This window comes from Achromobacter sp. NPDC058515 (genome assembly GCF_042721735.1).
Classification (GTDB): domain Bacteria; phylum Pseudomonadota; class Gammaproteobacteria; order Burkholderiales; family Burkholderiaceae_B; genus Achromobacter.
The window spans coordinates 464990-519404 of record NZ_JBHXNI010000001.1 but is presented as its reverse complement, the minus strand read 5'-3'; the positions used below and the strand labels follow the sequence as shown (position 1 = coordinate 519404).

Genomic DNA, 54415 nt, shown 5'->3' with positions numbered 1-54415 from the left:
TCAGCCAGCGGTTAGGCTTGTCAAAGCGCAGGTACTGCGCGGCCCACATCTGGTGCTGGCCCACGTCGGTGGACACGATGGCGTCCCGATCCGCCAGCAGGGCGTTCAGGCGCGCCATCAGGTGCTGCGGAAGAATGGCGTCGGCGGCCGGCGCATAGCCCAGGCAATCCTGGGCGCGCCAGGCGTCGATGCGCTTGAACCAGGGCGCCAGGCGCGCCGGTTCCAGGGGCTCGTCGCCCAATTCGGCGCGCAGCGCGCGCACCAGCGGCAGGCAGTCGCCCACCAGCGCCACATCGACGCGCACCACCTTGTTGATCGAAGCGGGATCGATATCGATGTGGATCTTGCGCGCATGCGGGCAGAACTCGGACAGCTTGCCCGTGATGCGGTCGTCGAAGCGGGCGCCGATGCAGACCACCAGATCGGAATTGTGCATGGCCAGGTTGGCCTCGACGGTGCCGTGCATGCCCAGCATGCCCACGAACTGCGGGTCCGATGCGGGAAAGGCGCCCAGGCCCATCAGGGTCAGGGTGCAGGGCGCGCCGGTGTGGCGCACCAGGTCCGTGAAGGCGGCGCAGGCGTCGGGGCCGGCATTCACCAGCCCGCCGCCCCCGTAGAAGATGGGCCGCCTGGCCTGGGCGATCAGCGCCGCCGCCCGGCGCACGGCCGACTGGGGCAGCTTGGGCGCCAGCTTGCCCGACTGGCGCCGCGCGCGCAGCGCGGCCAGCTTCTGCTGCGTAGGCAGGCCGACGCTGTCGTCGTCCGCGTCGCGCGGCGCGGCCAACTGCACATCCTTGGGAAAATCCACCAGCACGGGGCCGGGACGGCCCTGGCGGGTCAGTTCGAACGCGCGGGCCACCACGCCGGCCACGTCGTCGACGGCGCGGATCTGGGTGTTCCACTTGGTCACGGAACGCGAGATGCCGATGGCGTCGCATTCCTGGAAGGCGTCGGTGCCGATGGCCGCGGTGGCGACCTGGCCGCTGATGCACAGCACCGGGATCGAGTCGCACATGGCGTCCAGCAGGCCCGAGGTGGTGTTGGCCATGCCGGGGCCGGAAGTCACGAAGACCACGCCCGTGCGGCCGGTGCTGCGGGCGTAGCCTTCGGCGGCATGGACGGCGGCCTGCTCGTGCCTCACCAGCACATGGCGCAGACGCGGCTCGGCGTACAGCGCGTCGTACAGCGGCAGCACGGCGCCCCCCGGATACCCGAAAACCGTATCGACACCGTGCGCAATCAGCGTGTCTAGCAGAATTTTCGCCCCGTTTTGAGCGGGGCGATCAGTGGCGGCAAGCGCGGCGGCGGCGGTGGGGTGCAGGCGATCGTTCATGCTATCCATCTTATTCGGAGTGCCGAAGAATTTTTATCTTCTTTTCCACGAATTACCGATAGACGCAGTAAATTTATCTTAGATTTGGAGGAATCGAAGAAAATGAACCTGGACAAGTTTGATCTGGCCATTCTGAAGGTGCTGCAAGAGAACGCGCGCGCCAGCCTGAACGACATCGGCGCGGCCGTCGGCCTGTCGTCCACGCCGTGCTGGAACCGCATCAAGCGCATGGAGAGCGCCGGGGTGATCCGCGGCTACACCGTGGACATCGACCCGGCCAGCCTGGGATTCATGGACACGGTCATCGTGCACGTCACGCTGGAAAGCCACAGCGAGGAGACGCTGTACGAGTTCGGCCGCGCCCTGGCGCAAATTCCCGAGGTGCTGGAAGCCTTCCTGGTGTCGGGCGACTACGACTATTACATCCGCATCGCCGTACGCGACACCCGCGACTACGAACGCCTGCTGCGCGAGCAGCTCTACCGGATCCCCGGCATCCGGCACAGCAAATCCTGCTTCGTCCTGCGCCGGCTGAAGGAAACCAAGCTGCCGCTGACCGGCGCGGACGGATGATCGCGCCTGCTCAGCGCAGCACGTAGTCCACCGGCACGGGGGATTCCGGCAGCGGCCGCACGCCCAGTCCTTCCAGCAGGTCGATCTCGATCACGCGGGCCAGCGCCGACAGCGGCAGGTCGTTCTCTTCGGTCCCGAAAGGGTCTTCAAGCTCGTCGCCCAGCGCATCCAGGCCGAAAAAGGTGTAGGCGATGATGATGACCGCCCCGGGCGTCAGGTACTCCAGCGTGCCGACCAGGCCAAAGGGCAGCAGCAGGCAGAACAGCCACGCCGTGCGATGCAGCAGCAGGGAGTAGGCGAACGGACAGGGCGTGAACTTGATGCGTTCGCAGGCGGCCTGGATGGCGGCGCACTGCGCCACGCGCTGGGTCAGGCCCTGGTACAGGATATCGGTGAGTTCGCCGCGCCGCAGGCAGGACGCCAGATCGCGGTTGATCGCCATGAGCAGGGCGTCCGGCACATTGCGGCAACCGGCAAGCGTATCCAGTTCGTCCTGCTGCACCCAGGGGCGCACGGCTTGCACCATATCCTCGCCGCGCAGGCGCGCGGCCAGGCCATAGCCAAAGCCGATGCAGCGGCGAACCAGTCGTTCCTGCACCGGGTTGGCCGTGCTGGCCGCCAGCAGCACCGCGCTTTCGCGCGCCAGGCTGCGCGCTTGCACGATCAGGTCGCCCCATTGCTTGCGGGCTTCCCACCAGCGGTCATAGCAGACGTTGTTGCGAAAGCCCATGAAGACCGACAACGCCAGGCCGAAGAGCGAGAACGGCACCGCGGTCAAGTGCGCGGGCGAGAACAGCTGGCGGTGGTACATCCACACCACCACGCAGGACAGCAGCGTGATGACGATGAGCCTGCTGAGAATGCGCGGGATGATGGAGCCGCGCAAGACAAAGAACAAAGCCAGCGCAGAGGGACGCGGACGGACGATCATGATAAATATCAAGTGAGGGACGAGGCGGCGCTCACTATACGCCTCTCATCGCGTCAAAAACGCGCCGATATAATTCTGTTTCGTCTCACCGCCACACTCACCGCTCAATGACCAACGAAGACACCCCGATCAAGCCCTGGCATGTCGTCCGCCGCTCCAAGCTGCACGGCAACGGCGTCTTCGCCGCGCGCAAGATTCCCGCGGGCACGCGCATCGTCGAGTACGGCGGCTTGCGCATCAGCGCCAAGGAAGCCGACCGGCGCCATCCGACCAATCCGGACGATCCCTTCCACACCTTCTTCTTCGCGCTCAGCTCCGGCCGCGTGATCGACGGCGGCGACCAGGGCAACGACGCCCGCTGGATCAACCATTCCTGCCAGCCCAACTGCGAAGCCCAGGAGGGCAAGCACGGCAAGCGCGTCTATATCGTAGCGCTGCAGGACATCCCGCGCGGCACGGAGCTGTTCTACGACTACGGCCTTGTCCTGGACGGCCGCATCACCAAGGCGCTGAAGGACGGCTACCGCTGCCTCTGCGGCACGCCGCCGTGCCGCGGCACGATGCTGGCGCTGCCCGCGAAAAAGGCGAAGAAGGCCGACAAGCCGGAAATCGCCGAAGCGGCCTGACGGCCGGGGGTCCGTCCCCCGCCGCCGAAAACCACAACTGCAATAAGCGTATTCAAACCCGCCAACCGGACAGGCGTACAATCTAGCGGTCGTTAACACGACATGCAGTACGTCTTCAGGGCGGGGTGCAATTCCCCACCGGCGGTATGCCATGCAATGTGGCGAGCCCGCGAGCGCCCGGCGTCCGTCACGGAAGGCCGGGGTCAGCAGATCTGGTGAGATGCCAGGGCCGACGGTCATAGTCCGGATGAGAGAAGATGTGCCGGCACATACTCGGCTGCCCGGGCGCTTGCGTCCGGAAAGCCGTATTGCGTTCGGCTGTCGAGTAGCCCTGAAACGTTTTTCGCCCCTTTAACTTGCGAGAGCGTTTCAATGTCCAACGTTACCCTTACCCCGCAGTCCCCCATCCCCAGCCTGGCTTCGCAGCCGTTTGCCGCTCGCCTGCAGCGCGCCCTGCATCATCTGCGCCTGGGCCGGCCCGTCATCCTCATGGACGACTTCGACCGCGAGAACGAAGCGGACCTGATCGTCGCCGCCGACAAGCTGACCGTGCCCGTCATGGCGCAGCTGATCCGCGACGGCAGCGGCATCGTCTGCCTGTGCCTGCCCGGCGAAACCCTGGACCGCCTGGAGCTGCCGCCCATGGTCCAGCGCAACCAGAGCCGTTTCGCCACCGCCTTCACCGTGTCGATCGAAGCCCGCGAAGGCGTCAGCACCGGCGTGTCGGCCGTGGACCGCGTCACCACCATCCGCGCCGCCATCTCGCCGTCGGCGCAAAGCGACGACATCGTCAGCCCGGGCCATGTGTTCCCGCTGCGCGCCCAGCCGGGCGGCGTGCTGACCCGCCGCGGCCACACGGAAGGTTCCGTGGACCTGGCGGTGCTGGCCGGCATGCGCCCGGCCGGCGTGCTCTGCGAACTGATGAATGCCGACGGCACGATGATGCGCGGCGCGGCGCTGGAGCGCTACGCCGCGCAGCACGGCCTGGTGGCGCTGACCATCGCCGAACTGGCCGACCATCTGCAACAGCTGAAGGACGGGCAAGCCGAGTCCGTGGACGACGAAGTCCTGGAAATGGCGGCCACCGTCTGATGCCCGCGTGACGGGTTGTGCGCCTGCGCAACCCGTCGCCCCCCGCTCCCTAGGCCTTGCCCCTGAGCGCCATGCCCACGACCATCGCGGCCAGCGCGCAACTTCCCCCCAGCACGTACACGGCGGCATAGCCCTGCAATCCCGCGAGCCATCCGGCCGCCGGACTGCCCAGTCCCAAGGCGACGTCCAGAAACGCCACGTACGCGCCCATCGCCGCGCCGCGGCTCGCAGCCGGCACGCGGCGCACCGCCTCGACGCCGAAGGCCGGGAACGCCAGCGAGTAGCCCGCCCCGGTCAGCAGGGCGCCCGCAAGCGCCCAGGCCGGCGTGCCGCCCGCCCAGATCAGCCCTTGGCCGGCCGCTTCGATCAGCACGCACGCCAGCGCCACGCGCGCGCCGCCCAGCTTGTCCGGCAGGCCCGCGAAAAACACCCGGGCCAGGATGAAGCCTGCCCCGAACGCGGTGAACATCCACGCCGCGCCATCCCAGCCGCGCTCGGCAAAGAGCAGGCTCACAAACCCGGTGATCATCCCGAATCCGACGCTGGACAAGGCCAGCCCCAGGCCGGGCAGCCACACCATGCCCAGGACGCGGTAGAAGGGCGTGCGCGCCCCGCCTGCCGCGCGTACGCCGCGCTGGGGCAAGACCAGCGCCAGCGCCGCCAGCGGAATCAGCACGCTCGCCCAGCCGATTCCGGCGAAGCCGGACGCGCCGTACAAGCGCATCCCCGCGGGCGCGCCGAGCGCATAGGCGGCATAGATGGCCACGCCCACCCAGGCCATGACCCGGCCCGCGTTCTGCGGCCCCACCCGGCCCACGCCCCAGCTCAGCGCGCCGGTGACGATCAGGCTTTCCGCGCATCCCATCACGGCGCGGCCGGCCAGCAACGCCGCGAGCGCGGCCTGGGGCCGGGCCGACAGGTCATCGGCCAGAAGGTAGAACAGGCCCGCGATGGAGCCGAGCACGAAGCCGGCCACCACCGCGCGCTTGGCGCCCCGGCGGTCGGTCATCGCCCCCGCGTGGGCCCGCGACAGCAGCGCGGCGGCGAATTGCAGGCCGGCGACCACGCCGACCGCCAGCGCGCCCAGCGCCAGCGTTCCATCCACGTACAGGGGCAATACCGGCATGGGCAGGCCGATCATGAAAAAGCCGACGAATACCGCCAGCGTCAAAGGCAGCAACTGCAGAAAAACAGAGCGCACGGGTCCGTGGGCCGCGGGCATGGCCCCGGCCGCCGTAGAGTTCGACATGGTGTTTCCTTGAAAGGGTGAAGTGCAATCCGATGCCGTCGCGCAAAGTCCGGCGATGGCATAATCCGCCCAAGCAGGAGATGAATCAGATTGCCTGCCCCAAATTTTATGAGCCATTGCTCATGTCTGATACTCGCCTTTCACCGCATTCATGACAGCCATCCCACAGCCCCGGAAATCGCCGCGCCAGCTCAGGTCCCAGCACACCGTGGACACCATCCTGCAGGCCACGGCTCGCGTTCTGGCCACGCACGGCTATGCGGGCACCAACACCAACCTGATCGCCGAGACGGCGGGCGTCAGCGTCGGCTCGCTGTATCAGTACTTCCCCAACAAGAACGCGCTGATCGCGGCCCTGCATAACCGGCACGACAACCAGATGCTGGACGTCATCGACGACGTCCTGAACAGCAATCCCGCGGCCACCTTGCAGGAGCGCGTGGCCGCCATCGTCCAGGCCATGCTGCACGCCCACATGCTGGAGCCAGCGCTGCACCGCGTGCTGGAACGGGAGTTTCCGCTGTTCGACCTGCCGCACGAGCACAGCCTCGCGGACCAGGACATCCACCGGCGCATGCGGCATCTGCTGGAACTGCACCGCGCCGAGATCGCGCAGCAGGACCGCGACCTGGCGACCTATGTCGTGCTGCGCATCATGGAATCGCTGGTGCACGCGGCGGCGCTGGAGCCGCCCGCCGGCTTTTCGACGCAGCAGTTGGAGCAGGCGGTGGTGGATGCGGTGATGGGGTATCTGGGCGCGCCGGCCGGCGCGGCCCCGCGCAAGACGGCGCGGGCGGCAACCAAAGCGAAGGCTGTGCGCGGGTAACTAGCCGCCGGGCGCGCGGGCCATGCAGGCCAGGCAGTCGGCGGCGCCGCCCGCCACGATGCGGGCGCTGCACGCCAGCATCAGGTTCAGGCTCAAGCCGAAATCCTCGACGGTGTAGCCCTGGGCGTCCACCATGCGCGATGCGCCGTCGTCCGCCGCCGCGCCCACGGCCACCTGGTCGATCAGCGAACCCGCCTGGCCGGTATAGCCCCAGACGGGCTTGCCGCAGGCCACCGCATAGCCGACCTCGAAGGCCGTGCCCGAATCGGGTTCCGCGCCGCGAAACGGATTCAGGTTCGCCATCACCATGTCCGCGCGGCGGATCAGCGCCACGTTTTCGCGATAGATCCATTGCGCCAGCGCCGGGCCCGACAGGCCGTCGGGCGCCATGTTGTCCAGCGGGAACAGGCCCTCGAATCCGTACGTCGCGCACAGGGTCTTGAGCCGTTCCCCGTGCGCCGCGGCATCGGGCAGAAAAACGTCGAAACCAGCCAGATAGACGCTGCGCATGGCGCTTACTCCGTGTCGGAGACGTTGAAGGCTTCGCCGGTGGCGAAGAAAGACCCGCCGGCCAGGTAATGGACAGAGCGGCGGTCATCGTCGGGGAAGTGCCAGCGGTTTCCGGAGAACACTTCCGGGGCCGCCCACGCGGCCACGACTTCGCCGATGAACAGATCATAGGCCTGCTGGTTGTGCGGCTCGGGCACGACCTTGCATTCCAGCCAGCCCAGGCAATCGCTGATCAACGGCGCGCCGATCTTGCTGGCGGCAAACGTCCGCAGTCCGCTGGCCAGGAACTTGTCTTCTTCGCGCCCGGAATGCGAGCCCACCAGCAGCGTCGCGCGCGCCTGCGCGCGGGACGGAATGCACAGCGCGAATTCGCCGGACGCTTCGATCAGCTGCCGCGTGTAGGTGTTCTTGTCCACCACCACCAGCATCTTGGGCGGGCTGAAGTCCAGCGGCATGGCCCAGGCGGCGGCCATCACGTTCTTCGCGTCGCCATGCGCGCTGGTGACCAGCACGGTAGGGCCGTGGTTCAGGAGCAGATAGGCGCGGGGAAGGTCGACGGGTTCGATCATGAAGGCTCTGTGGGGACCTAGAACATGCCGTTCTTGTTGGCGGGGTTCTCGGGAATCTCCTGGCTCACATCCCAGTGTTCGACGATCTTGCCGTTTTCCACCCGGAAGATATCGACCACGGCCTGGCCCCGGTCTTCCGGCGAATCGCGCCACAGGTTGTGGATCACCACCAGGTCGCCTTCGGCGATCACGCGCTTGATCTCCACGATGGCCTGCGGATGCTGCTCGAAGTAGGGCGGAAAGAAATCCACCATCGGGCCGACGCCGTCGCGCATGTACGGATTGTGCTGCGTGTAGTTCGGGCTGACGTACAGGCGCACCGCCTCGTCGATATCGCGGTCCTGGAACATCATGCGGAAAAACGCCACGACGATTTCCTTGTTCGACTGGGGCGCGGCCGCAAGCGCCGGCGCAGCCGCCAGGCAACTGGAGGCGACCAGCACACAGGCGGCCAACGATTTCCACTTCATACGCATACGGGACTACTCAGATGACGCCGGCTGGCGGTCTGCCAGTTTACAAATAAACGCGGCCGTTTTCGGCCCTGTTGCACAATTGAAAAGGGGCCCTTGACGGGCCCCTGCGTCCTCGACTAGCGGCGTCGCCGCGGGCCCAAGCGCCGATATCAGTAGCCGACCGTATAGCGGCGGCGCGAATGCCTGGGCGTCTCGATCTCGTCGACCAGCGCAATGGCGTAGTCTTCCATCGAGATCCAGCTCTTGCCTTCCTCGTCGGCCAGCAGGTGGTCATCGCCCACGCGGAAGTTGCCCGTGCGCTCGCCCGGCTCGAAGATCGCGGACGGCGACAGGAAGGTCCAGTTCAGCACCTTTTCCTGGCGCAGCGTATCCAGGAACACGACGCCGGCGCGGGCTTCGGGCTTGTAGGCATCCGGGAATTCGGGGGTGTCGATCAGCATCTTGCCGGGCGCGACCAGCAGGCTGCCCGCGCCGCCCACCACCAGCAGGCGCGGCACGCCGGCGTTCTTCACGCCGGCCAGCAAGGGCTTGGCGTCGGTCGACACGAATCGCGTGGCGCTGATCACGGCATCGTGGCCGGTCAGAAGCGGGGTCAGGCCTTCGGGATCGGTAGCGTCGCCCTGCTGCACGGTCAGGCCCGGCTGGGCATTCACGTCGGCGGGGTCGCGGGCAATGCCCGTGACTTCATGGCCGCGCTTGAGCAACTCGTCCGCCACGCGCGAACCCACGCGGCCGGTAATTCCGATCAATGCGATTTTCATGGTCTTGCTCCTTGGAAGGGGTGAACCGGAAGTGCCGCCGCACGCTGCGGCGCTGCACGCGCTGGTTCAGGCAAAGCCATACTATTCGGTCAAATCCGATCAAAAAACCCGTAAAACCGGAAGAGTTTTTTGCATTTCATGCATCAATGAGTCGGACACCGACCGTGGGGAGCGGGCCGGGAGGGCGATTCGATACGCCCGCGGCCCGTCATGCCAGTGTGCTCCCGGCGGCCCCGCCTGAACAGGGCCGCGGGTTGCCGGTCAGGCGGCGGCGCGCTGCGCCTGGTAGACCTGCAGGTGCGTGTAGGCCACGCGCAGGTAGGTCGCGTCCACGTCCAGCGTGCGGGCGCGCCGGACCATGTCGCCCACGATGTGGTCGGCCTCGACCGGCAGACCCTGGCGCAGGTCGCGGAACATGGACGCCGTCATGGGCTGGCTGCGGTCGGTCAGCAGCTTCTGCACGAAGGCATCTGCCTCGGGCCGCACCGCGTGGCCGGACGCGGCCGCCACGGCTTGCGACTCTTGCAGCAGGCTGAGCAGGATGTCGATGCCGTCGTCGGTGGACGCGATCTGGCCGACCGAGCCGCGCATGAGGCAGGTGGCGGCGGCCAGCGTCGTCAGCATGACGTACTTTTCCCAGATGTCCTGGTGGATGTTGTCGCTCAGGCGGCTGACGTATTCGCCGCCGGCCAGCGCCTCTTCCAGCGCCACGCAACGCGGGCTGCGGGCGGGCCCGGCGCGTTCGCCGAACACGATGTTGGCGTGCTTGCCCAGGTGGATCACCTCGCCCTCGGCGCCGAGCGTCGCGTTGATCTGGCACAGGCCGCCCAGCACGCGATGCGGCTCGAACTCCCGGTCCAGCACGTCGTACTGCAGCACGCCGTTCATGATGGGCAGCACCGCGGTATCGGGGCCGACCGCGGGGCGGATGGCTTCGATGGCGCTGTCCAGGTCATAGGCCTTGCAGCTCAGCACCACCACGTCGTAGCCGCCCTGCAAGGTTTGCTGCGTGACGAGCTTCGGGTGCAGCGTGGCGTCGCCCAGCGGGCTCTGGATGCGCAAGCCGTGCCCGCGGATCCGCGCGGCGCGCGCCTCGCGCACCAGGAAGGTCACGTCCGCGCCGGCCTCTGCCGCGCGTCCGCCGAAATATCCGCCGGTGCCGCCGGCGCCCAAGAACAACAACCGCATGCCTGTCTCCTGTTGGCTGCCCGCTGCGAACGCGGGCTGATTCGGGAATTATGCGCTTCGTCCCGGGCGCGGCCCACCGGAAACCCCTCGCGGCGCCCACGCGCCGGACGCCGGATCAGGCTGGATGCTTGTGTTCCGCCCAGGCCTCGTAGCCCCCGCGCAGCGCCCAGGTCTTGGGGTAGCCGGCGGCGCGCAGCCGCGAGGCCAGCAGCGCGGCGGACACCTCGTTGGGGCACGCGCAATACACCACGATGTCGGAATCCAGCGCGTTGGCGTCCAGCGCGGGCAAGGGCGCCTTCAGGTCCACGGCGACGGCGCCAGGAATGCGCGCGGCATCGCGCAGCGCTTCCGGCCGCACATCGAAGACCAGTGCGCTGCGGCCGTCCTGGCGCCACTGCATCAGCTCGTCCACGGACAGCCGGGGGATCACGCGCAGGCTGCGCAGCAACAGCCTGCGCCGCAGGAAACGCGCCAGGATGTAGAGGGCCAGCACCGCCGCCAGCACGCCCAGGCCCATTGCGCCGTAGGTGCCCAGGACGTCCAGCACGTCGTTGACCACGCTGTGGAACAGGCCGCCCAGCAGCAGGCCCGAACCGACCCAGATCAGGGCGCCCGCCAGGTCATAGAGGAAGAAGCGCCGGTAGGGGGTGCCGGTCAGGCCCGCCATGACCGTGGACAAGGCGCCGGCGCCGGGCAGGAATTTACACACCAGCAGCGCGCGCACGCCGATCCGCAGGTACAGGCGCTGCGTCTGCCGGATGCAGGAATCCTGCGACAAGGACAATTTGCAGACCACGCCCAGCAGCCGCGAGCCATAGCGCCGCCCCGCGGCATACCAGAGACTGTCGGCCAGCAGGCACGCCGCCGTGGCGGCCAGCAAGGGCGCGAGCCATCCCCCCGCGCCGCCCAGCGCGCCCGCCGCGATCAGCATGGGGTAGGCGGGCACCGGCAGGCCGGCCTGCTCGATCAGGACATTGGCGAACACCAGCCACCCGCCATATTGTTCGAGCAGCAATTGAATATCTTGCATGGTTTTTCCAGCTTGCCGCGCCGCGCGGCTCATGCCTGCGATTTTAGGCGCGCGGCTCCCGTCCGGGGCCCATTGCCCCTGCCCGCCGCACTGCAACGCGCCGTTCCATGCGCGCACCGTCCATTCCTTGGAACGGCGCGCACCATACTGGTGCCACGATTCCCCGCCGGGGTGCCTATAATCCTGCCCGTCCATCAGGTTTCCCCGACTTGTCGCAGGAATGCCCCATGGCATACAACTTGCTTCGCCAGGACTGGCTGCGAACCCGACCATTCGGATGGGGCGCGCCTCCCGGCGCTCCCCATCCGATGACCGATCCCACGCCCTCGTTTCCGTACGCTCGCCCCGGCATGCCTGCCGGCGGCCGCAACCGTGAACCGGGCTGCGGCATGCCTGGCGATCGCGTCCCACGGCGCCCGCTTGCGCGGCGCCCGCTTGCACGGCGCCCACATCGCCGCCATCCCCATTACCTTTCCCTCCCTGCGTAGGAGTCACCCGCATGAAATCCCTTTCCACCCCGTCCGTCGGCGGCATCGCCCGCCGCGGCCTGCTCAAGCTGGCCGCCGCGGCTGCCGGCGCGCTGCTGTTCTCGGGCGCGGCGCAAGCCCAGGCCCCGGCCAAGACCAAGGTTGCCGCCATCTACACGGTGCCGGTCGAGCAGCAATGGGTGTCGCGCATCCACAAGGCGCTGACCGCGGCCCGCGATCGCGGCGAGATCGACTACACCTTCTCGGAAAACGTCACCAACGCCGACTACGAGCGCGTCATGCGCCAGTACGCCGAGCAGGGCAACAAGCTGGTGGTGGGCGAGGCCTTCGCCGTCGAAGCCGCCGCGCGCAAGGTTGCCAAGGACTATCCGCAGACCGCCTTCCTGATGGGTTCCTCGGGCAAGCCGCAGCAGCCGAACTTCTCGGTGTTCGACAACTACATCCAGGAACCGGCCTACCTGACCGGCATGATCGCCGGCGGCATGAGCAAGACCGGCAAGATCGGCCTGGTCGGCGGCTATCCCATCCCCGAAGTGAACCGCCTGATGCAGGCCTTCATCGAAGGCGCCAAGGAAGTGAACCCGAAGGCCGAGTTCACCGTGACCTTCATCGGCTCCTGGTTCGATCCCCCGAAGGCCAAGGAAGCCGCCTTCGCCATGATCGACAAGGGCGCGGACGTGCTGTACGCCGAGCGCTTCGGCGTGTCGGACGCCGCCAAAGAGCGCGGCAAGCTGGCCATCGGCAACGTGATCGACACGCAGCCTCAGTACCCCGAGACGGTCGTCGCCTCGGCCCTGTGGAGCATGGAGCCCACCATCGACGAAGCGCTCAAGCAGGTCAAGGCCGGCACATTCAAGGCCGACGACTTCGGCCAGTATTCGCTGATGAAGCACAAGGGCTCGTCGCTGGCTCCGCTGGGCACCTTCGAGCAGAAGATCCCGGCCGACCTGATCGCCAAGGTGCAAGCCAGGCAGAAAGCCATCCTGGACGGCAGCTTCACCGTGAAGGTCGTCGACAAAGAACCCAAGTCTTCGGCACGATGAACCAAGCGCCTCTCGCCCTGCAGCTGACGGGGATCACCAAGCGCTTCGGCAGCCTGACGGCCAACGACGATGTCTCGCTTACGCTCCATCAGGGCGAAGTGCTGGCCTTGCTGGGCGAGAACGGCGCCGGCAAATCGACCCTGGTGTCGATCCTGTTCGGCCACTATGTGGCCGACGCCGGCAGTATCGAAGTCTTCGGCAAGCCCCTGCCCGCCGGCCGGCCCGACGCCGCGCTGGCGGCAGGCGTCGGCATGGTGCATCAGCATTTCACGCTTGCCGACAACCTGACCGTGCTGGACAACATCATGGTCGGCACGGAATCGCTGTGGAAACTCGCCTCGGGTCGCGGGCAGGCCCGCCGCCGCCTGGTCGAGCTGGGCCAGCGCTTCGGCCTGGGCGTGGACCCGGACGCGCGCGTGGGCACGCTTTCCGTTGGCGAAAAACAGCGCGTCGAAATCCTGAAGGCGCTGTACCGCGGCGCCCGCGTCCTGATCCTGGACGAGCCCACCGCCGTGCTCACGCCCCAGGAAGTGCAGGACCTGTTCGCCACCCTGCGCGGCTTCGTCGACGAAGGCCTGGCCGTCATCTTCATCTCTCACAAGCTGGACGAAGTGATGGCCGTGGCGCGCCGCGTGGCGGTGCTGCGCCAGGGCAGGCTGGTGGCCGAGCGCGACACCGCCGCGACCAGCCCCGCCGAACTGGCCGAGCTGATGGTGGGCCGCAAGGTCGTCATGCCGCGTGCGCAGGCCGTGGCCGCCGCCGAGCAGGCCGCCCCCGTGGCGACCCTGTCCCAGGTCACCGTGCGAGATGGCCGCGACGGCGCGCCGCGCCTGGACAGCCTGGACCTCGTGGTCCACAAGCATGAAATCGTGGCGATCGCGGGCGTGGCGGGCAACGGCCAGCAGGCGCTGGTGTCGGTGCTGACCGGCCTGCGCCAGCCCTCGGACGGCACGATCCGCCTGGGCCCCGAACACGCCGCCGCGCCCACCACGCCGGCCGGCTGGACGGCGGCCCACGTAGGCCGCATCCCCGAAGACCGCCACGGCGAAGGCGTGATCGGCGACAGCCCCCTGTGGGAAAACGCCATCGTCGAAGACCTGAAGGACAAGCGCTTCGCCCGCTACGGCCTGATCCGGGCGGGCGCGGGCAAGGCGTACGCGGCCGCGCTGGCCAAACAGTTCGATGTACGCGCGGCGTCGCTCGACGTGCGCACGCGCAGCCTGTCCGGCGGCAATATGCAGAAACTGATCCTGGGCCGCACGCTTGCGCGCGAGCCGCGCTTCATCGTGGCCGACCAGCCTACCTGGGGCCTGGACATCGGCGCGGTGGCCTACGTGCGCGAACAGCTGCTGGCGGCGCGCGCGCGCGGCGCGGGCGTGCTGCTGGTGTCCGAGGACCTGGAAGAGATCTTCGCCCTGGCCGACCGCATCGCCGTGCTGTGCGGCGGCAAGCTGGTTGCAGTCAAGCCGGTGGCCGAATGGACGCCCGCCACCGTCGGCCTGGCCATGACGGGAACCCGCGCGTGATGGATCGTCCCATCTTGCGCGGCTTCCCCCCCTACTGAGCATCACTCGCATGAAACTGATCCTGGAACGCCGCCCCGAGCCCAGCCGCCTCGCGCTGGCTCTGGCTCCCATCGCGGCCATCCTCTTCACCCTGGCGGTCTGCACCTTGCTGGTCGCCTGGGCCGGCGCCCCCGTGGGCCGCACCTACGCGCTGCTGTTCGAAGGCGCGTTCGGCTCGCGCTTCGCCCTGTCCGAAACGCTGACTCGCGCCACCCCGCTGATGCTGACCGGCCTGGCTTGCGCCGTCGCATTCCGCGCCCGCTTCTACAACATCGGCGCGGAAGGCCAGCTGTACCTCGGGGCGCTGGCGGCGGTGGCCGTCGGCGGCCTGCACGGCGGCACGGGCTTCGACCTGCCCGTGCCCATGCTGTTCGGCGGCATGATGCTGGCCGCCGCGCTGGCCGGCGCCCTGCTGCTGCTGATCCCCGCCATCCTGAAGACCCGCTTGGGCGTGGACGAGGTGGTGACCACGCTGCTGGGCAACTTCATCGTGCTGCTGTTCGTGTCCATGATGCTGGACGGCCCCATGAAGGATCCGATGGCGATGGGCTGGCCGCAGTCGGTCGCGCTCAACGGCGACCTGGAGCTGGGCAAGCTGATCGAACGCACCCGCGCGCACACCGGACTGCTCTGGGCCGCGGGTCTCGCGCTGGGCCTGTGGCTGCTCAACCGCTACACCGTGTTCGGCTTCCAGATGCGCGCCGTCGGCGCCAACGCGCACGCCTCGCGCTTCCTCGGCCTGCCGGTGAACCGCGTGATGCTGGGCACCGCCATGCTGTCCGGCGCGCTGGCCGGCCTGGCCGGCGCCATCGAAGTGGCGGGCCGCAGCAGCTACGTCACGCTCGACATGTCGCCGGGCTACGGCTACACCGGCGTGGTGGTCGCCATGCTGGCCGGCCTGCATCCGCTGGGCGTGGTCCTGGCCAGCATCTTCGTGGCGGGCATGCTGGTGGGCGCGGACAGCATGAGCCGCGCCATCGCCGTGCCGAACTACATCGCCGACGTCATCGTCGCCACTTCGTTGCTTGCCATGCTGGTCGCGACGCTATTTGCGCAGTACCGCCTGCGCCGCAACCAGGCTTGAGGAGCACGCCATGGAATGGATGGATCTGGTGAGTTCCTCGGCCTTCTGGGTCGCCGTGCTGCGCCTGGCCACGCCGCTGATACTCGGCACCCTGGGCGTGCTGCTGTGCGAGCGCGCGGGCGTATTGAACCTGGGCATCGAGGGCATCATGGCCGCCGGGGCTTTCACCGGCTGGCTGGTCGTGTACCTGGGCGCCCCGCTGTACGTGGGCGTGCTGGCGGCGGCGCTGGCCGGCGCCGTCTTCGGCCTGCTGCACGCGGTGCTGACGGTGCCGCTGGGCCTGTCGCAGCACGTTTCGGGCCTGGGCGTGACCTTGCTGGCCACCAGCCTGAGCTACTTCGCCTACCGCGTGACCTTTCCCAGCGTGAACACGCCCCCCACCATCACCCCGTTCGCCGAGATGAAGTTCCTGGACGGCATTCCGCTCATCGGGCCGGTGCTGGCGGGGCAGACGCCCATGACGCTGATCGCGCTGGCGGCGGTGCCCATTCTTGCGTGGGTGCTGAACCGCACGCCGGTCGGCCTGGCGATCCGCATGGTGGGCGAGAATCCCGCCGCCGCCGAAGGGCAGGGCCTGTCGGTGACGCGCCTGCGCATGGGCGCCATCGTGGCCGGATCGGCGCTGATGGGCGTTGCCGGCAGCTTCCTGACGCTGGCGGCCTTCAACGCCTTCTTCTTCAACATGGTCAACGGCCGTGGCTGGGTCTGCGTGGCGCTGGTGGTGTTCGCGTCGTGGCGGCCAGGCAAGGCGCTGCTGGGCGCGCTGATCTTCGCCTTCTTCGATGCGCTGCAACTGCGCCTGCAGCAGGGCGGCGCGGCTGTGCCCGGCCTGCCTGAGCTACCGTATCAGGTCTACCTGATGCTGCCCTACATCCTGTCCATCCTGGCCCTGGTGGTGATGGCGCGCCGCGCCGCCTACCCGCAGGCCCTGATGAAGCCCTATCGCAAGGGCGAGAGGTAGCCCCCCCGAAGCGCCGCGCGCTCTCCCCCAGGGGCGTCGCGACGGACCGGCGGAGCCGGCTCCGTGCGACCCCGATGGGGTAGCGCCTGTAGCAGGCGATGACGAGCGACGCAGCGCCATGAACAACTGACTTTTCCCGCGAGGACTTCCATGTTCGACCTTATCTTTAGAAACTGTACGCTGCCGGACGGCCGACGGAACGTCGATATCGGCATCGCCCAGGGCCGCATCGCCGCCTTGGAGCCGGCGCTGAAGGCCGAGGCCGGCCAGACCATCGACGCGGCCGGACAGCTCGTGTCGTCGCCCTTCGTCGACGCGCACTTCCACATGGACTCCACCTTGTCCTTCGGACTACCGCGCGTGAACCAGTCCGGCACGCTGCTCGAAGGCATTGCCCTGTGGGGCGAGCTCAAGCCGATGCTGACGCAGGAAGCGCTGGTGGAGCGCGCGCTGGCCTATTGCGACTGGGCGGTGGCGCGCGGCCTGTTGGCCATCCGCTCGCACGTGGACGTGTGCGACCCGCGCCTCCTGGCCACGGAAGCGCTGCTGCACGTGCGCGAGAAGGTCAAACCCTATCTGGACCTGCAGCTGGTGGCGTTCCCGCAGGACGGCGTGCTGCGCGCCCCGGGCGCCCTGGACAACCTGAAGCGCGCGCTGGACATGGGCGTGGACGTGGTGGGCGGCATTCCGCATTTCGAACGCACCATGCAGGACGGCGCGGAATCCGTGCGCATCCTGTGCGAACTGGCCGCCGACCGCGGGCTGCGCGTGGACATGCACTGCGACGAAAGCGACGACCCCTTGTCGCGCCACATCGAGACGCTGGCCTTCCACACGCAGCGCCTGGGCCTGCAAAGCCGTGTGACGGGCTCGCACCTGACGTCCATGCACTCCATGGACAACTACTACGTGTCCAAGCTGATCCCGCTGATCCGCGAAGCCGGCGTGTCAGCGATCGCCAACCCGCTCATCAACATCACCCTGCAGGGCCGCCACGACACCTATCCCAAGCGCCGCGGCATGACGCGCGTGCCCGAACTACTGGCCGCCGGCGTGCCCGTGGCCTTCGGCCATGACTGCGTGATGGACCCGTGGTACAGCCTGGGTTCCGGCGACATGCTGGAGGTGGCGCACATGGGCCTGCACGTGGGCCAGATGACCGGGCAGGACGCCATGCGCGCCTGTTTCGAGGCCGTCACCACCACGCCCGCCCGGATCCTGGGGCTGGACGAGACGGGACTGGCGGTGGGCAAGCGCGCCGACCTGGTGCTGCTGCAGGCGCGCGACCCGGTCGAGGCGCTGCGCCTGCGCGCCACGCGCCTGATGGTGCTGCGCGCCGGCCAGGTGGTGGCCACGACTCCGCCCGCCACCGCCACCCTGAACCTGCCGGGACGTCCCGGCCAGGTCAGCTTTCAGACACCGGCCCGCTGACGTAGCCGGGAATGCGGGCCGCTGTGGCGATGATCTCCACCAGCAGCTCCGGCGCGGCCAGCTTGGCCTCGCAGGTGGCGCGGGTGGGCATCGCGTCGGGCAGCGCCCATTCCGCCCACACCCCGTTCATGCCGGCGAAGTCGCGGTCGATGTCCTTCAGCCAGATCTGCACGGACAGCAGCCGGGACTTGTCCGTGCCCGCCTGGGCCAGATAGCCGTCGATCTTCGCCAGCGCGTCGCGCGTCTGCGCGGCAATGCCGCCCGGCGCCGCCGAGGTCACGCCGGCCACGTAAACCGTGTCTCCGTGGATCACGATGCGGGACAGCCGTTCATTGGAATCCTTGCGCACGATATCGGTCATTCGTCTTGCTCCTTGGTGGATGGGCCGGATGCCGGCGCGGCATCCGAAAAACGTTCAATCCGGAACGGCGCAATCGGCATGTCCGTCGCGCCTGTCGTGATCAGGTCGGCCATGATGCGGCCCACGATGGGCCCGAGCTCAAAGCCGTGCGCCGAAAAGCCGAAGGCATGGAAGGCGGTCTCGTGCCGGCTGCTGCGGCCGATCACGGGTATCTCGTCGGGCATGGCGGCTTCGATGCCCGCCCAGCCCCGGTTCACGACCGCATCGCGCATGTGCGGGAACAGATCGCAGACGGTGCGCGCGCCTTCGGCCAGCGAACGGAAATCCAGCTCGGTCCATTCCGCGTCGCGGTCCACCCAGGCGCGCCGGCCGCCGCCGATCAGCACCGTGCCATTCGCGCGCTGCTTGAACGACAGGGCCCGCCCCGTGCCCAGCACCACGGGATCCAGGAAATGGTCCATGCGCAAGGTCACCAGCATCATGGGGCTGATCGCGGTCAGCGGCACCGGCTCGCCCCATTGCGCGGCAATGCGGTCGGCCCAGGCGCCCGCGCAGTTCAACACCTGCGGCGCGGTGTACACGCCCGCATCGGTCTCCACGCGCCACTGGCCCTCCTGGCGCGTCACGCCGTGCACGCGCACGCCTTCCATGAAGCGCGCGCCCAGGCTGGCGGCCTTCATGCGGAAGGCCAGGGTCGTGCGGTAGGGATCGGCGGCCGCGTCCTCGCGCGCGATCAGCCCGCCCTGGACCGAGGGCGCCAGCGCGGGAATCATGTCCAGCAGGTCTTCAGGACTTATCCACTCTTCGTGCGTGTAGCCGTGGCCGGTCATGGTTTGCAGCCGCAAGCGCAGGGCCTCGGCGTCGGCGGCGTTCTCGGCCACGCGCACCTGGCCGTGCTGCTCGAATCCGCAATCGTCGTCCACCAGGTCGCCGATGCGATACCAGAGCTCGCGCGAGGCCAGCGCCAGCGGCACCTCGGCCAGATGGCGCGACAAGGTGCGAACGCCGCCCGCGTTCACGCCGGAAGCGTGCCGCCCCACGTAGTTCTTTTCGATCACCAGGGCCCGCACGCCCGCGCGCGCCAGATGCAGCGCCGCGGAACTGCCGTGCAGGCCGCCTCCGATGATGATGACTTCGGCGGACCGCGATTGGACGGTCATGGTTCCCTTCCATCAGCCGCCATGCAGCTGTTCAAGAGAGTGGGTGGGCCGCCTACTTTTTCAGGCGGACGACGGCTTGGCGGGATTCGTCCGTCTGCGGCAGCGAAGCCAGCTCTCCCAAGGTCAGCGGCTTGGTCGGGAAACGCAGGCGGTAATAGCCCACTTCCTGCGTCGGCACGCCGCGCTCCTCGGCGATGATCTCCGCTACCGTCAGGCCGCAGAAGCGCCCCTGGCAAGGGCCCATCCCGCAACGCAGGAAGGCCTTCATCTGGTTCGGGCCGCTGCAGCCCAGCTTGACCGTGTCGCGCACCTGCGCCGCGGTCACCTCCTCGCACCGGCAGACGATGGTGTCGCCCGTGGGCCGGCGGAAGGCCTCCGGCGCCTTGTAGAGCGCGTCGAAGAACTCGCGGCCCCTGACGGCGCGCGCCAGCGCATCGCGGGGCGCCACGGCCTCGCTATCGCGTTTGCGGGCATCGATGCGGCCCAGCAGATGCGCGGCCTGCAAAGCCGCCAGCCTGCCCCGATGCTCGGCGGCCAACGCGCCCGCGATGCCCGCGCCGTCGCCGGCCATGCCGATGCCGTCCACCGAGGTCAGGCCCCATTCGTCGACCTGGGGCTCCCAACAGTCCAGCGCGTCGTTCCAGCGATGCTCCGCGCCCACGGCGCGCGACAGGTTCACGTTCGGCACCACGCCCTGATGCAGCATCAGCTGTTCGGCAGGCAAGGTCTTGGCGACGCCGCCGGCGGTGTAGCGCACGCTCTGCAGCCTGCCGTCGCCCAGCGCTTCCAGCGCCGTCACGCCGCGGACGATGGGCACGGCGGCCTTCACCGCGCGCAGAAGCTTGAGGCCCTTGCCCAGGTACGGCGAACGCAGAAACCCCCAGACCTTGGGCAGCGCCTGGCTCATGCGCCCGGGCGGGGTGGTTTCCAGCAGGGCGTCGATCTTCACGCCGGCGTTCAGGTATTGCCAGGCCACCAGGTACAGCAGCGGCCCGCAGCCGGCGAGGATGGTCCGGTCGGACGGCACCATGCCGGAGGACTTCAGCAGGATCTGCGCGGCGCCCGCGGTGATGACGCCGGGCAGGGTCCAGCCCGGAACGGGAAACGGCCGTTCCTGCGCGCCGGTGGCCAGCAGCAGGCGGCGCGCATGCACGATGCGGGCCTCGCCCGCCACGGAGTACGCCACCTCGAAGCCGGCTTCCGGCTGGGGCGCCGTCCGCTGCGCCACCGCCCATACGGTCGCGCCCGGCACGTAGCGCGCGCCGGATTGCTGGAAGGGCGCCACCAGGGTCGCGCCATGCCAGTAGTCTTCGCCCAGGATGCCGCGGTCGGTCACGGGGGTGGTGGTGATGGCGCGGTAGATCTGGCCGCCCGGCGCCGGCTGCTCGTCCAGCAGCACGGTGTCCACGCCCATCTTCGCGGCCAGGGTCGCGGCGGCCAGGCCGGCAGGCCCCGCCCCCACCACCAGCAAATCGCATTGCGTCGTGTCTATCATGCCCGCACCTTGCGCGCGCCCAGCTGGCGCTCGATTTTCATTCCGTCCCGCACGACCGTCATGCAGCCTTGCTGGTTCGCTTGTCCGTCGATGGTGACCAGGCAGTCGTAGCACACGCCCATCATGCAATACGGCCCGCGCGGCACCTCGTTGACGGCCGTATCGCGACAGGCCTGCACACCGCCCGCAAAAAGCGCCGCCGCCACGCTGTCGCCCTGCCGGCATTGCAGTTCGGCCCCGTTGACCGTTACGCGCACCGGCGCGCGCTGCGCCTGGCGCTGCGCCTCGTCAAGCCTCTTGAACATGGAACCTCCGGGTCGAGAAGGGCGCCATGTCGTCGGCAAGCTTGCCGGCAACGATCATGGGCGCCAGATTGAGCGCGTGCGCGGCGGCGAGCGTCACGCCGCTATGGCAGGTGGCGACGAACGCCCCCGGGCACGTTTCGGATTGCTGATAAATGGGAAAGCCGTCCCTGGACATGACACGCAGCGCCGCCCAGCTGCGCACCACCCGAACCTCGCGCAAGGCGGGCAGGGTGCGCACGGCGCGGTCGGCCAGCGTGCCCAGGATGGGCAGGCCCACCTGGTTGTCCACATAGCCCGCCTCTTCCTGCGAATCGCCGATCAGCCAGGTGCCTTCGTCCGTCTGGCGCAGGGTGGACAGCGGCGTCTCCAGCATGCGCCGCGTGCGCTCCAGCACCACGATCTGGCCGCGCTGCGGCCGCACCGGCACATCCAGGCCCACCTGCTGGCCGAGTTCCTTGTTGGACAGGCCGCAGGCCAGCACCACCTTGCGCGCGCGCACCGTGCCCGCGGGCGTGGCGATCTCGAACACGCCGTCGCGCTGGCGGATGCCCTGCGCCGGACGGCGCGGCAGGTAATCCACAACCCGCTGTGCAAAACTCATGTGCAGCGCGCGCAGCAGCTTCAAGGGGTTGGCGATGCCGTCCACCGGCGTCCACGTTGCGCCGCGCACCTCGGGGCCGATGCCCGGCACCAGGTCCGCCACCTCCGCGCGGTCGAGCATCTTCCATTCGTACTGAGCCATGCCGGGCTGCGCCAGCAGGGTGCTCATGAACCTGGCCCGCGCCTCCATCTCTTCGTCGCTCAAAAGCGCATGCAGCCCGCCGCGCTGCTCCAGGTGCACATCCACGCCGGTCTCTTCCAGCAGCTGGGCGGCAAGCCGCGGCCAGCCCGAGGCCGACGCCATGGTCCACACGCCGTAGCGCGGCAGCCCCATGCCCTTGCTCTGCACCCATATCAGCCCGAAGTTTCCGCGCGAGGCGCGATAGGCCACGTCGCCCTCGTCCAGGACGGCCACGTGGTCCAGCTCGCGCCGCAGGCCATAGGCCACCGCCGATCCGACCAGTCCGCCGCCGATCACCGCGGCGTCGTAGATGCCGCGGTGCGCGGGCTCGCGCGGCGCCAGTTCTTTCTCGTCCATCATTAGCGTCCCTTTCCTACAAACAGCTTTTCCAGGCCGACGACGCGGTCCAGGATGAATATGGCAATGATCGTCACGTAGATCAGCACCGCCGACACGGCGGTCACCAGCGGGTCGATGGTGTCCTCGATGTGCAGGAAGATGCGCACCGGGAGGGTCGTCGTGGACGGCGAGGCGATGAAGATCGACATCGTCAGTTCGTCAAAGCTGGTGATGAACGCAATCACCCAGCCGCTGACCACGCCCGGCAGCAGCAGCGGCAGCACCACGCGGCGAAACGCCGTCCAGTTGGATGCGCCCAGCGATTGCGCGGCGCGCTCCAGCGCCGGGTCGATCCCCGCGGCCGAGGCCAGCACCAGGCGCAAGGCGTACGGCATGACCAGGATCACGTGCGCCACCACCAGGCCCACGTAGGTGCCGGCCAGGTCGACGGTCGTGAAGAACTTCAGGAAGGCCAGCCCCAACACCACATGCGGAATCATCAGCGGCGACAGGAAGAACGCCACCAGCGCCTCGCGGCCGCGGAAGCGGTTGCGCGCCAGCGCCAGCGCGCTGGGCACGGCCAGGCCGATCGCCAGCGTGGCCGACAAGGTGCCCAGCCCCAGGCTGAACCAGAACGCCTCGACGAAGCGAGGGTTGTCCAGGATGGCGCGGAACCAGCGCAGCGATAGTCCGCCCGAGGGCAGCGAGATGAAGCCTTCCGAGGTGAACGCCACCGCGCACACCATGACGATGGGCGCCAGGATGAAGAGGATGAACAGCGTGTGGAACAGCAGGCCGATGGGGCCGTTGCGGAATTGCATGTCAGCCTCCGGCCTGGTTGAAAACGACGCCGTACTTGCGCTCGATGATCCGGTTGGCCGACAGCAGCACCACCACGGTCGCCAGCAGCAGCACCACCGCCAGCGCCGCGCCCAGCGGCCAGTTCAGGGTGTTCAGGAATTCGTCGTAGGCGGCCGTGGCCACGTTCTTCAGGCGGCGCCCGCCGATGATGGCCGGCGTGGCGAACGAGCTTGCCGCCATCGCGAACACCATGATCGCGCCCGACAGGATGCCCGGCATCACCTGCGGCACGATGACGCGGCGGATCACCGTGAACTGGCTTGCGCCCAGCGACAGGGCGGCCGCCTCGGTGGACGGGTTGATCCGCTGCAGCGACGCCCATACCGAGATCACCATGAACGGCACCAGCACATGCGTCAGCGCGATGCCCACGCCCAGGTTGCTGTACATCAGGTCCACGGGCGTGGAAATCAGCCCGATGCCCATCAGCGCCTTGTTGATCAGGCCGGTCGACCCGAACAGCAGCGCCCAGCCCAGCGTGCGCACCACCACCGAGATCAACAGCGGCCCCAGCACCACCATCAGGAACAGCCCCTTCCACGGATTGGCCATGCGCGACAGCACATAGGCTTCGGCCGTGCCCAGCACCAGGCACGCCAGCGTCACGGCGGCCGCCACGCCGAAGGTGCGGGCGTAGATTTCGTAGTAGTAGCCGTCGGTCAGGATCTCGATGTAGTTCTTCCAGGTAAAGGTGGCCTGCATGCCGCCATAGAACTGGAAGTCGAAGAAGCTGATCAGGAACACGAGCGCCATCGGCACCACCAGGAAGGTGGCGTACACCACCAGCGCCGGCGCGCTCAGCACCCAGGGGTTGGTGCGCTTGCTCATGACGGGCGGCCCCGCGGCGCGGCGGAGGACACGGCGCACATGTCCTGGGCGCGCCAGCGCAGATGCACCGGCTCGCCTTCCGCCGGCACGGGCACGCCGTCGTTCTGGCGGATCACCATCACCTCTCCGACCGAGGTTTCCACCTGGCACAGCCAGTGGTTGCCCTGGAACACGCGCGTCTTCATGCGCCCGGGCAGGGCACAGGCGGCGGGCTCGGAGAACAGGATCTTCTCCGGCCGCACGATCACCGAGCCTTGCGGCACGGGCGCGCCATCCATGGCGATATGGGCCTCGCCGACACGCGCGCGGGTTTCGTTTTCATACTGCTCGGCCTGTGGCGTGAACACGTTGGCCTTGCCCAGGAAGCCGCCCACGAAATGGCTGGCCGGCCCCTCGTAGGCTTCGAACGGATCGGCCACCTGCTCCACGCGGCCCTGGTTCATCACGACGATACGGTCCGACAGCGCCAGCGCTTCGGACTGGTCGTGCGTCACCAGGATGGTGGTGGTTCCCACCGTGCGCTGGATGCTGCGCAGTTCCAGCTGCATTTCCTCGCGCAGCTTGGCGTCAAGGTTGGACAGCGGTTCGTCCAGCAGCAGCACGCTGGGCCGGATGACCAGCGCGCGCGCCAGCGCCACGCGCTGCTGCTGCCCGCCGGACATGCGCGCGGGGTGGCGGTCGGCCAGATGCGACAGGCCGACGAGCTTGAGCGCGTCGGCCACCCGCGCCTCGCGCTCATCCTTCTTCACGCGCTGCATCTCCAGGCCGAAGGACACATTCTCGGCCGTCGTCATGTGGGGGAACAGGGCATAGTTCTGGAACACCATGCCCAGGCCCCGCTTGTTGGCGGGCACCTTGCTGACGTCCTTGCCGTTGAGCACGATGCTGCCGCCGGTGGGCTCGACGAACCCCGCGATCATCTGCAGGGTCGTGGTCTTGCCGCAGCCCGACGGGCCCAGGAGGGAGATGAACTCGCCCTGCCTGACGGACAGGCTCAGGTCCTCCACGGCGGTCGTTTCGCCGTAGCGCTTGCTCAGGCGGTCCAGCACAAGATAGGTCATGAATGCTCCCGGTGGCGGCGCAGGCGCCGCCTGTTGCCCGCAGACTGTCAGCGCTCGATTTCCCGCGTCCAGCGCTTGTTCCAGTCGTCCCGGTTCTGGTTGACCGTGTCCCAATCGATGACGATCAGATCGGCGGCGCGCTTGCCGAAGGGCAGCGGCACTCGCGGATCGTCCGTCACCTTGGCCTTCTTGTTGACCGGGCCATAGCCGTAGGCGGACGCCAGCTTCTCCTGCACTTCGGGCGTCACCAGGTACTGCACAAAGGCCTGGGCCATGGGATTGGCGTTGGCCTTGGCGATGGGGCATACGGACGACAGCAGCGCGTAGGCGCCTTCCTGCGGATACACGAAACCCACGGGGAAACCCGTGTCGGCAAAGGCCTTGACCCGGCCGCTGCCCCACACCGCGATCGTCGCCTGGCCGCTGGAGAACAGCTCCGTCATCTTGCCGGGAGAGGGCTCGTAGACCAGCACATTGGGGCCGACCTCGTTCTTGAACGTGGTGAAGCCTGCGTCGATTTTCTTCTCGCTGCCGCCGCCCTCGCGGGCGTACTCGACCAGCGTGTGCAGGCCGTAGGTGTTGTTCAGCGGCGGGATGACCAGCTGCTTCTTGTACTTCGGATCCTTCAGGTCCTTCCAGGAGGTGGGCGGGGCCCACTTCTTCTCGTCGAAGGCCTTCTTGTTGTACATGATGCCGGTGGCCACGATGCCGATGGCGACGGCCTTGTCGTCCTTGTAGCGGGCGGTGCCGTAGATGTCGTCGGCCGGCAGGTTCTTGATGGGTTCGCAGAATCCCAGGGCGATGGCCTGGTACATGGGGCCGTCGTCGATGATGGCCACGTCGATCTGCTGGTTGCTTTTTTGCGCCTGCAGGCGCGCCACCGTGTTGGTGGAGTTGCCGGCCACATAGTCCAGCTCGACGCCGTGCTGCTTGGCGAAGGGCGGAAAGATGTCCTTGCGCATGATGTCTTCGAACGAGCCGCCGTAGCCGGCAACCACCAATTTCTGCTGCGCCTGCGCATTGGCGCCCAGCCCGGCGGCCATTGTCGCCGCCGCGAGCACTGCAAGTACCTTGCCCATGAGAACCCCCGAATATTGGAAGAGAACTGCAAGAACTGCCTGATTTGTTGCCCGGCAACTTCATGTCCGCCGTACAATTTGTCCGTACATGAATGTCCGGACAAATAATGAATCCCGCAAGACTGCCTTGTCAATCGGTTATTGTCCGTACAAACCCCGATATAACAACAATCAAGGAGCCCTCCATGACCCGATCCTCCGAGCGCGCGAGCAGCCCCGGCGCAGCTCGGGAAGCGCGCGGCCGGCCCGGCGCGCAAGCCTCGGCCGGCGAGCCCGGCGGACCGCGCTACAAGAGCATTTATCAGACGCTCTCCCAGGGCATCAGCTCCGGGCGCTATCCCGTCATGACGCTGCTTCCCACCGAACACGAGCTGTGCGAACAATTCGGCGCCAGCCGCCACACCATCCGCGAAGCCATCCGCATGCTGACCGTGGCCGGCATGGTGTCGCGGCGCCCCGGCGTCGGCACGCGGGTGGAAACCGCCCGCGCCGGCACGCGCTTCACGCAGCGCATCTCGCAGTTCCCGGACCTGCTGCAATACGCGCGCAACGCGGCCTTGCTGGTGCAGGACGTGCGCACCGTCAAGCTGACCCGGCGCCTGGCCGAAACGCTGGGCTGCGAGCCCGGCCTGTCCTGGCTGCACATCAACTCCATCAAGACCCTCGACGACCAGGACACCCCCGCCGCCTGCACGCTGATCTACGCGGACCCCGCGCATTCCGACGTGCGGGTCGACGTGAAATCCCGGATCTCGCTGTTGCGGCTGATCGAAGACCATTTCGGCGACCGCATTACCGAGGTCAACCAGGAGTTCTCTGCAACGCCCATCAACGCGACGATCGCCCGGCAACTCCAGGTCGCCCCCAAGACGGCGGGCTTTGTCATCACCCGGCGGTACTACGGCGACGGCGGCGTGCTGTTGCTGGCCACCATCACGACGTTCCCGCACGACAAGATGAAGTACTCCATGACGCTCAACGTAGGCTGACGCCCGCGGCCTGCGCGCCATAGTCCGCGCGCGCCGCTTCGGCGCTGATCTTGCCGTCGGCGAGATCCCGCTCGATGCGAGCCCGCGGCCGCTCGCCGGGCGCTCCGTAGCCCCCGCCTCCCGGGGTTTCAATGCGCACGCTCTCGCCGGGCGCCAGCGCGATGTTGGCGGTCTTGGAGAACATCTCCTCCTCCTGCGGGGTTCCGAAATTCCGGATCAGCCGCGCGCGGCGTCCATCGCCGCCGCCGTCCACGCCCGCCGCCACGCCGACCGTATGGCTGTCCGAACGCGCCGAAAACACGATGCCCGGCCCCACCGCGCGGATCTGCTTGGCGATCGCCATGCCGCCGCGCGTGCGGCCCGCGCCGCCCGAATCCTGGATCATCGCGTACTCGTCCATCAGCAGCGGATACTCGTTCTCCAGCGCCTCGACCGGCAGGTTCGAGGTGTTGGTCATGTGCACATGCACCGCGTCCATTCCGTCGGCGTCAAAGCGCGCGCCGGCGCCCCCGCCCAGCGTTTCCAGGTAGACGAAGTGTCCGGCGCGTTCGCGCCAGCGGCCCGAGAACACGATGGCGGGGCAGCAGTCGTTGCTGGACGCCATGGTCTTTTCCGGCGGCAGCAGGCCGCGGAAGGCGCCGAAGATCGCGCCGGCCACCTTCTGCGCGGTGATGGAGCGCGCGCCCACCGCTGCGGGGTGCTCGGGGTTGGTAATGGTGCCCACGGGCGCCGACAAGGTGATGGGATCGAAGAGGCCCGCGTTGGGCGCCAGGTCCGGATCCAGCAGCGCCTTCACGGCGTAGTACACGCAGGCGCGCAAGGCGTTGAACGGCAGGTTCATGGCGCCGCGGGCCTGCTTGCCCGAGCCTTCGAAGTCAAAGTGGAGATTGCCGGCGCTGACGGTCAGCGTCACCTGGATGGGCACCGGGTCGCCGCCCATGCCGTCGTCGTCCAGGTCGCTGCGGAAGGTATAGCTGCCAGCCCGCAGCTCGGCAATGCGGTTCAGCAGGCGGCGGCGCGTGTAGGCGATCACGTCGTCGACCGAGCGCAGCACCGCGTCCAGCCCCATCTGGCGGATCAGCCCTTGCACGGCGGCCGCGCCGCGGCGGTTGGTCGCCATCTGCACGCGCAGGTCCAGCACGCGCTCCTCGGGGTCGCGGGTGTTGGCGCAGATCAGGCGCAGCAAGTCCTCGTCCGTTTCGCCATGGCGCGCGATGCGGCAGGCCGGGATGCGGATGCCTTCCTCGAAAATGGATTTCAGGCCGCCGGCGATGGAGCCGGGCACCGCGCCGCCCACGTCCGAGTGGTGCGCGATGTTGGCCGCGAAAAAGCGCAGCGCGCCGTCCCAGAACACCGGCGTGACGATATTGATGTCGGGCAGGTGGCTGCCGTCGGCAAGATAGGGATCGTTGCAGATGAACACGTCGCCGTCGCGGATGTCGTCTACCGCGAAGGTGCGCAGGATGGCGCCCATCGCGCCGTCCAGCGAACCCAGATGCAGGGGGATCTGCGTGCCCTGGGCCACCAGGCGGCCGGCGGCGTCGAACAGAGCCACGGAGCAGTCCTTGCGCTCCTTGATGTTGGTCGAGAACGAGGCGCGCACCAGCGTGTTGTTCATGTCCTCGGTGATGGACAGGAGGCGGTTGCAGAACACCTCCATGCCGATCGGATCCGCCAGGGCCGGGCTTGCGCCGGCATCGCGGGATTCAACATTGTCAGGCTTCGTCATGCGAGCCTCCTTGCAAACGGATGATCAGGTTGCCGTACTCGTCGACGCTTGCGTGCTGGCCGACGCCCACGACCGTGGTGGAGCTCATCTCCTCAAGCAGCGCGGGGCCGGTGAAGCGCGCGCCCGTCGGCACGCGGTCGCGGTCGTACACGGGGGTCTGCAGCCAGCCGTGGTCCGGGCCGAAGTACGCGTTGCGCTGCCCCAGCTTCGCATCATCCAGCGCGCCGCCGATGTGGCGCGGCGCCAGCGGCGCCTTCACCACCTGGCCGACCGCCTGCATCCGGCAGTTGATGATCTGGACCTTGCGGTCGTCCACCGTATAGCCGTACTCGCGCTCATGGGCCTCTGCAAAACGGCGCGCGAATTCCGCATGGCCGCCCGCGCCGGTGTCGTCCAGGCTGACCTGCACCTCGAAGTTCTGGCCTTCGTAGCGCGCGTCGATCGCGCAGTGGCACACCCGCAGCGCCGGCTCCACGCGCTCTTCATCCAGCCAGCCTTCCGCCTGCGCGCGCAGTCCGTCGAAGATGGCGGAGATCGCGGGCCACGTGTCGTCGCCGGCCAGCGAGATCTCGCTGCGCACGAAGTCGAACGAGATGTCGCTCAAAAGAATGCCGCGCGCGCACATCGTGCCCGGCTCCTGCGGCACGATCACGACGGGGATGCCGCATTCCTCGGCCACCTCCACCGCGTGCAGCGGGCCCGCGCCGCCATAGGCGTACAGCGCGAAGCGCGACAGGTCATAGCCGCGTTCGGTGGACACGGCGCGGATGGCGCGGCTCATGTTCGCCGCGGCGATGCGCAGGATGCCCTCGGCCGCCGCCTCCATCCCCAGCCCCAGGGGTTCGGCCACGCGCTGCTCGATGACCCGGCGCGCGGCGTCCGCGTGCACCGGCATGCGGCCGTTCAGCAGGGCCACGGGATTGAGGCGCTGCAGCGCGATCTCGGCATCGGTGATGGTCGGCTCCTGGCCGCCGCGGCCGTAGCCCACGGGCCCGGGCACCGCGCCCGCGCTATGCGGGCCCACCTTCAGCGCGCCCGCGTCGTCCAGCCAGGCAATGCTGCCGCCGCCCGCGCCGATGACGTGGATGTCGACCATCGGCGTCTTGACCGGATAGCCTGCGACATGGCGGTGCGAGGTAAAGAGCGGACGCCCGTCGCACACCAGCGACACGTCCGTGCTGGTGCCGCCCACATCGAACGTGACCAGGTTCAGGCTGCCGATGGCGCGCCCGACCGCGGCCGCACCGACCACCCCCGCCGCCGGACCAGACAGGCAGGTGCGCACCGGGTATTGCCGCACGGTGGCGATCGACATCAGGCCGCCGTTGGAGTGGATGGTGTGCGGTTCATGGACGATGTCCAGCTCGCGCACGCGCTGCAGGAAGCGTTCCAGGTAACGCGCCATCTTCGGCCCGACCGCGGCGTTGAGCACGGTGGTGGACAGGCGTTCATACTCGCGGAACTCGGGCAGCACCTCTGAGGACTGGCTGATGTAGGCGCCGGGCATCTCCTCGGCCACGATCTCCGCCGCGCGGCGCTCGTGCGCCGGGTTGCGGTAAGAATGCAGGAAGCAGACCGTCACGGCCTCGATGCCGGCCTGCGCAAACTGGCGCGCCGCCGCGCGCACCTGCGCCTCATCCAGCGCGGTCAGCACGTCGCCGGCCGCGCTCACGCGCTCGTCGACCTCCACGCGGAATTCGCGCGGCACGGCGACGGGCGGCTTGCCGACGGCGTAGTCGTACAGATGCGGCCGCGTCTGGCGACCGATCTCCAGCACGTCGCGAAAACCGCGCGTGGTGATCAGGCCGACGCGCGCGCCCTTGCGTTCAATGATGAGGTTGGTCGCCACCGTGGTGCCATGCCCCACGTGCGATACCTGCGATGGCGGCACGCCATGATCCGCGAGCATCTGGCCGATGCCGGTGGCGATGGCCTCCGAGGGATCATGCGGCGTGGAAGGCACTTTGTGGAAGTGCACCACGCCCGCGTCCTCGTCGATCATCGTGAAATCGGTAAACGTGCCTCCGACGTCTATCCCTATGCGATACATATCGTTCTTTCCCAGAATATAAGGGTCTTGCATTGCCGCGAGGACGGGCCTCGCGGCAACAGGATCAGTCCAGGTGGATGCCGGCCTTCTTGACCACCTGGCACCACTTGCTGATTTCGTCCTTGATCATGGCGCCGAAGGCCGGTCCCGCCACGTCCGACACCTGGGCGCCTTGCTGCTCCAGGTAGGTCTTCATGGCGGGCGCGTGCAGCGTCTGCACCAGGCCGTCGGTCAGCTTTTCACGCAGCGGTTCGGGCAGGCCGGCAGGGGCCAGCATGCCGAACCACACCATGGCCTCGTAGCCCGGATAGCCCGCCTCGGCCACCGTGGGAACGTCCGGCAGCATGGCCGAACGCTGCGGCGAGGTCACCGCCAGCGCCTTGATCTTGCCGTCCTTGATGTAGGGATAGGACGTCATCACCACATCCATCATCATGTTGATCTGGCCGCCGACCAGATCGATCAACGCGGGGCCCGAGCCGCGATACGGCACGTGCACCATCGACACGCCGGCCGTGGTCTTGAACAGCTCGGCCGCCAGGTGGTTGGATGTGCCCTGGCCGTTGGAGGCGAAGGAGTACTTCTCGGGCTCCTTCTTCAGCAAGGCCACGAATTCCTGCAGGTTCGCGGCGGGCACCGACTGGTTCACCGACATCACGTTGGGTATCGTCGCCACCACCGTCAGCGGCGTGAAGTCCTTGACGGCGTCGTAGGGCAGCTTGGAATACACGCAGGGCGCGCTGCCGTGGGTGCTCACCGACCCCATCAGGATGGTGTAGCCGTCCGCCGGCTGCCGGGCCACGTACTCCGTGCCCACGGTGCCGCCCGCGCCGGGACGGTTCTCGACGATGACGTTGGCGCCCAGGCGCTGGCCCAGCCCTTCCGCCACCTTGCGCGCCACCAGGTCGGTCGATCCGCCCGCGGCGAACGGCACCACGATGCGGATGACCTTGTCCGGCCAGGCGGCGCTGGCCGTACCGGCGGCCGCGAACAGCGCGGCGCCGGCGGCAATACGACAGCAACTGTGTATAAGCCCTGTTTTCATGGCTTGGTTTCCCCTTGTTGATAGAACTTCCTTATGGCCGGATCATGCGTGTCCGGCCTTGGTTCGCTGCAACAACAAGGTCATCCTAGGCCTGCCGCCGTGATGACAGCAGCCCTACAGGCTTATATTCATATAAATGCCATTTATAGGCGCGCGACCGTGAAGAATCCGGACCTGAATCTGCTTCTGCATTTCGATGCGCTGATGGCCTGCCGCAACGTGTCGCGGGCGGCCGAGCAGCTGAACATCAGCCAGCCGGCGATGAGCGCGGCGATGAACCGGCTGCGCCGGCTGTTCGGGGATCCGCTGCTGGTGCGCGAGGGCGGCGCCTGGCAACCCACGGTGCGGGCGCTGGAGCTGCACCAGAATTTCAAGCCGCTCCTGGAAGGCTGGCATCGGGCCACGCGCACCCGCGAAGCGTTCGATCCGGCGCATTCGTCGCGCCTGCTGTCGTTCTACGCCACCGACTACGTGCAGTTCACCCTGCTGCCCAGGCTGATTCCCAGGCTGGCGGTGGATGCGCCGCATTTCCAGCTGCAGATCGTGCCCGCGCGCCCACAGCATGGCTTGAGCATGCTGGACACCAACCATGTGGAATTGATCGCGGGATATTTCCCCGATCCGGCGCCCGATCTGCGCACGCGCTTTCTCTACCAGGAGCCGGCCGTGTGCATCGTGCGCGAGGGCCATCCCTGCCTGCGCAAGCGCTGGAACCTGGACGCCTACCTCAGCTATGGGCACCTGGACCTGGCCGCGCACACGCGCTACTTCAGCACCGCCATCGACCGCATCCTGATGGGGCAGAACCGCAGCCGCAAGATCGTGGCGACGCTGTCGAGCTATCTGGTGTGCCCGTTCATCGTGGAAGGCTCGGACCTGATCGCGACCATGCCGGTGAGCATCGCGAAGGCGATGTCGGGCAGCGCGCGCATCGTCACGCAGAAGGTGCCGCTGACGCTGCCGCCCATCGCGGTGTCGCTGTACTGGCACGAGCGCTACCAGAACGATCCCGCGCACGCCTGGCTGCGGCAGTACCTGGCCAGCGTGCTCGGGTAGAGCCGGCGGCTTGCCCGCTTACCTCAAGGGCAGGCAGATGCGGGTCTGCAACTGGGCGGGCGGCGTGGTGCGCGGGTCGTTCACGTACTGTTCGAACATGGGGAAGTCGGCCGGCACCATGCCGCTGGCGGGCAGCCATTCCGAGTACATCCAGTTGTAGGGCTTGCTCATCTCGTTGTAGGGGCCGATGTAGGTCAGGATGGCGCAGCGGCCGGCGGGGATTTCGAAGCGTTCCAGCTCGTCGCCGAGGTCGGCGGCGGGGTCGACGGGCATGCCGGCCAGGGAGCGCAGCTGGCCGACGGGCACTTGTTCGGGGTCGTCGAAGTACACGCCAAAGCCGACGGCATCGGGCGCGGCGATGCCGCGGCTGATGGCCAGCATGAAGGCGCGGGTGAACACCGGCCCGATCTCGTCGTAGTTGCCGCGATGCGGCAGGACGGCCAGCGTGGCGCCGGGGAAGGTTTCGATGGCGATGGGGTACATGGCGAACTCCTTGGGGTCGAGGGGGAGGGAGCGAGCTGCCCGATAGCGGCCCGGCGGGATGCCGAAGGCGGCGCCGAATGCCCGGTTGAAGGCGGCGTCGGATTCGTAGCCTGCGCGTTGCGCAACGTCTCTCAACGGAGCCTGCGTGCCGGCCAGCGCGACCGCAGCGCGGTGCATGCGGATGCGCTGGACCGTCGCGTTGACCGTTTCTCCCATCATGGCGCGGTAGACGCGATGGAAGTGGTACGGGGACAGGCAGGCCAGATCGGCCAGCTGGTGCAGGTCGGGGTCGGCGTCGGGGTGGCTGGCGAGCCAGCGCAGGACGGGGTCGAGGCGTTGGGCGTGGAGGGTTCGGGTTTCGGGCTTCATGCTTGCTCCTTGGAGGGCAATGTAGCTTTTGGGGATTTGCAGATTTTGCGGTTTTTTTTGTTTGTGTTGGGGGGCGTGTGGTGGTTCTTTAGGCGCACGGCGTGGCGGGGGCCTGGGGTGCTTAAGGTTCTTGCAAGCGGTGGGGGGGATGGAGGATCTTGCGGGGCCCGCCCCAGGCCGGCCGCGCGGGCGGCCTTTTGGGGCTTACGTGGTGTCTCGCGTCGTGGTGAAGGCGCTGCGCGCTCGCGTTGGAATTTGGGTCTGCTGTTATCAGTAGCCGCGTTGCGGGTCGTAGATGTTGGGCAGTTTTTCGCCGCGTTCGTTGGCGGCGATCAGCAGCGCGGTGTGGCGTGCTCGCTCCTTGCGGTCGGGGATGGCGGCGCTGTGCGGCGAGACGATGATGCCGGGGTGGGACCAGAGCGGGGATTCGGGCGGGAGCGGTTCCTGTTCGAAGACGTCCAGGACGGCCTGGCGCAGCTGGCCGCTGTCGAGGGCGTCGATGACGTCCTGGGTCGCCATGTGCGAGCCGCGGCCTGCGTTGATCAGGGAGGCGCCTCGGGGCAGCTGGGACAGCGTGGCGCGGTTGAGGATGCCGCGGGTGGCGTCGGTGGCGGGCAGCAGGCAGACGAGCAGGTCGGTGTTCGCCAGGAATTCGCCGAATTGTTCCTGGCCCGCATAGGAGGGCATGCCGGGCAGCGTGCTGGCGCCGCGGGACCAGCCGCTGACGGGGAAGCCGACGCGCAACAGCAGTTGAGCGGAGGCCACGCCCAGGTGGCCCAGGCCCATGATCCCGACACGCACGTCGGCGGCGACGCGCAGGGAGTCGAACAGCTCCCAGTGGCGACGCGACTGGTTGTCCACAATGCGCTTGATGTCGCGGGTGAGCATCAGCGCGCTGGTGAGCACGAACTCGGCCATCTCGGTCTGCGTGCGGGCGGTGACCATGCGGGCGATCGGCAGGTGGCGGGGCAGCGCCGGGTCGGACAGGATGTGGTCCACGCCGGCGCCGGCGCTGATGATGAGCTTCAGGTTGGGGAAGGCGGCCAGGCGGCCGGCTTCGGGGGCCCAGACCAGCGCATAGTCCACGCTGGCGGGGTCCGCGTCTTCGTGCCAGCCCACGACGTCCAGTTCCGGCGCAAAGGCGCGGAACTGTGCGCGCCATTCGTCGATTGCCTGGGGGCCGCCGGAATTGATGATGAGCCGCATGCTGGTTCTTCCGTGTCTGCGGGCGCTTGCGCCCTGGCCGTGTCGCGCGGCGCGCGCCTGCGGCTTATCCACAGGCGGCGCGCCGCGATGTCGTCAACGTTCGACCGTGCGGTTCCAGCGGGCGTTGAAAGCCGGGCGGGCCGCATTGATCTGATCCCAGTCCAGGATCTTAGCGTTCGCCATGTAGCCTTGGAAGCGCTTGAGGGCCTCGGCGTTGTCTGCGGGCGCCTGGACGTTCTTGTTGGACGGGAAATGGCCCCCCATCTCCAGCGCCTTCGCCTGGGCCTTGGCCGACAGCAGGTACAGCGCCAGCTTCTGCGACAGCTCCGGCTCGCTGTTCTTGGCGATGACGCATTCGCCCACCATCAGGATGACGGAACCTTCCTTGGGCTGCGCGTATTCCACCGGGATGTCGCGCTTTTTCAGGCGGGCGATGGCGGTGGGGGTCAGCGGAAAGATCGCGGCTTCGTTGGACTGGATCATTTCGGCCAGCTTGGCCGAGTTGGGGATGTACTCCAGCACGTTGGGGCCGATAGTGGACGGCCACTTCTTGAAGCCCGGCTCGTAGTTCTGGTCGTCGCCCCCCTCGATGCGGTTGAACATCAGGAAACCGTGCAGCCCGAAGGTGCTGCCGGAGGCCGACTGGAACACGACCTTGCCCTTGTACTTGGGGTCCGCCAGGTCCGTCCACGAGGTTGGCGGCGCCCAGCCCTTGTCCGCGAACATTCTGGTGTTGTAGCCCAGGCCCGTCATGCCGATATCGATGCCGGCCGCCATGCGGTCCTTCATCAGCGCGGTGGGGTACAGCTCCTTGAGCACCGGATCGTCGTTGAGCTGTTCGCAAAGGCCCATCGAAATGGCGCGCGCCATGATGCCGTCGTCCAGGAACATGACGTGCATCTGCGGCTTGTCCTTGTAAGCCTGCGCCTTGGCGAGCACGTCGGTCGAGGTGCCGGGCACCACGACGATCTTGACGTTGTTGGCCTTTTCAAAGTCCGGGAACACGTGCTGCGTGAACGCGCGCTCCATGTCGCCGCCGTTCATGCCGACGTACAGCGTCTTTTGCTGCGCCATGGCGCCGGCCGACAGCAGCGCCATCATTGCCGCGCCCAACAGCCGCTTCCCCTTGCCCGGGCGCTTCGCGCCCTGTTTCTTGTCCATCATGGTGACTCCAGCGTTTGCTCACGAACACTTTCAGGCCGAGCCACGGCGCCGTGAGCGGCGGCCGCGTATCGTTCAATGCGGAAGGCATCGATAGGAATGGAGGACCGGCCGTGCGCGACCAGTTCCGAAAGCACCTCGCCCACGGCGGGGCCTATCTGAAATCCGGCGCCCGACAGGCCGAAGGCATGGAACAGCCCGGGCACGGCGGCGCTGGGTCCCAGCACCGGATTGTGGTCGGGCATATTCCCTTCCACGCCGGTCCAGAAGCGAATGACCTGCACGCCGCGCAGCACCGGCAGCAGCCGGGCAGCATTGGCCATCAGCGCGCCCAGCCCGGCTCGGCCGGGGCGGGCGAAATCCGGGTCCAGCGACAGGCCTCGTCCGCCGCCGATCACGCAGTTGCCGCGCGCGACCTGGCGCGCGTAGATGCCGCCGCCCTGCACGCCCAGGCTCACGCTCATGAACACCGGCAGGGGTTCGGTCACCATCATCAGGGGATGAATGGAAGTCTCGGGCACGGCTTCGCCGAAGCCTTCCGCGATGCGCCCCGCCCAGGCGCCCGCGCAATTGAGCAGGAAGCGCGAGCGCACTTCCAATGCGTCGCCCGCGCGCACGATGAAGCGCGACCCGTCGTGCCGGGCGGAGGTCACGCGCACGCCTTCGCGCACCTCGGCGCCCAAGGCGCTTGCCGCGCGCGCAAAGGCCGGCGACACCAGCCTCGGATTGGCGTGGCCGTCTTCGGGGCAGAACGAGCCGCCCGCCACGCTCCGGCCCAGCCAGCCGAAGCGCCGGGCCAGGGCGCCGCGGTCCAGCATCTGCAGGTTCATGCCAAAGCCGCGCGTGCGGGCGCGGTAGTCTTCCAATAGAGCCAGATCCGCTTGCGAGCAGGCCAGCTTGAGATGACCCGAGCGCACGTATTCGCCGTCGATGCCGATCAGCTCCGGCAACCGGCCCCACAGTTCGTGCGCGCGCTGGGTCAACGGCATCTGTTCCAGCCCGCGCCCCTGGCGGCGCACGCCGCCATAGTTCACGCCGCTGGCCTTGGCGCCGCACAGCGCGGCTTCCAGCAGGACCACGGGCAGGCCCAGGCGCCGCAGGAACAGCGCGGCGCTGCCGCCGACGATGCCCCCGCCGATGATGGCGACTTCGGTGTCGATCCGCTGCATCATGCCGAGGCCTTTTTTGGCCGCTCCAGGCACACCACGCTCACCGGGATCGGCTTGACGGGCGGCTGGTTGCGCAAGCGCCCGACGTCCGCCGGCGAGCGGCCCAAGGCGTGGGCCAGCACTTCGGCCGCGGCCACGCCGCACATGCGGCCCTGGCAACGCCCCATGCCCACGCGCGTCAGCGCCTTCAGGCGATTCATTTCCTGCGCGCCGGTTTCGCTCACCGCCTGGCGGACGACGCCCGCGGTGACTTCCTCGCAACGGCAGATGACCGTGTCGTCCGCGATGCCCGCGGCCCAATCCTGCGGGAACGGAAACGCGCGCTCGAGCGCGGCGCGCACGCGGCCGTTGGCGGCCAGCCGGGCTTCCAGCGCCCGGGCCCGTTGCGCATCCTGCGCATGACCCGTGTCTTCCAGCAGGGCCAGCGCGGCGCGTTCGCCCGCCAGTTCGGCCGCGTCGGCGCCGCCGATCGCCGCGCCGTCGCCCGCCACATAGACGCCGGAGACGCTGCTGCGTCCGGCCGCGTCGCGCCGCGGCGTCCAGTTGCGGTCACGGACGTTGAACTCGAATTCGCAGCCCACCAGGCTGGCAAGCTGGGTTTCCGAACGCAGGGCCAGTCCATAGGCCAGCGCGTCGCAATCCACCGTGCGCATTCGCCCGCCCTGGCGGTAGGACAAGCCCGTCACGCGTTCCTTGCCTTGCACGGCTAGCGGGCGCACGCCGCTGCGCAAGGGCACGCCATGGGCGCGCAGCCATGCCATGTAGTACAGCCCCTTGGCCAGCAGGCCGGGCGCGCGCAGCATGCCCGGCAGCGCCGCCAGGCGGTCGGCGAAGCGCGAGGTATCCAGCACCGCCGCCACCCTGGCGCCGGCTTTGGCGTATTGGTAGGCCACCAGATAGAGCAGCGGGCCGGTGCCCATGAATACCACCCGCGAGCCGATCGCGCATCCCTGGTGCTTGAGCGCCACCTGCGACCCGCCCAGGGTATAGACGCCGGGCGTCAGCCAGCCGGGAAACGGCAGCACACGGTCGGTGGCGCCAGTGGCGAGGATCAGGTGCGTATACGGCACGGCGGTGCTGACGCCGTCGCGCAGCACGTCCAGCGTCTTGCCCTCGGCATTCCAGACCAGGCAGCCGGGGCGGTACTCCACCCGCGGCATCAGGCCGTCCATGGCGCGATGCACGGCATCCGCCTTGCGGTGCTCGAAGCCGTACAAGACGGATTTGGGGCGCGAGAACCCCGGCGGCGGCTGCCGGTAGATCTGCCCGCCGGGCCGCAGCCCCTCGTCCAGGATCACGGGCCGCAGGCCCCGGACGACCAGCGCCTGCGCGGCGCGCACGCCCGCCGGTCCCGCGCCCACGATCACAGGCATCACCAGGCTCATGATGCGTCGTCCTCGGGCCAGGCGGCGGCCGACAGCGTGCCGGGCGCCGCCGCGGGGGCCAGCGCGGCGCTTTGCAGGCGCATGCCCGGCTCGATGTAGGTGGAGCAGGCGCGCACGCGGCCGCCGTCCTCAAGCTGCACCCAGCAGTCCTGGCATGCGCCCATCATGCAGAAGCCCGCGCGCGGACCACCGCCGAATTCCGAATGCCGCAGGCGGTCGGCCTGCGTCAGCACGGCGGTCAACACGGTGTCTCCGGCCAGGGCCGTGCAGGCCTGTCCGTCGAAGGTGAAGGTCAAGGAAGGCCGGCCGGTTTCGGCCAGGCGTTTCAGTATTGCCATGGCGCCCGCGTCTCCTTTGCGGCTATCGGCGGCAGCTTCATTTCTGTCCCACCAGTACGCGGTCCAGCCCATACACGCGGTCCAGCAGCAGCATGGTCACGGCCGTCAGCCCGATCACCAGCGCGGACACCGCGGCCATCATCGGGTCTATGGATTCCGTGGCGTACATGTACATGCGCACGGGCAGCGTGATCGTCGACGGCGCGGTGATGAACACCGACATGGTGAGTTCGTCGAAACTGTTGATGAAGGCCAGCAGCCAGCCTCCCGACACGCCCGGGATGATGAGCGGCAAGGTCACCTGGAAGAACACCGTGGCGCGGCTTGCGCCCAGCGACTGGGCGGCGTGTTCGATGGACCGGTCAAAGCCCACCAGCGCGCCGATCACCAGCCGCATAACGTACGGCGTGATGACGACCACATGGCTGGCCACCAGCCACGGGAAGCTGCCCGCCATGCCCATCAGCGCGAAGAAGCGCAGAAGCGCCACGCCCAGCACCAGGTGCGGGATCATCAGCGGCGACAGGAACAGGCCGTTCAGCACGTCGCGGCCCGGAAAGCGGTAGCGCGTGATGGCGATGGCCGCGGGCACGGCCAGGCACACGGCGATGCTGGCCGACAGGAAGGCCAGCCACAGGCTGTTCTTGAAGGCCTGCATGAAGTTGGGGTGTTCGAACACCGCGTAAAACCAGCGCAGCGAGAAACTGCTGGTGGGCACGGTGAGCGTCGTTTCGGGCGTGAACGCCACCAGGCACACGATGACCAGCGGCGCCAGCACGAACGCCACCACCAGGAAGTTGAAAGCCAGCGCGAGAGGACCGTTCTTCTGCATGTTCGATTCCTTGCGCGGGTCAGCCCAGGCTGCGGCGGTAAGAGCGTTCGACGACGCGGTTGTACGCCATCATGATGATCACGTTGACCACCAGCAGCACGATGGCGATGGCCGCGCCCAGCGGCCAGTTCAGTTCGGTGAGGAATTCGTCGTACACCACGGTCGCCACCATCTTCAGGCGGCGTCCGCCGAGCAGGGCGGGGATGGCGAAGGAACTGGCCGACAGGCCGAACACGATGAGGCTGCCGGACAGGATGCCCGGCATGGCTTGCGGCAGCACGATGCGCGTGAGCGTCTGGAAGCGCGAGGCATTGAGCGACAGCGCGGCATGCTCGACGGTGGGGTCCAGTTTCTGCAGGGACGTCCATACCGGAATCACCATGAAGGGCAGCATCACATGGACCAGGCCGATGATGACGGCGGTCGGCGTGTACAGCAGCGGCCCCAGCCCCAAGGCGGCGGCCGCCTTGCCGATGGCGCCGCCCGGCCCCAGCAGCATGCTCCAGCCGAAGGCGCGCACCACCAGGGAGATCAACAGCGGCGACAGCACCACCAGCAGGAAGATCGAGCGCCAGGGCTTGCCCATGCGCGACAGGATGTAGGCCTCGGGCGCGCCGATCAGCACGCAGATCAGCGTGGTGACGCCCGCGATCCAGAACGTGCGCCAGAAGATCTCCAGGAAGTAGCTGTCGGTCACCACCGCCAGATAGTGTTCGAAGGTGTGGCCGGGCTGGATCCCCGTGGCGTAGTCGAACGGCCGGAAGGACAGCGCGAAAGTCAGCGCCAGCGGCGTCAGCACCAGCGTGAAGAACACGATGGCCAGCGGGATGGAGCCCAGGATGGCCAGCAGGCCTTCGTTGCGCGGCTTGGCCGCGCTGGCGGGCGCGCCGCGTTGCGTCAGGGTCGCCATGTCAGGCCTCTACCGCCGCGCCGGCGGGCGCGCGCAGCACGCGCAGCACGCCGTCGGCCCAGTCCAGGCCTATGGTCTCGCCGTCGTCGTGCGGGCGGCGGCCGTCGTTCGGGGTCAGGACGGTCAGCGCGCCCACCGGCGAATCCAGGTCGTACATCCACTGGCTGCCCAGGAAGTAGCGCGTGTTGACCACACAGGCGAGCTTGCCTTGCCCGGCCGGCACCGGCACCAGTTTTTCGGGCCGCAGCGACAGCTGCACGCTGTCTCCGTGGCGCAGGCCTTCGCCCTCGACCAGCATGCGCAGCGCGCCGGTCTCGACCTCGGCCTGGGCGCCGCAGCGCGTCACGCGGCCCGGCAAAAGATTGGTCTTGCCCACGAAGCGCGATATGAACTCGCTCTGCGGGTGTTCGTACATGCGATAGGGCGCATCCACCTGCGTGGCGCGCCCGTCCTGCATGACGACCACCCGGTCGCTGATGGACAGGGCTTCGGCCTGGTCATGCGTCACCATGACGGTGGTGGTGCCGATCTTGCGCTGGATGCCGCGCAGCTCGAACTGCATCTCTTCGCGCAGCTTGGCGTCCAGGTTGGACAGCGGCTCGTCCAGCAGCAGCACCGGCGGGCGGATCACCAGCGCGCGGGCCAGCGCCACGCGTTGCCGCTGGCCGCCGGACAATTCGCGCGGGTAGCGATCGGCATGCTTGTCCAGCTTGACCAGCGCCAGCGCATCGCGCACGCGGTCCTGGCGTTCGGCGCGCTCGACGTTGCGCATCTTCAGGCCGAAGGCCACGTTGTCCGTCACGGTCAGGTGGGGGAACAGCGCATAGCTCTGGAACACGATGCCCAGGCCGCGCGTGTTCGGCTTGGCGTGCGTGATGTCGCGCCCGTCCAGCGTGATCGCGCCGCGCGTCACGTCGGCAAAGCCGGCAATCATCTGCAGGGTGGTGGTCTTGCCGCAGCCGGAAGGGCCCAGCAGCGAGACGAACTCGCCCTTTTCGACGGACAGGTTCAGGTCGGAGACGACGCGCAGGTCTCCGTAGTTCTTGGAGACGTTGTCCAGCCGCAGAAATGACATATTCCAAACCCCGTAGCCCCTATGGGCTTTGCGCCGCCAGGCGGACGGATGGTCCGGCGCCTTAGCCACTTATTTGATGGGGCAGTCTAGGATTCGCCAAAACGTCGGGTCAATTAGGGTTTTCCGAAGAATCGAATTTTTAAATCATTAATTCCATTCAGCTGAATTTACTGCTACAAATGAAATCAGTAATTTTGATTATCGGAACTCAAGAATGAAGAAATCAGAAACGCCGGACGATTCCGGCGGTCAGGGCGTGCTACAGCGGGCGTTCGCCGTACTGCGCGTGCTGGCCGACGCCAAAGGGGAAAAGCTGCGCCTGACCGACATCGCCGCCCGCACGGGCCAGGCGCAGGCCACCGTGCACCGCGTGCTGCAGGGGCTGATGCAGGAAGGCGTGGTCGAGCAGCCCGCGCAAAGCAAGGGCTACCAGCTCAGCGTGGCCTTCTTTTCCCTGGCCGCCGCCGCCGGCAACCACCAGTCCAGCCTGCGCGCCCTGTACCGCCCGGCCATGCTGCGCCTGTCGGGCATGCTCAACGACACGATCTTCCTGCTGGTGCGCAGCGGCTTCGACGCCGTCTGCGTGGACCGGGTGGACGGCGCCTTCCCGGTGCGCTCGCATACGGGCGACATCGGCGGCCGCGTGCCGCTGGGCATGGGCCAGGGCGGGCTGGTGCTGCTGGCCGGCCTGCCGGAAGCCGAGCGCGAAGAGGTCATCCGCTTCAACATTCCGCGGCTGCACCACCTGGGGTTCGTGGACGAAATCTCGATGCGGGTGCGCATCAAGGAATGCCTGGAGCTGCGCTACGCGCGCAGCCAGGGGCAGGGCGTGTTTCCCAACATCGCGGGGCTGGCGGTGCCGATCTATGACCCGAACGGCGTCACCGTCGCGGCGCTGAGCGTGGCCGCCCCCATCGAACGCATCAGCGACGAACGCCTGCCGCTGATCGTGGAAATGCTGCGCCGCGAGGCCGACGCCGTCGGCGCGCAGATCAACCCCTTCGATCCGGCGCTGCGGCGCCCCAGCCAGTTCCTGGGAGCCGGCAACGGCGCATAAGCGGGGCTGGTGCGCGCGCCCAAGCAAAAACGGCCTGGACAGCAAGTGTCCAGGCCGTTGTCTCGTGCGGAGCAGGGCTCAGGTCGGATACGTGCCCGGCAGCAGGATGCTGCGGTCGCCGGGCTCGATCGAGCGGCGGCCGCACAGCGCCATCGTCGTGTCCATCTCCTTGTACAGGATCTCCAGCACGCGGGTCACGCCCGCCTGGCCGTAGGCGCCCAGTCCGTACAGGAAGGCGCGGCCGATCATGGCGCCGCGGGCGCCCAGCGCCACGGCCTTCAGGATGTCCTGGCCGGAGCGGATGCCGCCGTCCATCCACACCTCGATCTTCGAGCCGACGGCGTCCGCGATGGACGGCAAGGCCGCGATCGAGGACATGGCGCCGTCCAGCTGGCGCCCGCCGTGGTTGCTGACGATCAGCGCGTCGGCGCCGCTATTGGCGGCCAGCTGCGCGTCTTCCACATCGAGGATGCCCTTGATGATGAGCTTGCCGCCCCAGCGCTGCTTGATCCATTCCACGTCATCCCAGCTTAGGCGGGGATCGAATTGCTCGGCCGTCCACGAGGACAGCGACGACAGGTCGCTCACGCCCTTGGCGTGGCCCACGATGTTGCCGAAGGTGCGGCGCTTGGTGCCCAGCATGCCCATGCACCAGCGCGGCTTGGTCGCCAGGTTGATCAGGTTGCGCAGGGTGGGCTTGGGCGGCGTCGACAGGCCGTTCTTGATGTCCTTGTGGCGCTGGCCCAGGATCTGCAGGTCCAGGGTCAGGACCAGCGCCGAGCAGCCGGCGGCCTTGGCGCGGTCGATCAGGTTGGCCACGAATTCGCGGTCGCGCATCACGTAGAGCTGGAACCAGAAGGGCTTCTTGGTCGCTTGCGCCACGTCCTCCAGCGAGCAGATGCTCATCGTGGACAGGGTGAACGGCACGCCGAAATCCGCCGCCGCGCGGGCAGCCAGGATCTCGCCGTCGGCGTGCTGCATGCCGGTCAGGCCCGTGGGGGAAATCGCCAGCGGCATGACCACGTCCTGACCCACCATGGTGGTGCGCAGCGAGCGGCCTTCCATGTTCACCGCCACGCGCTGGCGCAGCTTGATCTTGTGGAAGTCGCTCTCGTTGGCGCGATAGGTGCCTTCGGTCCAGGCGCCGGAATCGGCGTAGTCATAGAACATGCGCGGCACGCGCTTCTGCGCGACAACGCGCAAATCTTCGATGCAGGTGATCGTAGAAAGGTTAGCGGTCATGGAGTGGTCTGTGGAGTGATTGGGGTGCGCCAGCTGCGACTCGTTATTCTTGGAATCCAGGGCCGCCAGCCTTGGGCAGCCTTGCCGCCGCGCATGGCGTAACGCCGCGCGGCGCCGCCCAGTATACGCGCCGAGGCCGGCAAGCGTCGCTTGCCGGCCCCGTTCGCCCCCCTGGCGCAAGGGCTCTTCGGCCCCTGCGCGCCCGACCTTATCGCGGCCAGACTTTGCTTACCGCCCGGATCGTGGCCCATGCCACCCAGCGCGGGCTGGTCAGCCGCGCGCCCGGCAGGCGCCGCATCACGTCCACGGCCAGCCCGCCGCGCTTGTGCCACTGCTTCTTGCGCGTCTGGCTGTCGGTCCAGCGGCCTTCCAGCCACGGGAATTCCCGGCGGCCCGGCTTGTAGACCGGCGGCGTGTTGTAGATCAGGATATACGCCAGGCGCGGCGACGGCGACGTATTGGGGCCGGTGAAGTGCAGCGTGCGGGCGTCATGGACGGTGATGCCGCCCGGATCCAGCGGCTCGGGCACGGCCTGGTCGCGCGCGAAATCGCCGCAGCATTCCAGCGGATGCAGGGTCTTGTCCCCGCCCGGCGAACGGTGTTCCAGCACATCCCATTGGTTCGAGCCGGGGATGAACTGCATGCAGCCGTTCTCCGTCGTCGCCGGTTGCAGCGCCAGCCAGATGCTGAGCTCGTTGTAGATGAAATCCGGCGACCGGAATGCCTCGTCCTGATGCCATGGCGTCTCCGGCCCGTGCGGTCCGGGCTTGAGCAAGGCATGCTCGCCGTACAGCGCGGCCTGCGGGCCGAGCAATTGCCGGGCCAGCTCCAGCGTGCGCTCGTGGTACACGGTCTTCAGGAGGCCCGGGGCATAATGGCGCGGATCGTGCAAACTGGGAAACTTGGCGGGCTTGGACGGATCGTCGCGGCTGATGAAGTCATACTGCGCGCCTTCGTTGTACCCGGTCTTGTTTGCGAACAGGTCGAGCAGTGTTCTGCGGATGTACCCCACTTCATCCTGCGGGCACATCTCCTTCAGGGCCAGGTAGCCCTGGTCCCTGTAGCGCGCTGTCTCGGCTTCCGACAACAAACTGGTCTCTTCCATAATGGCTTCTCCAAGCTCTAGTAGTGGGTGTTCTCGCTGGCACGTTTTGACATGTGCTCTAACGTATCGCTTCGAAGCCCACCGGGCCTATAGACCATCCGCTGTAGCCGATTCCGCCTACGCATATCGCGGCGGGCGGCGCATCATCCGAAGGACAACTCATGCAAGACCCTAAATCCGACAGCCATATCGAGACCGTCCACGTCACCGTCAGCGGCACGGTGCAAGGCGTGGGCTATCGTCACGCCACGGTCCGGCGCGCGCACCTGCTGGGCGCCAAGGGCTGGGTGCAGAACATGCTCGACGGGACGGTCGAAGCCCTGGTGCAGGGCACGCCCGACCAGGTGGATCACATGCTGGAGTGGTTGCGACGCGGCCCCCCGGGCGCCTGCGTGGAGGAAATCACCACGCGCCGGGAGTACACGGACAAGCGTTACATCCGCTTCGAACAGCTGTAGGGCGCATGGCCCCCTCGCCGCTATGACGTAGTCCGTTCAGCCGAAGGAGGGTCCGGCTCCGGAAAAGCGGGCGCTCAGCGCGTGCGCAGCCAGCGCCCGCCCAGCTGATTGACGACCAGGCCGGCCAGCACGCAGGCCGCGCCCAGCCACTGCAAGGGTTGCAGGCGTTCGCCGAAAGCCATGGATGCCGCCCAGAGACCCACCACCGGGACCAGCAGCGAGAACGGCGCGATCTTCGCGGCCGGATGGCGCGTCAGCAACTGCGTCCACAGGGTATAGGCCACCAGCGTGGCCAGCACCGCCAGGTAGATCACCGCCAGCGCCTCGCCCCAGCCCATGCCGGTCACCATGCCCACCACCGGTTCCCAGCCGTCGATCAGCACGGCCAGCAGCAGGAAAGGCAGCACCGGCGCGGCGCTGCTCCAGGCGATGAAGGCGAAGGGGTCGTAGCCTGGCGCCTTGCGGCTCGCCAGCCTCACGATGATGTTCGACACGGCCCACATGAACGCGCCGCCCAGCGTCAGCACAAAGCCCAGCATCGTCATCTGGCCCGGCCCTTCGCCGCGCCCCCCCGCAATGACCGCCAATCCCAGCGCGGCCACGCCCAGCCCGATCCAGTGATGGCGGCGCGCGCGCTCGTGCAGCACGGGCGCGGCCAGCAACAGCGTAAAGAACGCCTGGGTCTGGATGACCAGCGAAGCCATGCCCGCCGGCATGCCGAACTTCAGCGCAGTGAAGAGCAGGCCGAACTGGCCCAGGCCCTGCACCAGCCCGTACGCCGCGATCCAATGCCACGGCAGCCGCGGCATGCGCACGAAGAGAATGAGGGGAAAGGCCGCCAGCGCGAACCGCAATGCGCCAAGCATCATGGGGGACAAGCCCCGCATGCCGACCTTCATGACGACGAAATTCAGGCCCCAGATGACCACGACCGCCAATGCGCAGAAGTAGTCTTTTCGGGAAAGTTGGGTGCTGGACATGCGGCATTATCGCATCGCGCACCCCAAGAAACCCTGAATCAGCGGCCGCTCAGCACCGCGGAAAACGCCCGCACGGCCGCGTCGATGTCCGCGTCGTCGATATGCCGGTGGGTCACGCAGCGCAGCCGCGTGCGGCCCCACGGGCGCGTCAGGAGGCCCTCGGCCTGCAGCGCGGCGACCCACTGCGCATTGCTCATGCCAGTGTCGGCGGTCTCGACCTGCACGATGTTGGTCTGGGGCACGGTCGCCGACAGCGCCGACCCCAGCCGGTTGATGCCGTCGCTCAAGTTGCGCGCGCGGACGTGGTCCTCGGCCAGCCGGTCGCCCATGGCCTGCACGCCTTCCAGGCCCGCCGCCGCCATGATGCCGGACTGCCGCTGCGTGCCGCCCAGCATGCGGCGCAGGGTGCGCGCCTTGGCCATGACGGCCTGGCTGCCCGCCAGCACCGCGCCGACCGGCGCGCTCAGCCCCTTGGAAAGGCATAGCGACACTGTATCGGCATGGCGGCTGATGTCCCCGGCGGGCACGCCCAGCGCCACGGCGGCGTTGAACAGGCGCGCCCCGTCCAGGTGCACGGCCACGCCGGCCGCGCGGGCCATGCCGTGCACCGCCTGCATGTGGTCCAGCGGCAGCACCGCGCCGCCGGCATTGTTGTGCGAGGTTTCCATCGCGACGAGCGAGGTCTTGAGCTTGTGCCCGCCGGATTGCAGCGCGTCCTCCAGGCGGTTCAGGTCCATCGCGCCATCCGCGCCGGACACGCCCTGGTAGAACAGGCCCGTGAACGTGGCCGCGCCCCGCTCGGACGTATACATGTGGGCGGACGATTCCAGCACCACCTGCTCGCTGCGCTGGGTCTGGGCCAGCACGGCCAGGAGGTTGGCCATGGTGCAGCTGGGCACGAACAGGCCGGCCTCCTTGCCCAGGCGGGCAGCCACATGGGCTTCCAGCGCGCGCACGGTAGGGTCGCCATCCAGTCCGTCATCGCCGATCGGCGCGGTGCGCATGCGCTCGTACATGGCCGCGGTGGGATGGGTGACCGTATCGCTGCGCAGGTCGACGGGCGCGCTCGGGGGGGCGGCGGGGGTCCGCTGGGTCATGGCTATCAGTGCTGCAGAATTTTGGAAAGAAACTGGCGCGTGCGCGGGGCACGCTCCTCCACATTGCCGAAGAACTGCTCCTTGGGGCAGTCCTCCACAATCTTGCCGCCGTCCATGAAGATCACACGGTCGGCGACGCGGCGGGCAAACCCCATTTCATGGGTCACCACCATCATCGTCATGCCTTCGGCGGCCAGGTCGGTCATCACGTCCAGCACCTCGTTGACCATTTCCGGGTCCAGCGCCGAGGTGGGCTCGTCAAACAGCATCACCACCGGGTCCATCGACAGCGCGCGGGCAATCGCCACGCGCTGCTGCTGGCCGCCGGACAGCTCGCCGGGATGCTTGTCCTTGTGCGCCGACAGGCCCACGCGCTCCAGCAGCGCCAGCGCGCGCTGGCGCGCTTCATCCTTGCCGCGCTTGAGCACCTTGACCTGGCCCAGGCACAGGTTCTCGGTCACCGACAAGTGGGGAAACAGCTCGAAATGCTGGAACACCATGCCGGCCACGGCGCGCAGCTTGGGCAGGTTCGTGCGGGGGTCGCCCACCGAAATGCCGTTGACCACGATGTCGCCCTTCTGGAAGGGCTCCAGCGCGTTCACCGTCTTGATCAGCGTGGATTTTCCCGAGCCCGACGGCCCGCACACCACCACGACCTCGCCGCGGCGGACGGTGGCTGAACAGTCGTCCAGCACCTGGAAGTCGCCATACCACTTGCTGACCTGCCTGATCTCGATCATCGGGGGATTCGAAGAGAGTTGCATCGTTGAACCTGTGGATAACTAGGAGGCCGGAACGGGCGGACTAACGCAGCACCCGGGTGCGCTTTTCCAGCCGCTTGACCAGGCGCGATGCCGTGAAGCAAATCACGAAATACACCACCGCCACGAACAGATAAAGTTCCACCAGCCGGCCGTCGCGCTGGCCGATCTTGGCCGCCGCGCCCAGGAAGTCCGTCAGCGACAGCACGTAGACCAGCGACGTATCCTGGAACAGGATGATGACGCGCGTCAGCAGCGCCGGCACCATGTTGCGGAATGCCTGCGGCAGCACCACGTAGCGCATGCCCTGCCAATGATTCAGGCCCAGCGCCATGCTGGCCGACACCTGGCCGCGCGCGATCGACTGGATGCCCGCGCGCATGATTTCGCAGAAGTACGCGGCCTCGAACAGCGTGAACGTGATCACCGCCGAATTGAACGCCCCCACGCGCAAGGGAGTGGGCGAACCGACAATCCAGGCGGCGATGTACGGCACCAGGAAGTAGAACCAGAAGATCACCAGCAGCAGCGGGATCGAGCGCATCACGTTCACATAGATGCCCGCCGGCACCGACAGGATCCGAAAGCGCGACAGCCGCATCATCGCCAGCAGCGTGCCCAGCGCCAGCCCCATCACCGCCGCCAGCGCGGTCAGCGTCAGCGTGAACGTCATGCCTGTCTGGAACAGGTAGGGCACCGCGGTCCAGATAACGTCGAAGTCGAATTTGCCCATGCCGGTTCCCTATCGGCCCTTCACGGCCGGGCCATTCCCGGCCGCACCGTTCCTGGCCGCCGAGCCGATCAGCCCGGGAACCGCGACATGGCGTTCGAGCAGGCGCATGCCCAGCACGACGATGCCGTTGATGATCAGGTAGATCACCGTCGCGGCCGAGAACGCCTCGAAGATGTGGAAGCTGAACTCCTGCATGGAGCGCGCCTGCCCGGTCAGCTCCAGCAGTCCGATGGTCAGCGCCACCGAGGAATACTTGATGGTGCCCATGAACTCGGACGTCAGCGGCGGGAGCACGATGCGGAAGGCTTCCGGCAGGATGATGTAGCGGTAGACCTGCACCTCGGTCAGGCCCAGCGCGGTGCCCGCCTGGAACTGGCCGCGCGGCAGGGACTGGATGCCGGCCCGCAGCTGCTCGGCCACCCGCGCCGATCCGTAGAACCCCAGGCACAGCACGGCGGGCACGAACTGCCCCCAGGGCTGCGGCATCTGCTTCATGGCCAGGCCCCACGCGTGCGGAAGCAGCTCGGGCAGCACGAAATACCACAGGAACATCTGCACCAGCAGCGGCACGTTGCGAAAGACCTCAACATACGCCGCGCCCAGCGCGTTCATCAGGCGGGACTGCGCGGTGCGCATCACGCCCAGCCAGGACCCGAACAGCAGCGAGAAAACCCACGCCGTCAAGGCCAGCGCCAGCGTCCAGCCCACGCCGATCAGGATCGTTTCCAGGAAGGTATGCACGCCGTCCGGCGACATCTCCAGGAAAACGCTCCAACTCCAGTTGTAATTCATGCCTCTGCCCTTGATCGCGACGCCGGCCGCGCCGGGCGGCCAGTGCTCATACCCCGATGTGCGCCGCGGGACGGATCACGTCCCGCGGACAGCCTGCTTACTCGTAGGCCTTGGGGTCGCCCGAATCCGTCGGCTTGGCCAACGCGCGCTTCAGGGCGTCGCTCATCGGGTACTTCAGGTTGATCTGCTTGGGCGGGATCGGCGAATTGAAGTACTTGTCGTACAGCGCCGCGACCTTGCCGGTCTTGATCAGGTCCAGCACGGCCTCGTCCACCACCTTCTTGAAGGCGGGGTCGTCCTTGGGCTCCATGATGCCGTAGGGCGCCACTTCCAGGCCCTTGGTGCCGATCACGAAGGCATCCGGGTTCTTGGACGAGGCCACGGCGCCGTAGGCGATGCCGTCATCGTTGGCCGAACCCGCGGCGCGGCCCGATTCCACCATCAGGATGGTCTCGGCCGTGTCCTTGGTGGGCGCCATGGAGATGCCCAGGTTGCCTTGCGCATTGAGTTGCGAGATCAGCTTGAACGTCTGGCCGCCCGCCTGCGCGGCGATGGACTTGCCGCGGAAGGACGCCAGGTCGTTGGGGTCCACGCCGCCGTCCTTGCGCGCCACCAGCACCACCTGCGCCACGAAGGTCGTGGGCGCGAAGGACACCAGCTTGTGGCGGGCTTCATTGTTGGTGGTGTTGCCGCATTCCAGGTCGATCGTGCCGTTGGCCAGCAGCGGGATGCGCGTGGCGGACGTGGTCGGGTTGTAGCGGACCTCAAGCTTGGGCAGCTTCAGCGCGGCCTTCACATACTGGGCGACTTCCTGGCAGATCTCCACCGTGTAGCCGACCGGCTTCTGGTTGCCGTCCAGATAGGCAAACGGCACCGAGGTCTCGGGGTGGCCGATGGTGATGACGCCGGTTTCCCGGATCTTGTCCAGGCGGCTGGGGCCTTCGGCGTGGGCGGACGCCGCCCCGCCCAGCAGGGCGGCGGCGACGGAGATCGCGGCAAATGCTTTCATCTGATTCCCTTGGCGCCGTGCATGCGGCGCGTGCTTATGTTCACGATCGGCGGTTCCAGACTGTTTGGCGACCGCCGCGTCCCGCGATGAGCCCCGCGGCTGGCAAAAAGTATCAACTAGCAGTATGGTTTTATCCAGTTCCAATCGGGTATTCCTCTATACGGATTTGATATGGCCATTCCACGGATGGGCTTAAGACACATCGAGGCGTTCCGCGCCGTCATGATGACCGGTTCGATGACCGCCGCCGCGCGCCGCGTGCATACCTCGCAGCCGCACGTTAGCCGCTTAATTGCGCAATTGGAAGCAATCACCCAGTTTCCCCTGTTCGACCGCAACGGCAGCCGCCTGAGCCCCACGCAGGACGGCTCGCGCTTCTTCCAGGAGGTGGAAAAGACCTTCATCGGCCTGGCCGGCCTGGAATCGGCCGCGGCCAGCATCCGCTCGTTCAGCGCCAGCCGCCTGAGCGTGGCCGCCATGCCGCGCCTGGCCGGCGGCCTCCTGGCGCGCATCGTCGCGGCCTTCAAGACGGAGTACCCGGACGTCATGGTGGCGATCCACTCCGGCAACGCCAGCACGGTCCACAACTGGATCAGTTCTGGGTTTTGCGACACCGGCCTGGCCATGCTCTCGGGCGAAACCCCCGGCATCCAGGTGGAGCCCGTGCTCACGATGAATTGCGTGGCCGTGCTGCCCCGCGGACACCGCCTGGCCAAGCTGAAAAAACTCAAGCCCGCCGACTTCGCGGGCGAGCCGTTCGTGGCCTTTCCCAGCAGCACGCCGCTGCGCGAGAAAATCGACGCCGTCTTCAAGAGCGCCAAGGTGGAACGGCAGATCGTGGCCGAGGCCGGCCTGGGTTCGTCGATCTGCGGGCTGGTCGGCGCGGGCCTGGGAGTGGCCCTCATCAATCCGCTGGCGGCCCGCGAAGAATACGAGGCCAACTCGGTCGAAGTCCGGCCCTTCAGCCCCGCCGTGCCGGTGACGGTGGCGCTGCTCTACCCCCCGTACCATACGCGCACGCGGCTGGTCACCGTGTTTTCGCGCTACGCCCATCAGCTCATGCTTGAAGAGATGGCGGACCTGAAGGCCCGGCCCCCGCGCTGACGCCGCGGGCCCCTCGTCCTACGGAACCGGTCACGGTGGTGCAGGCCTGGCCGCCGCGGCTGGACAGCGATCCCGCGCATCGCTGGCTAAGGCAGACGATCAAGCATGTGTGCGACGCGGCGTCGTGACGCGCGCAAGGCTTATCCACGGCGCGCCCATGTCCGAGGCGCCTGCTTAAGTTTTCCCCCCTCGCAGCCGTCATCCCGTCATCGCCCCTCATTCGCCCGCCGCGCGCGGCCGGTGTCCCGGGGGACCGCCTTCACACACAACGCACCTCGGCACCACCATGGGAATTCTTGGAATCATCGGCTTGATCGTCGTTCTGGGATGCTTCGGCGTCATGTCCAAAACCAGCCGGATCCTCCTGTCGATCCTGCTGGCAGGCAGTCTGTATTACTGGTATTCGATCTCCGCCGTGTTCCACGGCGGCAGCGGGCCGGACATGGGCCAACTGCAGATCGCGATGACGCTGCTGAGCGCCAACATCGGCGGATTCGTCGTGGCCGCGGTGCTGGGCATGATGAAGAAAGGCAGCACGAGCGAGGCCCACTACGCGGCGCGCAAAAAGGCCTTCTTCGCGTTTCTGGTCAAGTGGGGCGCCATCTACGCCGTGTATGCCTTCGCGGGCGGCAAGCTGATCGACCTGGCGATGGGCGAAGACGGCGTCGGCTGGCTCTTCATGCGGGTATGGGGCCTGTACGGCTTCATCGCATTGCTGCTGCTGTGGCTGGTCTTCAAGCCAAAGAAAGCGGCCTGACGCGCTTGCAACGGAAAAAGGGGCTGCATATGCAGCCCCTTTTCTCGAGACCTGGATTTCTTGAAGAAACCCAGGCTCGCATGCGATCCGAGTGGTCAGGCGTCGATATTGCCCGCCGACAGCGCGTGCGTTTCAATGAATGCGCGGCGCGGTTCCACGTCGTCGCCCATCAGCGTGGTGAAGACCTCGTCGGCCGCAATGGCGTCTTCGATCTGCACGCGCAGCAGGCGGCGCACCTTCGGGTCCATCGTGGTTTCCCACAGCTGTTCCGGGTTCATTTCGCCCAGGCCCTTGTAGCGCTGCTTGGAGATGCTGCGGTCGGCTTCGCTGCGCAGCCACTGCATGGCTTCGCGGAAATCCGACACCGTCTGTTCCTTGCGCTTTTCGCCCTCGCCGCGCGCGGCCAGCGAACGCGAACCGACCTTGCCCAGGAAGCTCTTGGCGGCCTTGGACAGGATGACGTAGTCCGATCCGTTGACGAAGTCGGCGTCGATGATGCTGACGCGCACGTTGCCGTGGTGCATGCGCTGCACGGACAGGCGATGACGCTCGGTGGCCTCGTCGAACTGCGGCACGACTTCCACGCCGTTGCCGTTGATGGGATCGCGCATGGCATCGGCCAGGCGCTTCGCGGAGTCCGCGGCGGCTTCGGCCGTGTCCAGGTTGATCTCCACGCCCTCGGCCATGGCCGACAGCGCGCCGACGTCGAACACGCGCGCCAGGCGGGCGATGACGCCGTCCGCCGCCACGTACTGGCGGGCCAGGTCGGTCAGCTCTTCGCCGCGGATGATGTTGCCGCCCGAGATGATCTCGGCATCCTTCAGCGCCAGCTGTAGCATGAACTGCGCTTCTTCCTGGTCGTCCTTCAGATAGCGCTCTTCGCGGCCGACCTTGACCTTGTACAGCGGCGGCTGGGCGATATACACATAGCCGCGCTGCACCAGCTCGGGCATCTGGCGATACAGCAGCGTGAGCAGCAGGGTGCGGATGTGCGCGCCGTCCACGTCCGCGTCGGTCATGATGATGAGGCGGTGGTAGCGCAGCTTGTCGACGTTGAAATCGGGGCCGATGCTGGTGCCCAGCGCCGTGATCAGGGTGGCGATCTGCTCGCTGGCGATCAGGCGGTCAAAGCGCGCCTTCTCCACGTTCAGCACCTTGCCGCGCAGCGGCAGGATGGCCTGGAACTTGCGGTCGCGGCCTTGCTTGGCCGAGCCGCCTGCGGAGTCGCCCTCGACGATGTACAGCTCGCACAGCGCGGGGTCCTTCTCCTGGCAGTCGGCCAGCTTGCCGGGCAGGCCTGCGCCTTCCAGCACGCTCTTGCGGCGCGTCATCTCGCGCGCCTTGCGCGCGGCTTCGCGGGCGCGGGCGGCTTCCACGATCTTGTTGCACAGCGCCTTGGCGTCGTTCGGGTGCTCCAGCAGCCAGGTTTCCAGCGTGCGGGCCACGGCTTCTTCAACCGCCGGACGCACTTCGCTGGAGACCAGCTTGTCCTTGGTCTGGCTGCTGAACTTGGGCTC

Annotated in this window: 54 protein-coding genes and 1 riboswitch (2 of these 55 cut by a window edge); of the genes, 15 read left to right on the top strand and 39 right to left on the bottom strand. The window is 67.7% G+C overall.

Annotation, left to right across the window (positions count from 1 at the left end; all coding sequences use genetic code 11):
• Positions 1-1342, bottom strand: partial view of a biosynthetic-type acetolactate synthase large subunit gene (gene ilvB / locus ACFWP0_RS02470; protein WP_377839427.1) — the 5' portion only. 485 nt of this gene lie to the left of the window's left edge; only the first 1342 of its 1827 coding nucleotides appear in the window; the start codon lies at positions 1340-1342; its stop codon lies off the left edge, out of view.
• A 93-nt stretch (positions 1343-1435) separates the two neighbouring features.
• Here ilvB and ACFWP0_RS02465 point away from each other — a divergent pair, with 93 nt between their 5' ends.
• The gene (locus ACFWP0_RS02465; protein WP_377839426.1) at positions 1436-1906 is read left to right on the top strand and encodes an Lrp/AsnC family transcriptional regulator; all 471 of its coding nucleotides are present in this window, start codon (positions 1436-1438) and stop codon (positions 1904-1906) included.
• A gap of 10 nt (positions 1907-1916) precedes the next feature.
• On the opposite strand, the gene ACFWP0_RS02460 is transcribed toward ACFWP0_RS02465, so the two are convergent.
• Positions 1917-2837, bottom strand: coding sequence for a bestrophin family protein (locus ACFWP0_RS02460; RefSeq protein ID WP_377839424.1), 921 nt, complete (start codon positions 2835-2837; stop codon positions 1917-1919).
• Positions 2838-2944: 107 nt separating this feature from the next.
• Here ACFWP0_RS02460 and ACFWP0_RS02455 point away from each other — a divergent pair, with 107 nt between their 5' ends.
• Positions 2945-3463: an SET domain-containing protein gene (locus ACFWP0_RS02455; RefSeq protein WP_377839423.1), complete on the top strand. Its 519-nt coding sequence runs from the start codon at positions 2945-2947 to the stop codon at positions 3461-3463.
• A gap of 107 nt (positions 3464-3570) precedes the next feature.
• Positions 3571-3726, top strand: a riboswitch (FMN riboswitch).
• 109 nt (positions 3727-3835) lie between these two features.
• Positions 3836-4555: a 3,4-dihydroxy-2-butanone-4-phosphate synthase gene (gene ribB / locus ACFWP0_RS02450; RefSeq protein WP_377839422.1), complete on the top strand. Its 720-nt coding sequence runs from the start codon at positions 3836-3838 to the stop codon at positions 4553-4555.
• A gap of 49 nt (positions 4556-4604) precedes the next feature.
• Here the strand turns inward: ribB and ACFWP0_RS02445 are convergent, their stop codons facing one another.
• On the bottom strand, positions 4605-5804 hold the full coding sequence (locus tag ACFWP0_RS02445; RefSeq protein ID WP_377839421.1) for an arabinose transporter: 1200 nt from the start codon (positions 5802-5804) through the stop codon (positions 4605-4607).
• A gap of 151 nt (positions 5805-5955) precedes the next feature.
• Between ACFWP0_RS02445 and ACFWP0_RS02440 the strand changes: the two genes are divergently transcribed.
• The gene (locus ACFWP0_RS02440; RefSeq protein ID WP_377839420.1) at positions 5956-6630 is read left to right on the top strand and encodes a TetR/AcrR family transcriptional regulator; all 675 of its coding nucleotides are present in this window, start codon (positions 5956-5958) and stop codon (positions 6628-6630) included.
• On the opposite strand, the gene ACFWP0_RS02435 is transcribed toward ACFWP0_RS02440, so the two are convergent.
• The 6 genes from ACFWP0_RS02435 to ACFWP0_RS02410 form a co-directional block, all read right to left on the bottom strand.
• Complete coding sequence (locus ACFWP0_RS02435) at positions 6631-7140, bottom strand: nucleoside 2-deoxyribosyltransferase (RefSeq protein ID WP_377839419.1); 510 nt, start codon at positions 7138-7140, stop codon at positions 6631-6633.
• Between the two features lie 5 nt (positions 7141-7145).
• Positions 7146-7709, bottom strand: coding sequence for a flavin reductase family protein (locus tag ACFWP0_RS02430; RefSeq protein ID WP_377839418.1), 564 nt, complete (start codon positions 7707-7709; stop codon positions 7146-7148).
• A gap of 17 nt (positions 7710-7726) precedes the next feature.
• Entirely contained in the window at positions 7727-8185 is a 459-nt protein-coding gene (locus ACFWP0_RS02425) for a nuclear transport factor 2 family protein (RefSeq protein WP_377839417.1), read from the bottom strand.
• 149 nt (positions 8186-8334) lie between these two features.
• Entirely contained in the window at positions 8335-8946 is a 612-nt protein-coding gene (locus ACFWP0_RS02420; RefSeq protein WP_377839415.1) for an NAD(P)-dependent oxidoreductase, read from the bottom strand.
• A 261-nt stretch (positions 8947-9207) separates the two neighbouring features.
• Positions 9208-10134: a 2-dehydropantoate 2-reductase gene (gene panE / locus ACFWP0_RS02415; protein ID WP_377839414.1), complete on the bottom strand. Its 927-nt coding sequence runs from the start codon at positions 10132-10134 to the stop codon at positions 9208-9210.
• 115 nt (positions 10135-10249) lie between these two features.
• Positions 10250-11164 (bottom strand): DedA family protein/thiosulfate sulfurtransferase GlpE, encoded by a 915-nt coding sequence (locus tag ACFWP0_RS02410; RefSeq protein ID WP_377839413.1) that lies wholly within the window; start codon positions 11162-11164, stop codon positions 10250-10252.
• A 499-nt stretch (positions 11165-11663) separates the two neighbouring features.
• On the opposite strand from ACFWP0_RS02410, the gene ACFWP0_RS02405 reads away from it, so the two are divergent.
• The 5 genes from ACFWP0_RS02405 (at position 11664) to ACFWP0_RS02385 (ending at position 17736) form a co-directional block, all read left to right on the top strand.
• Positions 11664-12695, top strand: a complete 1032-nt coding sequence (locus ACFWP0_RS02405) for a BMP family protein (protein ID WP_377839411.1) — start codon at positions 11664-11666, stop codon at positions 12693-12695.
• Positions 12692-14221 carry an ABC transporter ATP-binding protein gene (locus ACFWP0_RS02400; protein ID WP_377839410.1) on the top strand — a complete coding sequence of 510 codons (1530 nt, stop codon included), beginning with the start codon at positions 12692-12694 and terminating at the stop codon, positions 14219-14221. Before ACFWP0_RS02405 ends, ACFWP0_RS02400 begins: the two co-directional genes overlap by 4 nt.
• Before the next feature lie 49 nt (positions 14222-14270).
• Positions 14271-15344: an ABC transporter permease gene (locus ACFWP0_RS02395; protein ID WP_377839408.1), complete on the top strand. Its 1074-nt coding sequence runs from the start codon at positions 14271-14273 to the stop codon at positions 15342-15344.
• Between the two features lie 10 nt (positions 15345-15354).
• On the top strand, positions 15355-16305 hold the full coding sequence (locus ACFWP0_RS02390; protein WP_377839407.1) for an ABC transporter permease: 951 nt from the start codon (positions 15355-15357) through the stop codon (positions 16303-16305).
• A 150-nt stretch (positions 16306-16455) separates the two neighbouring features.
• A complete protein-coding gene (locus tag ACFWP0_RS02385) occupies positions 16456-17736 on the top strand; it encodes an amidohydrolase family protein (protein WP_377839405.1) in 1281 nt (426 codons plus the stop codon).
• Here the strand turns inward: ACFWP0_RS02385 and ACFWP0_RS02380 are convergent.
• Genes ACFWP0_RS02380 through ACFWP0_RS02340 form a run of 9 tightly spaced genes read right to left on the bottom strand, consistent with a single transcriptional unit; the run spans position 17711 to position 26006 of the window.
• Positions 17711-18097, bottom strand: a complete 387-nt coding sequence (locus ACFWP0_RS02380; RefSeq protein ID WP_377839404.1) for a RidA family protein — start codon at positions 18095-18097, stop codon at positions 17711-17713. The two genes, ACFWP0_RS02385 and ACFWP0_RS02380, sit on opposite strands and share 26 nt — an antisense overlap.
• On the bottom strand, positions 18094-19257 hold the full coding sequence (locus tag ACFWP0_RS02375; RefSeq protein ID WP_377839403.1) for an NAD(P)/FAD-dependent oxidoreductase: 1164 nt from the start codon (positions 19255-19257) through the stop codon (positions 18094-18096). Before ACFWP0_RS02375 ends, ACFWP0_RS02380 begins: the two co-directional genes overlap by 4 nt.
• 52 nt (positions 19258-19309) lie before the next feature.
• Entirely contained in the window at positions 19310-20752 is a 1443-nt protein-coding gene (locus ACFWP0_RS02370) for an NAD(P)/FAD-dependent oxidoreductase (RefSeq protein ID WP_377839402.1), read from the bottom strand.
• On the bottom strand, positions 20749-21057 hold the full coding sequence (locus tag ACFWP0_RS02365) for a (2Fe-2S)-binding protein (RefSeq protein ID WP_377839400.1): 309 nt from the start codon (positions 21055-21057) through the stop codon (positions 20749-20751). Before ACFWP0_RS02365 ends, ACFWP0_RS02370 begins: the two co-directional genes overlap by 4 nt.
• Complete coding sequence (locus ACFWP0_RS02360; RefSeq protein WP_377839399.1) at positions 21041-22198, bottom strand: NAD(P)/FAD-dependent oxidoreductase; 1158 nt, start codon at positions 22196-22198, stop codon at positions 21041-21043. Before ACFWP0_RS02360 ends, ACFWP0_RS02365 begins: the two co-directional genes overlap by 17 nt.
• Positions 22198-22998, bottom strand: coding sequence for an ABC transporter permease (locus ACFWP0_RS02355; RefSeq protein WP_377839398.1), 801 nt, complete (start codon positions 22996-22998; stop codon positions 22198-22200). Before ACFWP0_RS02355 ends, ACFWP0_RS02360 begins: the two co-directional genes overlap by 1 nt.
• Before the next feature lies 1 nt (position 22999).
• Positions 23000-23866, bottom strand: coding sequence for an ABC transporter permease (locus ACFWP0_RS02350; RefSeq protein ID WP_377839396.1), 867 nt, complete (start codon positions 23864-23866; stop codon positions 23000-23002).
• Positions 23863-24927, bottom strand: a complete 1065-nt coding sequence (locus ACFWP0_RS02345; RefSeq protein WP_377839395.1) for an ABC transporter ATP-binding protein — start codon at positions 24925-24927, stop codon at positions 23863-23865. Before ACFWP0_RS02345 ends, ACFWP0_RS02350 begins: the two co-directional genes overlap by 4 nt.
• A 47-nt stretch (positions 24928-24974) precedes the next feature.
• Positions 24975-26006 (bottom strand): ABC transporter substrate-binding protein, encoded by a 1032-nt coding sequence (locus ACFWP0_RS02340; protein WP_377839394.1) that lies wholly within the window; start codon positions 26004-26006, stop codon positions 24975-24977.
• A 185-nt stretch (positions 26007-26191) separates the two neighbouring features.
• Here ACFWP0_RS02340 and ACFWP0_RS02335 point away from each other — a divergent pair, with 185 nt between their 5' ends.
• The gene (locus tag ACFWP0_RS02335) at positions 26192-26995 is read left to right on the top strand and encodes a GntR family transcriptional regulator (RefSeq protein WP_377839392.1); all 804 of its coding nucleotides are present in this window, start codon (positions 26192-26194) and stop codon (positions 26993-26995) included.
• Here the strand turns inward: ACFWP0_RS02335 and ACFWP0_RS02330 are convergent.
• The 3 genes from ACFWP0_RS02330 to ACFWP0_RS02320 all read right to left on the bottom strand — a co-directional run bounded on the left by ACFWP0_RS02330 (position 26982) and on the right by ACFWP0_RS02320 (position 31819).
• Positions 26982-28724: a hydantoinase B/oxoprolinase family protein gene (locus ACFWP0_RS02330; RefSeq protein WP_377839391.1), complete on the bottom strand. Its 1743-nt coding sequence runs from the start codon at positions 28722-28724 to the stop codon at positions 26982-26984. The two genes, ACFWP0_RS02335 and ACFWP0_RS02330, sit on opposite strands and share 14 nt — an antisense overlap.
• Positions 28711-30774, bottom strand: coding sequence for a hydantoinase/oxoprolinase family protein (locus tag ACFWP0_RS02325; RefSeq protein WP_377839389.1), 2064 nt, complete (start codon positions 30772-30774; stop codon positions 28711-28713). The genes ACFWP0_RS02330 and ACFWP0_RS02325 overlap by 14 nt, the downstream gene beginning before the upstream one ends.
• Positions 30775-30838: 64 nt before the next feature.
• Complete coding sequence (locus ACFWP0_RS02320; RefSeq protein WP_377839388.1) at positions 30839-31819, bottom strand: Bug family tripartite tricarboxylate transporter substrate binding protein; 981 nt, start codon at positions 31817-31819, stop codon at positions 30839-30841.
• Between the two features lie 159 nt (positions 31820-31978).
• Between ACFWP0_RS02320 and ACFWP0_RS02315 the strand changes: the two genes are divergently transcribed.
• Positions 31979-32875 carry a LysR family transcriptional regulator gene (locus ACFWP0_RS02315; protein ID WP_377839387.1) on the top strand — a complete coding sequence of 299 codons (897 nt, stop codon included), beginning with the start codon at positions 31979-31981 and terminating at the stop codon, positions 32873-32875.
• An 18-nt stretch (positions 32876-32893) separates the two neighbouring features.
• On the opposite strand, the gene ACFWP0_RS02310 is transcribed toward ACFWP0_RS02315, so the two are convergent.
• The 9 genes from ACFWP0_RS02310 to ACFWP0_RS02270 all read right to left on the bottom strand — a co-directional run bounded on the left by ACFWP0_RS02310 (position 32894) and on the right by ACFWP0_RS02270 (position 41803).
• On the bottom strand, positions 32894-33727 hold the full coding sequence (locus tag ACFWP0_RS02310) for a GyrI-like domain-containing protein (RefSeq protein ID WP_377839386.1): 834 nt from the start codon (positions 33725-33727) through the stop codon (positions 32894-32896).
• Positions 33728-33997: 270 nt separating this feature from the next.
• On the bottom strand, positions 33998-34933 hold the full coding sequence (locus tag ACFWP0_RS02305) for a 2-hydroxyacid dehydrogenase (RefSeq protein ID WP_377839385.1): 936 nt from the start codon (positions 34931-34933) through the stop codon (positions 33998-34000).
• Between the two features lie 93 nt (positions 34934-35026).
• Entirely contained in the window at positions 35027-36097 is a 1071-nt protein-coding gene (locus ACFWP0_RS02300; RefSeq protein ID WP_377839384.1) for an ABC transporter substrate-binding protein, read from the bottom strand.
• Positions 36094-37266: an NAD(P)/FAD-dependent oxidoreductase gene (locus ACFWP0_RS02295; protein WP_377839382.1), complete on the bottom strand. Its 1173-nt coding sequence runs from the start codon at positions 37264-37266 to the stop codon at positions 36094-36096. Before ACFWP0_RS02295 ends, ACFWP0_RS02300 begins: the two co-directional genes overlap by 4 nt.
• Positions 37263-38648: an FAD-dependent oxidoreductase gene (locus ACFWP0_RS02290; protein ID WP_377839381.1), complete on the bottom strand. Its 1386-nt coding sequence runs from the start codon at positions 38646-38648 to the stop codon at positions 37263-37265. Before ACFWP0_RS02290 ends, ACFWP0_RS02295 begins: the two co-directional genes overlap by 4 nt.
• On the bottom strand, positions 38645-38986 hold the full coding sequence (locus ACFWP0_RS02285; protein WP_377839380.1) for a (2Fe-2S)-binding protein: 342 nt from the start codon (positions 38984-38986) through the stop codon (positions 38645-38647). The genes ACFWP0_RS02290 and ACFWP0_RS02285 overlap by 4 nt, the downstream gene beginning before the upstream one ends.
• A 37-nt stretch (positions 38987-39023) precedes the next feature.
• On the bottom strand, positions 39024-39818 hold the full coding sequence (locus ACFWP0_RS02280) for an ABC transporter permease (RefSeq protein ID WP_377839378.1): 795 nt from the start codon (positions 39816-39818) through the stop codon (positions 39024-39026).
• Between the two features lie 19 nt (positions 39819-39837).
• A complete protein-coding gene (locus tag ACFWP0_RS02275; protein WP_377839377.1) occupies positions 39838-40728 on the bottom strand; it encodes an ABC transporter permease in 891 nt (296 codons plus the stop codon).
• A 1-nt stretch (position 40729) separates the two neighbouring features.
• A complete protein-coding gene (locus tag ACFWP0_RS02270; RefSeq protein ID WP_377839376.1) occupies positions 40730-41803 on the bottom strand; it encodes an ABC transporter ATP-binding protein in 1074 nt (357 codons plus the stop codon).
• A 214-nt stretch (positions 41804-42017) separates the two neighbouring features.
• Between ACFWP0_RS02270 and ACFWP0_RS02265 the strand changes: the two genes are divergently transcribed.
• Positions 42018-42860, top strand: a complete 843-nt coding sequence (locus ACFWP0_RS02265; protein WP_377839374.1) for an IclR family transcriptional regulator — start codon at positions 42018-42020, stop codon at positions 42858-42860.
• 78 nt (positions 42861-42938) lie between these two features.
• Here ACFWP0_RS02265 and ACFWP0_RS02260 read toward each other — a convergent pair whose 3' ends face one another.
• On the bottom strand, positions 42939-44102 hold the full coding sequence (locus ACFWP0_RS02260) for an L-lactate dehydrogenase (RefSeq protein ID WP_377839373.1): 1164 nt from the start codon (positions 44100-44102) through the stop codon (positions 42939-42941).
• A gap of 208 nt (positions 44103-44310) precedes the next feature.
• Positions 44311-45207 (bottom strand): phytanoyl-CoA dioxygenase family protein, encoded by an 897-nt coding sequence (locus tag ACFWP0_RS02255; RefSeq protein ID WP_377839372.1) that lies wholly within the window; start codon positions 45205-45207, stop codon positions 44311-44313.
• A gap of 161 nt (positions 45208-45368) precedes the next feature.
• On the opposite strand from ACFWP0_RS02255, the gene ACFWP0_RS02250 reads away from it, so the two are divergent.
• Positions 45369-45665, top strand: a complete 297-nt coding sequence (locus tag ACFWP0_RS02250; RefSeq protein WP_377839371.1) for an acylphosphatase — start codon at positions 45369-45371, stop codon at positions 45663-45665.
• A gap of 74 nt (positions 45666-45739) precedes the next feature.
• On the opposite strand, the gene ACFWP0_RS02245 is transcribed toward ACFWP0_RS02250, so the two are convergent.
• From ACFWP0_RS02245 to ACFWP0_RS02220, 6 genes are all read right to left on the bottom strand, one after another.
• Positions 45740-46645, bottom strand: coding sequence for an EamA family transporter (locus ACFWP0_RS02245; RefSeq protein ID WP_377839370.1), 906 nt, complete (start codon positions 46643-46645; stop codon positions 45740-45742).
• A gap of 38 nt (positions 46646-46683) precedes the next feature.
• Positions 46684-47742 (bottom strand): threonine aldolase family protein, encoded by a 1059-nt coding sequence (locus tag ACFWP0_RS02240; RefSeq protein WP_377839369.1) that lies wholly within the window; start codon positions 47740-47742, stop codon positions 46684-46686.
• A gap of 5 nt (positions 47743-47747) precedes the next feature.
• Positions 47748-48482, bottom strand: a complete 735-nt coding sequence (locus ACFWP0_RS02235) for an amino acid ABC transporter ATP-binding protein (RefSeq protein ID WP_377839642.1) — start codon at positions 48480-48482, stop codon at positions 47748-47750.
• A 64-nt stretch (positions 48483-48546) separates the two neighbouring features.
• A complete protein-coding gene (locus ACFWP0_RS02230; protein ID WP_377839367.1) occupies positions 48547-49236 on the bottom strand; it encodes an amino acid ABC transporter permease in 690 nt (229 codons plus the stop codon).
• Between the two features lie 9 nt (positions 49237-49245).
• Positions 49246-50028 carry an amino acid ABC transporter permease gene (locus ACFWP0_RS02225; protein ID WP_377839366.1) on the bottom strand — a complete coding sequence of 261 codons (783 nt, stop codon included), beginning with the start codon at positions 50026-50028 and terminating at the stop codon, positions 49246-49248.
• A 97-nt stretch (positions 50029-50125) separates the two neighbouring features.
• Positions 50126-51037 carry an amino acid ABC transporter substrate-binding protein gene (locus ACFWP0_RS02220; protein ID WP_377839364.1) on the bottom strand — a complete coding sequence of 304 codons (912 nt, stop codon included), beginning with the start codon at positions 51035-51037 and terminating at the stop codon, positions 50126-50128.
• Between the two features lie 171 nt (positions 51038-51208).
• Between ACFWP0_RS02220 and ACFWP0_RS02215 the strand changes: the two genes are divergently transcribed.
• On the top strand, positions 51209-52141 hold the full coding sequence (locus tag ACFWP0_RS02215; protein ID WP_377839363.1) for a LysR substrate-binding domain-containing protein: 933 nt from the start codon (positions 51209-51211) through the stop codon (positions 52139-52141).
• Positions 52142-52427: 286 nt separating this feature from the next.
• Positions 52428-52898, top strand: coding sequence for a hypothetical protein (locus tag ACFWP0_RS02210; protein ID WP_377839361.1), 471 nt, complete (start codon positions 52428-52430; stop codon positions 52896-52898).
• Between the two features lie 95 nt (positions 52899-52993).
• Here ACFWP0_RS02210 and gyrB read toward each other — a convergent pair whose 3' ends face one another.
• A protein-coding gene (gene gyrB, locus ACFWP0_RS02205; RefSeq protein WP_377839360.1) for a DNA topoisomerase (ATP-hydrolyzing) subunit B crosses the window boundary here: on the bottom strand, positions 52994-54415 show its 3' portion. It continues 1026 nt past the right edge of the window; only the last 1422 of its 2448 coding nucleotides appear in the window; the start codon falls outside the window, past its right edge; its stop codon occupies positions 52994-52996.

Excerpts from the sequence above, each read along its gene's own strand:
- ACFWP0_RS02465 (WP_377839426.1), top strand. The coding sequence starts at position 1,436 with ATGAACCTGGACAAGTTTGATCTGGCCATTCTGAAGGTGCTGCAAGAG.
- ACFWP0_RS02460 (WP_377839424.1), bottom strand. The coding sequence starts at position 2,837 with ATGATCGTCCGTCCGCGTCCCTCTGCGCTGGCTTTGTTCTTTGTCTTG.
- ACFWP0_RS02455 (WP_377839423.1), top strand. The coding sequence starts at position 2,945 with ATGACCAACGAAGACACCCCGATCAAGCCCTGGCATGTCGTCCGCCGC.
- ribB (WP_377839422.1), top strand. The coding sequence starts at position 3,836 with ATGTCCAACGTTACCCTTACCCCGCAGTCCCCCATCCCCAGCCTGGCT.
- ACFWP0_RS02445 (WP_377839421.1), bottom strand. The coding sequence starts at position 5,804 with ATGTCGAACTCTACGGCGGCCGGGGCCATGCCCGCGGCCCACGGACCC.
- ACFWP0_RS02440 (WP_377839420.1), top strand. The coding sequence starts at position 5,956 with ATGACAGCCATCCCACAGCCCCGGAAATCGCCGCGCCAGCTCAGGTCC.
- ACFWP0_RS02435 (WP_377839419.1), bottom strand. The coding sequence starts at position 7,140 with ATGCGCAGCGTCTATCTGGCTGGTTTCGACGTTTTTCTGCCCGATGCC.
- ACFWP0_RS02430 (WP_377839418.1), bottom strand. The coding sequence starts at position 7,709 with ATGATCGAACCCGTCGACCTTCCCCGCGCCTATCTGCTCCTGAACCAC.
- ACFWP0_RS02425 (WP_377839417.1), bottom strand. The coding sequence starts at position 8,185 with ATGCGTATGAAGTGGAAATCGTTGGCCGCCTGTGTGCTGGTCGCCTCC.
- ACFWP0_RS02420 (WP_377839415.1), bottom strand. The coding sequence starts at position 8,946 with ATGAAAATCGCATTGATCGGAATTACCGGCCGCGTGGGTTCGCGCGTG.
- panE (WP_377839414.1), bottom strand. The coding sequence starts at position 10,134 with ATGCGGTTGTTGTTCTTGGGCGCCGGCGGCACCGGCGGATATTTCGGC.
- ACFWP0_RS02410 (WP_377839413.1), bottom strand. The coding sequence starts at position 11,164 with ATGCAAGATATTCAATTGCTGCTCGAACAATATGGCGGGTGGCTGGTG.
- ACFWP0_RS02405 (WP_377839411.1), top strand. The coding sequence starts at position 11,664 with ATGAAATCCCTTTCCACCCCGTCCGTCGGCGGCATCGCCCGCCGCGGC.
- ACFWP0_RS02400 (WP_377839410.1), top strand. The coding sequence starts at position 12,692 with ATGAACCAAGCGCCTCTCGCCCTGCAGCTGACGGGGATCACCAAGCGC.
- ACFWP0_RS02395 (WP_377839408.1), top strand. The coding sequence starts at position 14,271 with ATGAAACTGATCCTGGAACGCCGCCCCGAGCCCAGCCGCCTCGCGCTG.
- ACFWP0_RS02390 (WP_377839407.1), top strand. The coding sequence starts at position 15,355 with ATGGAATGGATGGATCTGGTGAGTTCCTCGGCCTTCTGGGTCGCCGTG.
- ACFWP0_RS02385 (WP_377839405.1), top strand. The coding sequence starts at position 16,456 with ATGTTCGACCTTATCTTTAGAAACTGTACGCTGCCGGACGGCCGACGG.
- ACFWP0_RS02380 (WP_377839404.1), bottom strand. The coding sequence starts at position 18,097 with ATGACCGATATCGTGCGCAAGGATTCCAATGAACGGCTGTCCCGCATC.
- ACFWP0_RS02375 (WP_377839403.1), bottom strand. The coding sequence starts at position 19,257 with ATGACCGTCCAATCGCGGTCCGCCGAAGTCATCATCATCGGAGGCGGC.
- ACFWP0_RS02370 (WP_377839402.1), bottom strand. The coding sequence starts at position 20,752 with ATGATAGACACGACGCAATGCGATTTGCTGGTGGTGGGGGCGGGGCCT.
- ACFWP0_RS02365 (WP_377839400.1), bottom strand. The coding sequence starts at position 21,057 with ATGTTCAAGAGGCTTGACGAGGCGCAGCGCCAGGCGCAGCGCGCGCCG.
- ACFWP0_RS02360 (WP_377839399.1), bottom strand. The coding sequence starts at position 22,198 with ATGATGGACGAGAAAGAACTGGCGCCGCGCGAGCCCGCGCACCGCGGC.
- ACFWP0_RS02355 (WP_377839398.1), bottom strand. The coding sequence starts at position 22,998 with ATGCAATTCCGCAACGGCCCCATCGGCCTGCTGTTCCACACGCTGTTC.
- ACFWP0_RS02350 (WP_377839396.1), bottom strand. The coding sequence starts at position 23,866 with ATGAGCAAGCGCACCAACCCCTGGGTGCTGAGCGCGCCGGCGCTGGTG.
- ACFWP0_RS02345 (WP_377839395.1), bottom strand. The coding sequence starts at position 24,927 with ATGACCTATCTTGTGCTGGACCGCCTGAGCAAGCGCTACGGCGAAACG.
- ACFWP0_RS02340 (WP_377839394.1), bottom strand. The coding sequence starts at position 26,006 with ATGGGCAAGGTACTTGCAGTGCTCGCGGCGGCGACAATGGCCGCCGGG.
- ACFWP0_RS02335 (WP_377839392.1), top strand. The coding sequence starts at position 26,192 with ATGACCCGATCCTCCGAGCGCGCGAGCAGCCCCGGCGCAGCTCGGGAA.
- ACFWP0_RS02330 (WP_377839391.1), bottom strand. The coding sequence starts at position 28,724 with ATGACGAAGCCTGACAATGTTGAATCCCGCGATGCCGGCGCAAGCCCG.
- ACFWP0_RS02325 (WP_377839389.1), bottom strand. The coding sequence starts at position 30,774 with ATGTATCGCATAGGGATAGACGTCGGAGGCACGTTTACCGATTTCACG.
- ACFWP0_RS02320 (WP_377839388.1), bottom strand. The coding sequence starts at position 31,819 with ATGAAAACAGGGCTTATACACAGTTGCTGTCGTATTGCCGCCGGCGCC.
- ACFWP0_RS02310 (WP_377839386.1), bottom strand. The coding sequence starts at position 33,727 with ATGAAGCCCGAAACCCGAACCCTCCACGCCCAACGCCTCGACCCCGTC.
- ACFWP0_RS02305 (WP_377839385.1), bottom strand. The coding sequence starts at position 34,933 with ATGCGGCTCATCATCAATTCCGGCGGCCCCCAGGCAATCGACGAATGG.
- ACFWP0_RS02300 (WP_377839384.1), bottom strand. The coding sequence starts at position 36,097 with ATGATGGACAAGAAACAGGGCGCGAAGCGCCCGGGCAAGGGGAAGCGG.
- ACFWP0_RS02295 (WP_377839382.1), bottom strand. The coding sequence starts at position 37,266 with ATGATGCAGCGGATCGACACCGAAGTCGCCATCATCGGCGGGGGCATC.
- ACFWP0_RS02290 (WP_377839381.1), bottom strand. The coding sequence starts at position 38,648 with ATGAGCCTGGTGATGCCTGTGATCGTGGGCGCGGGACCGGCGGGCGTG.
- ACFWP0_RS02285 (WP_377839380.1), bottom strand. The coding sequence starts at position 38,986 with ATGGCAATACTGAAACGCCTGGCCGAAACCGGCCGGCCTTCCTTGACC.
- ACFWP0_RS02280 (WP_377839378.1), bottom strand. The coding sequence starts at position 39,818 with ATGCAGAAGAACGGTCCTCTCGCGCTGGCTTTCAACTTCCTGGTGGTG.
- ACFWP0_RS02275 (WP_377839377.1), bottom strand. The coding sequence starts at position 40,728 with ATGGCGACCCTGACGCAACGCGGCGCGCCCGCCAGCGCGGCCAAGCCG.
- ACFWP0_RS02270 (WP_377839376.1), bottom strand. The coding sequence starts at position 41,803 with ATGTCATTTCTGCGGCTGGACAACGTCTCCAAGAACTACGGAGACCTG.
- ACFWP0_RS02265 (WP_377839374.1), top strand. The coding sequence starts at position 42,018 with ATGAAGAAATCAGAAACGCCGGACGATTCCGGCGGTCAGGGCGTGCTA.
- ACFWP0_RS02260 (WP_377839373.1), bottom strand. The coding sequence starts at position 44,102 with ATGACCGCTAACCTTTCTACGATCACCTGCATCGAAGATTTGCGCGTT.
- ACFWP0_RS02255 (WP_377839372.1), bottom strand. The coding sequence starts at position 45,207 with ATGGAAGAGACCAGTTTGTTGTCGGAAGCCGAGACAGCGCGCTACAGG.
- ACFWP0_RS02250 (WP_377839371.1), top strand. The coding sequence starts at position 45,369 with ATGCAAGACCCTAAATCCGACAGCCATATCGAGACCGTCCACGTCACC.
- ACFWP0_RS02245 (WP_377839370.1), bottom strand. The coding sequence starts at position 46,645 with ATGTCCAGCACCCAACTTTCCCGAAAAGACTACTTCTGCGCATTGGCG.
- ACFWP0_RS02240 (WP_377839369.1), bottom strand. The coding sequence starts at position 47,742 with ATGACCCAGCGGACCCCCGCCGCCCCCCCGAGCGCGCCCGTCGACCTG.
- ACFWP0_RS02235 (WP_377839642.1), bottom strand. The coding sequence starts at position 48,482 with ATGATCGAGATCAGGCAGGTCAGCAAGTGGTATGGCGACTTCCAGGTG.
- ACFWP0_RS02230 (WP_377839367.1), bottom strand. The coding sequence starts at position 49,236 with ATGGGCAAATTCGACTTCGACGTTATCTGGACCGCGGTGCCCTACCTG.
- ACFWP0_RS02225 (WP_377839366.1), bottom strand. The coding sequence starts at position 50,028 with ATGAATTACAACTGGAGTTGGAGCGTTTTCCTGGAGATGTCGCCGGAC.
- ACFWP0_RS02220 (WP_377839364.1), bottom strand. The coding sequence starts at position 51,037 with ATGAAAGCATTTGCCGCGATCTCCGTCGCCGCCGCCCTGCTGGGCGGG.
- ACFWP0_RS02215 (WP_377839363.1), top strand. The coding sequence starts at position 51,209 with ATGGCCATTCCACGGATGGGCTTAAGACACATCGAGGCGTTCCGCGCC.
- ACFWP0_RS02210 (WP_377839361.1), top strand. The coding sequence starts at position 52,428 with ATGGGAATTCTTGGAATCATCGGCTTGATCGTCGTTCTGGGATGCTTC.